We start from the raw sequence: 56501 nt of genomic DNA on the forward strand, positions 1-56501 counted from the left end.
GCACGCCGCCAGCGTTCGTCCTGAGCCAGGATCAAACTCTCCGTAAAAAGTTTGATGCTGTGGCATCAGTGATGCCCTAAATAAATGGTTCTTTTCTTTGGGGCTCTGGCTTGTCTTTCCTTTTCAAAGAACGATCTGCCGCTCAAAGCGACAATTACTATCATACCAAGTAGGTAAATGAAAGTCAACAACTTTTTATGAAATTTATTATTTCCTTTTGCTGTTTTTTCGCCTCTCTCGGAAGCGCATGTATAAATATATCACCGTGGCTCTAAGCGGTCAACAACTTTTTATAATTTCTTTTAAAAAAATGCAGAAATAAATTAACGCATAATTAGCTATTGCTCCCATAGGCCTTCTTATAGGCCTTTCCTTTTCATTCTGATTACTAACTGCTTCGGATTTTATGCTATTCTAGTGGTATCTAATGGAAGAAAGGAGAGAATTGACCGTTGGCCGATATCCACTGGAGTGATAAAGAATTATTGATTTTTGATCTGGATGGTACTCTATATGAGGATACTGAACACTTTGATTATTATGCTGAACGGCTGGCTGCTTTTATTGCAGAAAAAAACCGGCCTGCATTTTTCTCTGAGTACGAAGCTGTTCAAAACGGTGAACGTGATCTGCAGATAGGTACAGCATACGATGCAGAGAACGACTGGATTCTCTATCTCGACCCGGTCACCGCCCAGCCAGTAAGAGTTGTCAATTGGAGCGGGAGAGAAATAGAACCTTCTGTCTGGGCCGGAGAGTATAAGAACCTTTCTTTTGACTTTGACAAAAAAATAGCTATCGGGGATGGGTGGTGGACTCCACATGCTACTGCCAGACATTTCGGAGTTTCAAAAGAAGAAGCCTACGCCGCTTACGTTGAAACAAAAACATATATGTCGTCTGAAGCTTTTCAGCTTTCCCAGACCCCTTCGCTTCGGTCCGGCCTGCAATGGCTTCAATCTAATGGAAAGCAGATGGTATTAGTCACCAATAGCGACAATGAAGATGCAGAGTCCATTTTACAGCAATTAAACCTTCATGATCTGCTTCCTCCCTACACCAGAATTACTTCCGCCAACAAACCGGCTGAAACGAAAGATCATTACGAACAATTATTGGAGGAGTACCGGGTGAACCCTCAGGCAACGATGGTCATCGGGGATAACTTAATGAATGATGTGATGCCCGGCGTGCTCCTTGGGATTGAAGGTATTCATATAGGCCCTTTAACTGATTCTCCTTCTAAATATATTTATACTGTCCCGTCTTTGCAGCAGCCGATGGAAGAGCTTATTCAATACAATAAATAGCAAGAAGCCGCCCGCAGATATCTGCAGGCGGCTTCTGTTTATTGGATTTTATTCAGTTGGCACTTTGTTCATAATAGTTTTTGCCAATTCATCATAAAGCTCACCGATCGGGTGTTCCGGCTGATAAACAGATGGAGCGAACACGCTGTCATCTTCAAGCGGCTGACCCAACGGAATGCGGCTGAGAATGCCAACCTTTAACTCGTCAGCCAGACGGTCTGCTCCGCCCTCACCGAAGACATATTCTTTCTCACCGCTGCGGCTTTCATAATAAGCCATGTTTTCAATAATCCCCAATACACGGTGATTGGTTTTAATCGCCATTGCTCCGGCACGGGCTGCTACAAATGCCGCCGTCGGATGCGGCGTAGTGACGATAATTTCCTGACTTTCCGGCAGGGTAGTGTGAACATCGAGTGCCACGTCCCCTGTTCCCGGCGGAAGATCCAACAGCAGATAATCAAGGTCTCCCCACTCCACTTCATTAAAGAAGTTATTCAGCATCTTCCCGAGCATCGGGCCTCTCCAGACTACCGGAGCGTTATCCTCAACGAAGAATCCCATCGAAATGACTTTAACGCCGAAACGCTCTACCGGATAGATCCGCTCATCCTGTACCTTCGGCCGTTCTTCAATGCCCATCATATCCGGCACGCTGAAGCCGTAAATGTCTGCGTCAATAATACCTACTTTTTTTCCGGCACGGGCCAGCGCCACAGCTGTATTCACTGTAACTGTAGATTTACCAACTCCGCCTTTACCGCTTGCAATGGTAATAAACTGAGTCTTGTTATTCTCGGATAAAATCTTCGGTCCTTCTTCCCCTTTTAACCCTCCGGCTTTTTCTACTTCTTCGGGTTCAAGAGTCTCAAAGCGGAGCCCTACTGAGTCGGCACCGGCCTCTTTGATCGTATCCACTACCTGCTGCTGCATCTGCATCTGTTCAGGAGTACCAGTCTTGGCCAATGCTATTTTCAAACGCACTTTGCTGTCATCTTTCACACTGATACTGCGGATACCGCCGGTTTCAACAATCGGCTTGCCCAGATCAGGATCTTCTATGGACTGAAGCGCTTCGCGCACCTGTTCTTCTGTAATCACATTGCACACCTTCCTTCTCTAGACTATAGCTGTAACTATTGGAAACATTCCTTATCTAGCATACCGTTTTTAAGAAGCAGATTTCAAACGTTTACAACTAAAACCTGCCGTTTTTTCTCTACATACAAGCAAATAAGGTGAACAGGAGGTCGAAAAAATATACTTTCTTGCCAGTTCTTTATAGGTAAGTGTCCCGGGAGACCATACTTAAGTAGAAAAGGGGAGGGCACTCAGCTATACTATCACTTACAGCATCAAGTGACCGTCCTCTTAGAAACCAACGGTATACCTCTAAACGCCCGTTCAGCTTACTGTAAAAACGGCTATTAGTTGAATACAGCATTAATTTTCTTTTTGTTTCCAGCTCATATCTGTAATGTTATCTTCAGTACTAAATACAGAAAGGATATGTTCAAAATGGAAATTGAAAATCTAATTACAGCTAAGACAAGACAGGAATTAAGAAAGTGGCTCGAGGAGAACTCAAATACAGAAAAATATTGTTGGGTTTTAATAAGTATGACCGAAAAACCAGGTGTCGTTCAGTATCTGGATGTAGTTGAGGAAGCATTATGTTTTGGCTGGATTGATGGCATAAGTAAAAAATTGTCAGATACTGAGCTGGCTCAAAGGCTTTCCCCACGAAAGAAAAAAAGTAATTGGACAGAATTAAACAAAGAAAGGGTTCGAAGATTAGAAAAGTTAGGTTTGATGAAAGAAGAGGGATTGAAAGCCCTCCCTGATATGAGGCCTGAATCTTTTACCATTGATAAAGATATTGAACTGCGCCTAACAGAAGATTATCAATTGTATCAGAATTTCATTAATTTCCCAGACCTATATAAAAGAGTTCGAATTGATACAATACAAAGCTATAGAAATGAACCTGATATTTTTAATAAAAGATTGGAAAAATTCATTGAAAATACACGAAAAAATAAAATGTATGGTCAATGGAATGACAAAGGCCGTTTAAGCAACTATTGAGAAAAGGAAATATTAATGGAATTTAGAACGTTTACTAATCAACATTTACGCTAAAGCCGCCTTAAAGCAATTATAAATTTAGAATATGCAGAAAAATAATTCACACTTATAAATATTTCTATAAAATAAAATTATTGCTTAAAATTAATATAAAAAAAAGCACCAGCCATGTGATATGCTGATGCTTTAAATTCTTCATAATATTGATTATTGATTTGATCCAACTTGCACCAAAAACCTTTGTGAAAGTTGGTGTACCAATAATTTTATTAACGCTTCGAGAACTGTGGCGCACGACGTGCTGATTTGAGACCGTATTTTTTACGCTCTTTCATACGTGCATCACGAGTCAGGTAGCCTTCAGATTTCAGTGTAGGACGGAAATCCGGGTCTACTTTCAAGAGAGCACGCGCTACTCCGTGACGAATAGCACCAGCCTGGCCGGTGAAACCGCCGCCTCTTACAGTTACTTTAATGTCATAAGAACCTTCCGTGCCTGTAGCAGCTAGTGGCTGCTTTACAACAAGCTTCAATGTTTCAAGGTTGAAATACTCGTCGAGTTCACGGTCGTTTACAGTGATTTTTCCATCGCCTGGCTCAAGAAAAACTCTAGCCGATGAGTTTTTCCGGCGTCCAGTACCGTAATATTGTACTTGTGCCAAATGTAGTCCCTCCTTTTATTTTAACCGCGCAGCTGCAGTTCTTCTGGTTGTTGTGCGTGGTGCTTGTGCTCTGGGCCTTCGTATACGAATAACTTCTTGCCTTGTTCACGGCCAAGAGTGTTTTTTGGAAGCATGCCTTTAATAGCGATTTCGAGCATTTTTTCTGGTTTCTCGCGGCGCATGTCGTCTGCGCGTGTAGATCTCAGGCCACCCGGATAACCGCTGTGGCGGTGATAATACTTTTGAGAAAGTTTTTTCCCGGTCAGTTGGATTTTTTCTGCATTAACAATAATCACGTTATCCCCAACGTCAATATGCGGGGTGTATTGTGGCTTTGTTTTACCGCGAAGGATTGCAGCGACTTCACTGGCAAGACGTCCGAGTGTCTGGCCTTGTGCGTCTACTACGTACCATTTGCGTTTTACGTCGCCTGGCTTAGCCATGTATGTCGTACGCATAGTTGTTTCCCTCCTAAATCAATTCTCTGCCGATTATATCATCGATCACTTGTCTTATTTACGCTCATCATTCCGTATCCCGGGGCAGTGGGACGTGAAATGCCAAATAACATCGTATAATAATAGGGGCCAAATGTCAATGTTAAAACACCAGGAAACGTTGTTTTTTTATAATCAATTTTCTCCGAAGGCGGGTACGCATTCAGCTGACCTTAAAGGCTGTTAACGCACGGCTTTTACTGTCAGTAATTCACCTTCCAAAGGTACAGCCCGTGGCCGGGAGCTGTGTTGCCTGCAGCTGCACGCTCTTTCGCTTCAATAATGGCTTTCATTTCTTCAGGGGAACGGTTCCCCTTCCCTATTTCCAGAAGCGTTCCTACAGCAATACGAATCATATTATACAAAAACCCTGAGCCGCGGAACGTAAACCACAGCTCTTCCCCATCGAGCGTAGCATCTGCTTTATATACCGTGCGGGTTTTTTCCTTCACGTCGGTGTTGGCAGCGCAAAAGGAAGAAAAGTCGTGTTCCCCTTCGATGTAACGGACTGCCTTCTGCACAGCTTCAACGTCCGTAGGATATGGATAATAAAAAGCATGGTTCCGCCGGAATACGTCCCGTTCCTTACGCAGCAGCACACAGTACCGGTACTCTTTTTCCACCGCATCAAAACGTGCGTGGAAATCTTCATCGGCATACGCGGATTGCCAGACGTGTATGTCCTTTGGCAGAAAGGATTCGAGCGCCTTTCCCCATTTGTGCTCCGGCAGCTGCAGCGGGGAATCAAAATGAAAAACCTGGCCTTTTGCATGCACGCCGGAATCTGTCCTCCCCGAAGCATGAATCGGCACGTGAACCCCTTTATGCATCTTCTGGAGCGCTTCCTCGATTTCTCTCTGAACGGTCCGGCGTCCCGGCTGCACCTGCCAGCCTTCAAAAAACGTACCATCATACGCCACTGTTGCTTTCACTCTCGGCATCAGACTCTCCTCCTTTCGTTTACTGGCGTAAAAACAATAAAACAACTCCAAACGCCGCGATCAGAACACAGCATAAAGTATCTCTCCAGCCCCACACGAGCAGACGAAGTTTTGTGCGTCCTTCTCCTCCGTTATAGCCGCGGGCCTCCATAGCATAGGCCAAATCTTCCGCCCGGCGGAAGGCACGTACAAATAACGGCACCAGGAGGGATACAAACGCCTGCATCCTGTCCCGCATAGAACCTTTGTTAAAATCAGCGCCGCGGGCCGTCTGGGCTTTAATAATTTTTTCTGTTTCCTGCAGCAGGGTAGGAATAAACCGGATCGCAATCGACATCATCATCGCCACGTCGTAGGCGGGAAACTTAAAGCGCTCGAGCGGGGAAAACATTTGCTCCAATGCGTCTGTAAGGTCAATCGGACTCGTTGTCAGCGTTAAGAGCGATGTAAAGTATACGAGCAGAAGCAAACGAAGAGAAATAAACAGCCCCTGTCGAATTCCTTCCTCATAAAACGAAAATACACCGACCGAAAAAAGGATATCGCCTTCTCTTGTAAAAAAAGCGTGCAGAAAAAACGTTAATATCACTAAAATAAATACCGGGAACATGCCTTTGCGGATATAACGAAACGGGACCCCGGAAAGAAAATAAACGGCTATCGCCGCCGCTCCGAAAAGCGCGTATCCGTTCCAGCTGTTCACGAGAAAAATTACGATGATTAAAAATAATACGGCCGCAATCTTTGCCCGGGGATCCATATGATGAAGAAAGGAGCGCCCTGGCAGGTACTGGCCGATTATGACATTTTCAAACATACGGCACATCTCCGTTCTGAACCGCGTGCTCCCAGTAGTCGGCAGCTTCTGCCGGAGAAAGCTTATAATGCGGGAAGCGGATGCCGCTGTCCCGTTCAATCTGTTGAAGCACCTGTACCTGCTCCGGGATATCCAAGTCCATTTCCTGCAGCTTTTCCCGCTGGGCATAAATGGCTTCCGGCTCTCCCTGCATTTTGATCTCTGCATCTTCCATCACATACATGTACTCAGCAAATGCGGCCGCCTCCTCCATTTGATGCGTTATCATAATCGTCGTCGGCTGATACGCACGCTGCCAGTTCATAAATAACTCCAGAATTTCTTTCTGCCCCTGGGGATCGAGCCCTGCGGTCGGTTCGTCCAGGATAAGAATCTCCGGGTTGGTGGCAAGCACCCCAGCTATTGCCACCCGCCGCATCTGCCCCCCGCTCAGCTCGAACGGCGAGCGCTCCAGCAGTGTTTCACTGAGTCCCACCTGCTGCAGCAATTCCGGAAGCTTCTTTTGTATCTCTGCTACATCCATTCCCTTGTTTTTCGGCCCAAATAATAAATCTTTTTCGACGGTTTCCTCGAACAGCTGGTGCTCGGGATACTGAAACACCATCCCTACATGACTCCGCACCGTTTTGACCATCTTTCGTTTTGTCCTGGCTTCCAGCCGGTGACCCCCTACCGTTACCACACCGGCGGAAGGCTTCAGCAGTCCGTTGATATGCTGTACAAGTGTCGATTTCCCGGAACCGGTACGCCCAATGACAGCCGTCACGGAAGAAGAGCGGAAGCAGGCATTTATGTTTTTGAGTGCCAATGTTTCAAACGGCGTTTTTTTCATATACACATGGCTTACGTTTTGAAAATTCACATCCATGCAGCTACTCTCCTTCAACCATGGTACGGAGCGTTCGTATATCGATCCTCCGCTTTTTTGCTTCCCGGTAAAGCTGATATTTATACGGAAGGGGCATTCCTTCTGCTTCCATCCACTCCAGCTGATCCGGAATGTTGGCCGTTGTTACATCTTTTTCGATTCGGCCTGCTTTCATGAACCAAATACGGTCGGACATGAAGGCTTCTTCGAGATAATGGGTAATCGATATGATGGTAAGGCCCGATTCACGGCACAGCCGGTTCATTGTTTCCAAAATTTCTTTTCTGCCATTCGGATCAAGCATTGAGGTGGATTCATCAAACACCATCACCTGCGGACGCAAGGCAAGAATTCCGGCTATCGCCGCCCGCTGTTTCTGGCCTCCGGACAGGCGGTGCGGCTCCATATGTAAAATGTGCTCGATGTTTACCCACCGGCTGACTTCATCAATACGTTCAAGCATCACTTCGCGTGGAACCCCGGCGTTTTCCATCCCAAAAGCAATGTCATCACGCACGGTCGGCGCCACAAACTGATGCTCTGGGTTTTGGAAAACCATGCCCACTTCCCGCCGGATCATTTGCAGAGAGTCTTCCTCTGTTGTTTTTTTACCCAGCACAAGAACGGACCCTCCGGTCGGCTGGGACAGGCCGTTAAAGAGACGGGAGAGTGTCGATTTCCCGGAACCGTTGGCTCCTATAATCGAAAGCCATTCCCCTTGGTGGATCTTTTTATTTAATCCTTTCAACACCTTTTCGTCGCTCTCCTCGTATTGATATTCAAGATCCCGTAGTTCGATAATCGCCATGCCCTCTCCCCTCCCTTTAATGTTCGATTTTTGCATAGAAAAAAAGCAAGACGCAGTCTTTACAGACATCGTCCTGCCTCTTTTACATGTAACCTTCATTTGCAAATGAAAGAAATGTATAAACGAGGGCTTCCCGTTTATACAAGTTCGATGATAGCCATTTCAGCAGCGTCCCCACGGCGCGGTCCGAGTTTCAGTACGCGCGTGTATCCGCCCTGGCGGTCTTCATAACGAGGACCGATTTCAGAGAACAGCTTCTGAACAGCATCCTGGCCTTCTTCATTAGCTGTTTCTTTGCGAACAAATGCAGCTGCCTGACGGCGGGCGTGCAAATCTCCACGTTTTCCGAGAGTAATAATTTTTTCTGCGATCGGCTGTACTTCCTTCGCTTTTGCATGAGTTGTCTCAATCCGGCCGTTAATAATAAGGTCGGTAGTCAAATCACGAAAGAGCGCTTTTCTTGCCGATGTGTCGCGTCCAAGCTTTGAGTATGGCATTACAATTCCCTCCTTTGGTCAAACAAATATTTATGATTAGTCCTCTTCGCGCAATCCGAGTCCGAGTTCACCGAGTTTTTCCTGAACTTCTTCCAGCGATTTGCGTCCGAGGTTGCGGACTTTCATCATATCTTCTTCTGACTTCTGCGTCAGTTCCTGCACAGTATTGATGCCTGCGCGTTTCAGGCAGTTATAAGAACGGACCGAAAGATCAAGTTCTTCAATTGTCATTTCAAGCACTTTTTCTTTCTGGTCTTCTTCTTTTTCCACCATAATTTCCGCATTCTGTGCCTGATCGGTCAGGCCGATAAAGATATTCAAGTGCTCATTCATGATTTTCGCACCAAGAGATACCGCCTCTTCAGGACGGATGCTTCCGTCTGTCCAGACATCCAACGTCAGCTTATCGTAGTTGGTAATCTGTCCGACGCGGGTATTTTCCACCTGGTAATTCACACGCTCTACCGGCGTATAAATAGAATCAATGGGAATGACACCGATTGGAAGGTCGTCGCTGTTGTTTCCTTCAGCCGGGACATAGCCGCGTCCGCGATGAGCGGTAAGGCGCATATGCAGGTTGGCGTTTTTTGATAAAGTAGCGATGTGAAGATCCGGATTCAGAATTTCCACGTCGCTGTCGTGCGTGATGTCCCGTGCAGATATTGTACCTTCTCCCTGCACATCCACTTCAAGCACTTTTTCATCATCAGAGTACACCTTCAAGGCGAGCTTTTTCAAATTCAAAATAATGGTCGTTACGTCTTCAAGTACGCCTTCAATCGTAGAAAACTCGTGAAGAACCCCATCGATTTGAACCGTAGAAACCGCTGCTCCCGGTAACGAGGATAAAAGAATACGACGCAGGGAATTCCCCAGGGTAGTACCGTAACCACGTTCCAATGGTTCAACAACAAATTTGCCAAACTTGGCATCTTCGCTCACTTCGACCGCTTCAATGTTAGGCTTTTCAATTTCGATCATTTGTTTGCGTACCCTCCTTCAAACGTCGTACATCCGGCAGCCGGTGCCGGAAAATAAGGAAAACAGGAAAGCGAGATGCAAAAGCACTCCTTCTAGCCTGTACCCTTTGCAATAGTCATGTTCGCTTTCAGTTATGCACGTGGACGTTTTGGCGGGCGGCACCCGTTATGAGGTACTGGGGTGACATCACGAATGACCGTAACTTCTACACCTGTTGCCTGAAGGGAACGAATTGCAGCTTCACGTCCAGCTCCTGGACCTTTCACTGTAACTTCTACGCTTTTCAATCCGTGTTCCATTGCAGCTTTTGTTGCTGTTTCTGCAGTCATTTGAGCTGCGAACGGAGTGGATTTACGGGAACCTTTGAAACCAAGCACTCCAGCGCTTGCCCATGCAAGTGTGTTTCCCTGGACGTCCGTAATGTTTACAATCGTGTTGTTAAACGTCGAGCGGATATGAGCCACACCCGACTCTATATTCTTGCGCTGACGGCGTTTACGTGGTGCGTTCGACTTTGCTTTTGCCATAATAGGTAACCTCCTTTATGAATAAATTATTTACGTTTGTTTGCTACTGTACGACGCGGACCTTTACGGGTACGGGAATTGTTCTTCGTGTTTTGTCCGCGAAGCGGCAGTCCACGACGATGACGGATTCCACGATAGCTTCCGATCTCCATCAAACGTTTGATGTCGAGGGAAGTTTCACGGCGAAGATCCCCTTCTACCGTATGGTTGTTATCAATAGCCGTACGGATACGGGCCAGCTCGTCTTCTGTTAAATCACGCACACGGGTGTTCTGGTCAACGTCAGCTTCGTTCAGAACCTGAACTGCAAGCGATTTGCCGATGCCGTATACGTAGGTGAGTGAAATAGCAATACGCTTATCACGCGGAATATCTACTCCTGCAACACGTGCCATGCGGGCACCTCCTTTTTATTATCCTTGTCTTTGTTTATGCTTCGGGTTCGAGCAAATTACCATTACCGAACCTTTACGGCGAATAACTTTACAATTGTCACAAATCTTTTTAACGGAAGCTCTTACTTTCATTTTCCATTTACCTCCTTCACTGCATGCATGCCATGCATTGGTAAGAGTGCTCAAGAATGAACTTGCGGGTCTATTTGTAGCGGTACGTAATACGTCCGCGGGAAAGATCGTACGGTGAAATTTCTACAGTTACTTTATCACCAGGAAGAATCCGGATAAAGTGCATACGGATCTTACCGGAAACATGCGCTAAAATTTTGTGTCCATTTTCAAGCTCAACACGAAACATAGCGTTTGGAAGAGGCTCAACCACCGTACCTTCCATTTCAATAACATCATCTTTAGCCATGAATTAATTCTCCTTTTCAAATAAGGCTTCTTGTTCAAAAAAGGTGTAAAGAGCGTGCCGGATTTTCGCGTTAGTCACTCGGCCGGTTTCTATTAAACTCGACTGTACTTCCGGCGAAATATACGAAAGCAATTCTACGTGGGACGTGTTTTTCTTCTTTCCCCGATCGAACTTTCGTCTTTCCCCGTCCGCCAGCATCAGAAACTTATCATCCAGCACATCAATTACTACCGCGTACTGACCAGCTTCGCGCCCCCGGGTCACTCGAACGATTTGTCCCAGATCGGGTCGCCTTGACTCCGAATCTTTCATGCATGCATCCTCTTTTCCTTAGGCTTCGTTAGGATTTAGCAACCTGAAACCGTAGTAAACGGCCTGGGTTGTCCAACCATCGGAGAGGGTGTATACGTGTTTGCTCTAGGCAAATTCAGTGTACCCCTAAAATGATGGTATTGCATCATGTTCCCGGATCGCATCCGATGGGCTCCACGTTATTTATGAAACGCTTCTGCCACATCGCACTTCCCGTATTATAACGAGTTTCCGACCCGTTTTACAAACAATCATGCACGAAGGTCTTTCAAGAGTGCTTCAATGTCATGAAATACTTTATCTATATCCTGATCTCCATCGATGTTACGGAGATATCCTTTTTCTTCATAGAAATCAATCAGCGGCTGCTGCTGTTCAATGTTTACTTCCAAACGGCGCTTAACCGTTTCCGGCTTATCATCCTCGCGCTGAACGAGTTCACTTCCGTCTACATCATCAATACCTTCCTGCTTCGGCGGATTGTAAATCACGTGGTACGTCCTGCCTGAAGAAGGTGAAACGCGACGGCCGGTCAGACGTTCTTCAAGTTTTTCTTTTGGAACATCGATGTTCAGTACGTAGTCGAGCTGCCTGCCCATATCTGACAGCATTTTTTCCAGTGCGCCGGCCTGTGCCGGAGTTCTAGGAAAACCATCGAGCAAAAATCCGTTTCGGCAGTCTTCTTTCTGCAAACGTTCTTCAACAATACCGTTTGTGACTTCGTCTGGAACTAAATCACCAGCATCCATGTAAGACTTTGCCTGTCTGCCAAGCTCGGTCTCTTCTTTAATGGCTGTGCGGAACATATCCCCAGTAGAAATGTGGGGAATATTGTATTCTTCACTAATTGTTGCAGCCTGCGTGCCTTTTCCAGCACCCGGCAGCCCCATCAATATCAGATTCACGCTATCTCCTCCAACGACTATTTTACCCGAAGGGAAGCGGCATAGGCGAGCTTCGTCTTCGAGGCCAATTCTATTTAATGAAACCGCGATAGTTCCGTTTAACTAACTGGCTTTCTACTTGCTTCATCGTTTCCAAAGCAACCCCTACAACGATTAGAAGGCCTGTGCCGCCAATTTGAATCGACTGTGGGAGACCCATCTGTGTGATGAAAAAGACTGGAATGATGGCAACCACTGTTAAAAACAGGGCTCCGACGAATGTAAGCCTGTAGAGCGTCCGCCGAATGTACTTTTCAGTGGCAAACCCTGGGCGTATGCCGGGAATATAGCCACCCTGCTTTTTCAGGTTCTCCGTCATTTGTTCGGGATTCACCTGAACAAAGGCATAAAAGTACGTAAACGCAATGATTAAAGCTGCATATACGACCATTCCTATAGGCTGCGTATAATCAAAGTTATTTACAATCCAGTTGGCAATCGCATTCTCTTCCCCAATAAAGCTGGCTGCTGTCGGCGGAAAAATAAATAACGCCAAAGCAAAAATTACCGGGATAACCCCTGCAGCGTTTACTTTTAGAGGAAGGTGCGTCGACTGGCCGCCAACCGGGCTCCGTCCAACAGTTCGTTTTGCGTATTGAATGGGAATTTTGCGCAGCGCCTGCTGTACAAAAATGACGCCCACAATAATAGCAAGAACTGCTACTGCCAGAAGCGCTATAGTGATAATGCCTATATATAACTCTCCGCCAGCATCCTGGATCTGCGTCGCATAAATTTGGTTGATTCCATTAGGAATACCCGCCGCAATACCGGCAAAGATCAGGATAGAGATACCGTTCCCCACACCTTTTGCAGTGATTTGCTCACCAAGCCACATTAAAAAAGCCGTGCCGGCTGTCATTATCAACGCAATAAATATATATTTTGCAGCATTTGGGTCCGGAATAAGCCCTGGAAAATAGTTGTTAAACCCAACAGACATTCCAAGTCCCTGAACAAACGCAAGAACAATAGTAAAATAACGGGTAAACTGATTCAGTTTCCGTCTTCCTGCTTCCCCCTGCTTTGCCCATTCCGAAAATTTAGGCACAACATCCATACGAAGCAATTGTACCACAATTGAAGCGGTAATGTATGGCATGACGCCCATCGCAAATATGGAATACTGCGACAGCGCCCCGCCTCCAAACGTGTTCAAAAAGCCAAATGCACTTGCTTCATCAGAGAAATTTAGCACCTGGCGGTTTGTTCCAGGCACCGGAATAAAACTTCCGATCCGAAATATAATCAACATGACTAAGGTGAACAACACCTTGTTCCGAATGTCACTCACACGAAACATGTTGATAATCGTGCGGAACATTAGACCACCTCGGTTTTTCCGCCTGCTGCCTCAATTGCTTGCACTGCTGAAGCAGAGAACTTGTTCGCGTGCACTTGAAGCTCTTTCTCCAACTCGCCGTTGCCTAAAATTTTCACGCCATCTTTGTATTTGCTGATTACGCCTTTTTCAAGCAACGCTTCTGGAGTTACTGTTGTACCATTGTCGAAGCTGTTGAGCGTTTCCACATTAACAATAGCGTACTCTTTACGATTAATATTCGTAAAGCCGCGTTTTGGCAAACGCTTGAAGATAGGGTTCTGCCCACCTTCAAAACCTGGACGTACACCACCGCCGGAACGGGCATTCTGCCCTTTTTGTCCGCGGCCGGAAGTTTTGCCGTTGCCGGAAGCCGGCCCGCGGCCTACACGGTTACGCTGTTTGTTTTTGCCTTTTGCAGGCTGAAGTTCGTGGAGTTTCATATTGCCACCTCCCTGTCATTTAGAAATGAGATTTATTAGTTCAGTTCTTTCACCGTCAGCAGGTGCGATACTTTGTTCACCATGCCGCGGATTGCAGGATTGTCTTCTTTTACTACCGTACGGTTGATTTTATGCAAACCAAGTGTACGGACTGTAACACGTTGTTCTTCCGGGCGCCCGATCATGCTGCGGGTAAGGGTGATTTCCAATTGTTTGGCCATTTGCTTTCCCCCCTTATCCTAACAATTCTTCGACGCTCTTACCACGCAATTTAGCTACTTCTTCAGCTGTTTTCAAAGAAGTTAATCCGTTGATAGTAGCGCGAACCATGTTAATAGGATTGTTGGAACCGAGAGATTTCGACAGAATGTCCTGTACGCCGCCAAGCTCTAGGATGGCACGTACCGGTCCTCCAGCGATTACTCCAGTACCTTCAGATGCAGGCTTCAATAGTACGTTGCCTGCGCCAAAGTGACCAGTGATTTCGTGTGGAATAGTTGTTCCTACGATCGGAATCTGCACAAGGTCCTTTTTAGCGTTTTCTACCGCTTTACGGATTGCTTCTGGTACTTCAATAGCTTTCCCCTGGCCAAAGCCGACATGGCCGTTACGGTCTCCAACTACTACGAGTGCTGCAAAGCGGAAGTTACGTCCACCTTTAACAACTTTTGCGACACGGTTGATGGTTACAACACGTTCTTCAAGTTCCAGTTTATTCGGATCAATACTTTGCATTCTTGTCCCTCCCTTACTTTTTAGAATTTTAGTCCGTTCTCGCGGGCTGCTTCAGCGAGTTCTTGAACACGGCCGTGATAAACAAATCCACCCCGGTCAAAAACGACTGTGTCATAGCCTTTTTCTGTAGCACGCTTGGCGAGAGTTTCCCCGATTTTGCGGGCTGCCTCTTTATTGCCGCCATTTTCGATTCCGGAATCTTTTTCCATTGTCGATGCTGCTGCCAGAGTTACTCCTGCTTCGTCGTCAATCAGCTGTGCATAGATATGCTTTGCAGAACGGAAAACGTTCAGACGAGGACGTTCTGGTGTGCCGCTGATTTTACGGCGGATACTCATATGGCGTTTCTTACGTTTTTCATAGCTTGTTGCGTGAGCCATCGTACAGTTCCTCCTTTCGTGCTTGTTGCGATGTTAATTAACCGATTATTTACCCGTTTTACCTTCTTTGCGGCGAACTTCTTCACCTTCGTAGCGGATTCCTTTACCTTTGTAAGGTTCAGGAAGACGTACAGAGCGAATGTTGGAAGCTACTGCACCAACGCGTTCTTTATCAATACCGCGGACGGTCACTTTCGTGTTAGAAGGTACTTCAATGTCGATTCCTTCCTCGGAAACGAATTCTACCGGGTGGGAGTAACCAACGTTTAACACTAACTTCTCGCCAGTCTTCTGCGCACGATAACCTACGCCGACGAGCTCGAGGTTCTTTTCGTATCCTTTTGTTACACCTTCTACCATGTTGTTTACAAGGCTTCGGGTCGTACCATGAAGCGAGCGGTACGTTTTATTGTCAGAAGGGCGTTCAAAAGTCACTTCCGATTCTCCAATATTCACAGTAATAACCGGGTGAAGCTCACGGCTTAATTCACCTTTTGGTCCTTTAACTGTAACTGTATTTCCTTCTTTAGCGATTGTTACGCCTTCTGGAATTTCGATTGGTTTCAGGCCAATACGAGACATATTGCACACCTCCGTTCTTTATAACGATTTTATTACCAAACGTATGCGAGTACTTCGCCGCCAACGTTTTGTTTTCTTGCTTCTTTATCAGACATAACACCTTTAGATGTAGAAATTACTGCGATACCAAGTCCGCCCAGCACTTTAGGAACCTCGTTGGATCCTGCATAAACACGGAGACCTGGTTTACTGATACGTTTGATACCGGAAATAACTTTTTTGTTTTCCGTACCTGCTTTTAAGAATAAGCGGATCATTCCCTGTTTTTTATCATCGACATATTCAACGTCGCGGATGAAACCTTCCAGCTTGAGGATTTCAGCGATTTCTTTTTTTAGGTTCGATGCAGGAAATTCTACTTTCTCGTGGTTCACCATGTTTGCGTTGCGGATACGAGTAAGCATATCAGCAATCGGATCTGTCATGACCATTTGAATACCTCCCTCCCAGTTACGGGGTCGTGCGCCGGCAGGTGCCGGCGTTTACGTGAATAATTTATTTTTGAAATGGCATGCCCATTTGATCGAGCAGCTCGTAAGATTCTTCATCAGTGGAAGCAGTAGTAACGATAACGATATCCATTCCACGTACTTTTTCTACCTGATCGTAGGAAATTTCCGGGAAGATCAATTGTTCACGCACACCGAGTGTGTAGTTGCCACGGCCGTCAAATGCTTTGTTTGACACCCCGCGGAAGTCACGGACACGTGGAAGCGTGACGTGGATTAATTTCTCCAGGAAGTCATACATACGTGCTCCGCGCAAAGTTACCTTTGCACCGATTGGCATACCTTCACGAAGTTTAAATCCTGCAATAGAACGTTTTGCTTTTGTAATCAAAGGCTTCTGCCCGCTGATTGCTTCCAGCTCTTCTACTGCTTTATCCAATGAGCGAGGGTTTTGTACTGCTTCCCCGACACCCATGTTAATAACAATTTTATCAACCTTCGGTACTCCCATTACGGAAGAGTAGTCGAATTTCTCGTGCAGACTCGGTACGATTGATGTTTGATACTTTTCTTTTAAAGCGTTCATTCGTGTGACCTCCTCTCGTCCTTTGTCTTACTTAGTTCAGGGCTTCACCTGATTTTTTGGCGACACGTACTTTTTTGCCGTTCTCCACCTTGTGACCAACACGTGTTGGTTCGCCAGATTTCGGATCAAGCGGCATAACGTTTGATACGTGAATGGCAGCTTCTTGGTTTAAGATACCGCCTTGTGGGTTTTCCTGGGAAGGCTTCGCATGTTTTTTCACGATGTTAACACCTTCGACGATTACACGTTCCTGTGCAGGCATTGCTTTAAGGATAACGCCTTCTTTGCCTTTATCCTTGCCGCTGATTACTTTTACTTTTTCACCCTGTTTAACATGAAGCTTATTTTGGGCCATTTTCGCACCTCCTTAACGGGACATCATGACTTCGCATGATATTTGTATTACAGAACTTCCGGTGCAAGGGAGATAATTTTCATATACTGCTCATCACGAAGCTCTCTTGCTACTGGGCCAAAGATACGTGTTCCACGTGGTCCTTTGTCCGTACGTACGATTACAGCTGCGTTTTCGTCAAAGCGAATGTAAGAACCGTCTGGACGGCGGACGCCGCTGCGGGAACGTACAATAACTGCCTGGACAATCTCGCCCTTTTTGACAACGCCCCCTGGTGTTGCTTGTTTGACAGTGCATGTAATCATATCACCGATGTTAGCAGTTTTACGGCCGGAACCGCCTAAAACTTTTATACACTGTACTTCGCGGGCACCAGAGTTATCCGCTACTCTTAAGCGTGATTCTTGTTGGATCATAGGTCACGGTACCTCCTTTCTTTAAAAACGATTTAAAGAATAACTGATTCTTCTATTACTTTCACGAGACGAAAACGCTTGTCTTTCGACAGCGGGCGGGTTTCCATGATCTGGACGATGTCGCCAACTTTTGCAGTGTTTTCTTCATCGTGGGCTTTAAACTTTTTGGAGTCTCTGACACGTTTGCCGTACAACGGGTCTTTTTTATACGTTTCAACAACAACGGCAATCGTTTTATCCATTTTATCGGATGTCACGCGGCCGCTATAAACCTTACGGTTGTTACGTTCTTCAGCCATATTGGTTTAACCTCCTTTTTCCTTTTAGCCTTTGTTCATCCCGAGTTCACGTTCACGCAAAACGGTTTTGGCACGTGCAATATCTTTTCTTACAGTACGGATGCGGGCGGGATTTTCCAACTGACCGGTCGCTAATTGAAAACGAAGGTTAAAAAGTTCTTCTTTCAGACTTTTTGTTTGATCTTCGATTTCAACTGTGGTTAGATCTCTCAATTCATTAGCTCTCATTTGCCTCACCACCCACTTCTTCGCGTTTCACAAATTTCGTTTTAATCGGTAACTTGTGAGCTGCAAGTCTCAACGCCTCACGGGCAATTTCTTCGTTAACCCCGGCAATTTCAAACATGATCTTTCCTGGTTTTACAACAGCTACCCAGCCTTCAGGAGAACCTTTACCGGAACCCATGCGGACTTCGAGTGGCTTCGCTGTGTATGGCTTGTCCGGGAAGATTTTGATCCAGACTTTACCGCCACGTTTCATATAACGAGTCATAGCAATACGTGCGGATTCGATCTGGCGGTTCGTGATCCAGGAAGCTTCCACTGCCTGCAGTCCGTACTCGCCAAAAGTGATTTCTTTGCCGCCTTTTGCACGGCCTCTCATTTTGCCACGGTGTTCGCGACGATATTTTACGCGTTTTGGCAATAACATATTATTTGCCTCCTTCCTCTTTGTTCGTTCCTTTCGTTGGAAGGACTTCTCCGCGATAAATCCAGATTTTTACACCCAGTTTACCGTACGTTGTATCTGCTTCAGCGGTGCCGTAATCAATATCTGCACGCAACGTATGGAGAGGTACTGTTCCTTCACTGTATCTTTCAGAGCGGGCGATGTCTGCGCCGCCTAGGCGTCCGTTAACTTCTGTCCGGATCCCTTTTGCTCCTGCGCGCATCGTACGTTGAATAGACTGTTTCATTGCACGACGGAAAGAAATACGATTTTCAAGCTGGCGGGCAATGTTTGCCGCTACGAGACGGGCATCCATATCTGCCTGCTTTATTTCTGCGATGTTAATGTGCACCCGCTTGTTAGTCAGGTTATTTAACTCTTTACGAAGTGCTTCTACTTCCGAACCACCGCGGCCGATAACCATTCCTGGTTTCGCAGTATGGATCGTAATATTCACACGGTTTGCCGCACGTTCGATTTCTACAGTAGAAATAGAAGCGTCAACGAGTTTCGTTTCGATGTGACGGCGCACTCTGTAGTCTTCATGAAGCAAAGTCGCGTATTCTTTTTCCGAATACCATTTCGATTCCCAATCACGGATGACTCCAACACGAAGTCCGATAGGATTAACTTTTTGTCCCACGCGTTATCCCTCCTTTTTTTCTTCGACGATTACAGTAATGTGACTCGTACGTTTGTTAATGCGGCTTGCGCGCCCCATTGCACGTGGGCGGAAACGTTTGAGTGTTACTCCTTCGTCTACGAATGCTTGGCTGATGTAAAGATTTTCTGGTTCCATCTCATAGTTGTGCTCTGCGTTGGCGATAGCAGAGTTGATAACTTTCTCAACAATCGGAGACGCCGATTTTGGCGTGTTCTTAAGGATGGCAATAGCTTCTCCGACGGATCTTCCCCGGACTAGGTCTATCACAAGACGAGCCTTGCGGGGGGCGATACGGATCTGCTTTGCTACTGCTTTTGCTTCCATGTTTCTTTACCTCCCCTCAGGTCTTATCTTTTCGTTTTTCTATCGTCATTTTTATGGCCTTTAAACGTTCTCGTTGGTGCGAATTCACCAAGCTTATGGCCTACCATATCTTCAGATACATAAACAGGTACGTGCTTGCGTCCGTCGTACACTGCAATCGTGTGGCCGACAAATTCCGGGAATACTGTGGAACGGCGTGACCAGGTACGAATAACTTCTTTATTGTTCGAATCGTTTAGTCTCTCGATTTTATTCATCAAGTGCAAGTCGACGAAAGGTCCTTTTTTTAAACTACGACCCATGAGAGAACCTCCTTTCGCGATTAACCTGCGATTCCGGAGAACCGCAGCTTCATCTTTTTATTATTTTTTCTTACGGCGACGGCCCCGTACGATATATTTATTAGAATCTTTATTGCGTTTTCTTGTTTTATAGCCAACTGCAGGCTGACCCCAAGGGGATACAGGTGCAACGCGTCCGATTGGCGCACGGCCTTCACCACCACCGTGTGGGTGATCGCTAGGGTTCATTGCGGAACCACGAACGTGTGGACGTTTGTTTAACCAACGGGAACGTCCGGCTTTACCGATGTTCACCAGTTCATGCTCCACGTTTCCAACCTGTCCGACAGTTGCACGGCAGGAAGCAAGGATTAGACGGGTTTCACCGGAACGAAGACGCACGAGTACGTACTTGCCTTCTTTACCGAGAACCTGGGCTTCTGCGCCAGCGGAACGAACGAGCTGTCCGCCGCGGCCCGGCTTCAATTCAATGTTATGAATAACAGTACCTACCGGAATATCACGAAGGTCCAATGCGTTACCAAGTTTGATATCTGCACTCGAACCAGCCATGATTTCCTGGCCAATTTTCAACCCTTTTGGAGCAAGGATGTACCGTTTTTCGCCATCAACGTAGTTGATAAGCGCGATATTTGCTGAACGGTTTGGGTCGTACTCGATCTCAGCAACTTTGCCTGGTACGTCGTTTTTATTACGTTTGAAGTCAATAACACGGTATTGACGTTTATGCCCGCCGCCCTGGTGACGACTGGTCATACGACCCTGGTTATTACGACCGCCTTTTTTGTGAAGCGGTTCAAGCAGCGAACGTTCTGGTGTTTCTGAAGTTACTTCGCTGTGCTTGTTTACCGACATGTGACGGCGGCCGTTTGTGGTCGGTTTATACTTTTGGATAGCCATGCTCATTACCCTCCTTCGTATCTATTTGTTAATTAAGCACCTTCGAAGAATTCAATATCTTCGCTATCAGCTGTAAGCGTCACGATTGCTTTTTTACGGTTGGGTTTGTACCCTTCATGACGGCCAAAACGACGGAATTTACCTTTTTTGTTCATTGTATTTACCTTTTCTACCTGAACATCAAAGATTTCTTCAACCGCGTTTTTGATTTGGAATTTATTAGCTTTCACGTCTACTTCAAACGTGTATTTCTTTTCATCCATCAAGTCAGCGGAGCGTTCTGTAATAACGGGTTTTTTAATCAAGTCACGTGCTTCCATTATGCGAACACCTCCTCTACTTTCTTCACGGCGTCCTGTGTCATAACCAATTTGTCATGTTTAACAACGTCCAGGACGTTCACACTGCCTGCCGTGAGGAATGTTACGTTAGGAAGATTGCGTGCAGACAGACCGACAGTTTCGTCGTCGTTGCCGGTAACAATCAATACCTTCGTATCAATGGAAAGAGAAGAAAGTACTTTAACCATCTCTTTCGTTTTTGGAGCATCGAACTTCAGCTCATCAAGCACGACAAGATCATTTTCCTGTGCTTTGCTTGCGAGTGCTGATTTGATAGCCAGACGGCGAACTTTTTTCGGAAGCTTGTAGCCGTAAGATCTTGGCGTCGGACCGAACACGATACCACCTTTCACCCATTGCGGGGAACGGATGGAACCTTGACGGGCCCGGCCTGTGCCTTTTTGGCGCCATGGCTTGCGTCCGCCACCACGGCGTTCGGAACGGTTTTTTACTTTATGCGTTCCTTGTCGTAATGATGCTTGCTGCATGATTACTGCGTCATACAGAACATGCTCATTTGGTTCAATACCGAAAACAGTGTCTGCTAATTCGATATCTCCTACGCGGGAACCGGTTTGGTTTAGTAAATCTACTGTTGGCATCTTGCGCCCTCCTTTCTATTATGCTTTTTCAGTGTTGACTTTCACAGCGTTCTGTACTGTTACATAGCTGCGTTTCGCACCAGGAACGTTGCCTTTAACTAAAAGCACGTTACGCTCGGTATCTACTTTAACAATCTCCAGGTTCTGTACTGTAACCGTGTTGTTACCCATACGTCCTGGGAGCTTTTTGCCTTTCAATACGTGGTTAGGGTCGATAACACCCATTGCACCAGGGGCACGGTGGAAACGGGAGCCGTGCGTCATTGGTCCGCGGGCTTGGTTATGGCGCTTGATAGCACCTTGGAACCCTTTCCCTTTGGATTTTCCAGTGACGTCTACGATATCTCCTTCTGCAAATGTTGCTACACTGACCTCTTGACCAACCTCGTAATCCTCTGGGTTTGTCCCGCGGATTTCTCTAACGAAGCGCTTGGGGGTCGTGTTTGCTTTATCAGCATGTCCTTTTTCCGGTTTAATTACGCGTGCTTCTTTTTTGTCGTGGAAACCTAGCTGAATAGCTTCGTATCCATCGGACTCAGTAGTTTTCTTTTGAAGCACAACGTTTGGTTCTGCTTCAATGACCGTAACTGGAAGCAGTTCGCCGTTTTCTTTAAACAGTTGCGTCATGCCGAGTTTTTTACCCAAGATTCCTTTGGCCATGAGTCACACCTCCTAATAAATTTTGGTTTTCATATATTTGTTATTATAATTTGATTTCGATGTCTACACCCGACGGTAAATCTAAACGCATAAGCGAATCTACCGTTTGCGGCGTTGGCGTTAAAATGTCGATTAAACGTTTATGTGTACGCATTTCAAACTGCTCACGAGCATCTTTAAATTTGTGCGTAGCACGAAGAATTGTATAAACAGATTTCTCTGTTGGCAATGGAATCGGTCCAGAAACACCTGCACCAGAACGTTTTGCCGTGTCTACAATCTTTTCAGCGGATTGATCCAACACTCTGTGATCATACGCTTTTAAACGAATACGAATTTTTTCATTAGCTGCCATTAAAAGCCCTCCTTCTCGTCCGATTTTACAGACATACTCCGCGAAAATTTCCTCACACCTGGTCATGGCAATGGACCCGGGTGTGTCAGCAACCTTCCGCATCATCGCCTGACCGTGGGTGGATATAGAAGTATTTCTATGTCTCCCATGGTCACACTTCATCTATTATAGTGATCGTTCGCCTTTTACGCAAGGGTTTTTTCAAAAAAATCTCGATACATCTCCCCCTTTTTCTCTTTTACCTTTAAGAGCCTTTATTAATATGGAAGAAATAAAAAAACCTCTAATGCTTTTCAGCATTAGAGGAGAATAATCGGGTGATTATTTTTGGATAGTAGAAACAACGCCGGCGCCAACTGTACGGCCGCCTTCACGAATAGAGAACTTAGTTCCTTCTTCGATAGCGATTGGGTTGATAAGCTCAACTGTCATTTCTACGTTATCGCCAGGCATTACCATCTCAACGCCTTCAGGCAGCTGGATGATACCAGTTACGTCCGTAGTACGGAAGTAGAACTGTGGGCGGTAGTTAGAGAAGAATGGAGTATGGCGTCCACCTTCGTCTTTGGAAAGCACATAAACTTCTGCTTTGAAGTTAGTGTGTGGAGTAATCGAACCTGGCTTTGCAAGAACTTGGCCACGTTTGATGTCATCACGGGAAACACCGCGGAGAAGCGCACCAATGTTGTCGCCAGCTTCTGCATAGTCAAGAAGCTTACGGAACATTTCCACGCCAGTAACCGTGGATTTGCGGGAGTCTTCATCGATACCGATGATTTCAATTTCATCCCCAACGTTAAGAACACCACGTTCAACACGGCCAGTTGCAACTGTACCACGGCCTGTGATAGAGAATACGTCCTCTACAGGCATCATGAACGGCTTGTCTTTGTCACGGTCTGGAGTTGGAATGTAGTTGTCTACAGCTTCCATCAGTTCAAGAATTTTGTTTTCATACTCTTCGTCGCCTTCAAGGGCTTTCAGAGCAGAACCGCTGATGATTGGTACATCGTCACCAGGGAAGTCATATTCGGATAAGAGGTCACGAACTTCCATTTCTACGAGTTCGAGAAGCTCTTCGTCGTCTACCATGTCAACTTTGTTCAAGAAAACAACGATGGATGGTACACCAACCTGACGGGAAAGCAGGATGTGCTCACGAGTCTGAGGCATTGGGCCGTCAGCTGCGGACACAACGAGAATCGCTCCGTCCATTTGAGCTGCACCAGTGATCATGTTTTTAACATAGTCAGCGTGACCTGGGCAGTCAACGTGTGCATAGTGACGGGAATCAGTTTCGTACTCTACGTGTGCAGTAGAGATCGTAATTCCACGCTCACGCTCTTCAGGTGCACCGTCGATTGCATCATAAGCCATAGCCGTTCCGCGGGAATATTTTTTGTGAAGTACCGTTGTGATCGCAGCAGTCAAAGTTGTTTTACCATGGTCAACGTGACCGATAGTACCAATGTTCGCATGCGTTTTCGAACGGTCGAATTTTTCTTTTGCCATTATAATTGTCCTCCCTTTATTTCAGGTAATTAATGTTGTATAGCAGCCAGGCGGGCGCTGCTATCAGTAAACGCCCTACCTTAGCTTACAATAAATCGGTCATGCATACAATCATCAAGCCGCCGGATTTTTACTGTCCTGTAGCCTGCTTGATAACATCTTCAGAAACACTCTTTGGCACTTCTTCGTAATGATCGAAGAACATGGAATACGTTCCGCGGCCCTGCGTATTGGAACGAAGAGTCGTGGCGTAGCCAAACATCTCAGCAAGAGGTACAAACGACCGGATAACCTGAGAGTTGCCCCGTGCTTCCATACCATCTACACGGCCGCGGCGGGATGTTACATCACCCATGACGTCGCCCATGTATTCTTCTGGAACCACGATATCTACTTTCATCAACGGTTCAAGCAGTACCGGCTTACATTTTTGCTTTGCTTCACGCAGAGCCATGGAAGCCGCAACTTTAAATGCCATCTCGTTAGAGTCGACATCGTGATAGGAACCATCAAAAAGAGTAGCTTTTACGTCGATTACCGGATAGCCGGCAAGCATGCCGCTTTGAAGGGAATCTTCAATACCGGACTGCACGGAAGGTACATATTCACGAGGTACCACACCGCCGACGATTTTGTTTACAAATTCAAAGCCGGCGCCTTCTTCGTTTGGCTCAAATTTAACCCAAACGTGTCCGTACTGACCGCGTCCACCGGACTGACGTACGAATTTACCTTCGCAGTTAGCTTCCTGGCGGATTGTTTCACGATAGGATACCTGAGGGGCACCTACAGTCGCTTCTACTTTGAATTCCCGTTTCAAACGGTCAACGATAATATCAAGGTGAAGCTCACCCATACCTTTGATGATCGTTTGTCCGGTTTCTTCGTCTGTTTCTGTCTGGAAGGTTGGATCCTCTTCTGCAAGCTTTCCGAGAGCGATACTCATTTTATCATGGTCCGCTTTCGACTTCGGCTCCACAGAAAGGGAAATAACCGGTTCAGGGAAGTCCATCGATTCAAGCACGATATTGTCTTTTTCTGCCACAAGGGTGTCACCGGTACTCGTATCTTTCAAACCGACACCCGCTGCAATATCCCCGGCATATACCGTTGAAATTTCTTCACGGGAGTTTGCGTGCATTTGAAGGATACGGCCGACGCGCTCACGTTTATCCTTAGTGGAGTTTTTGACATACGACCCGGAACTGAGTGTACCGGAATACACACGGAAGAAAGTCAGCTTACCGACATAAGGGTCTGTCGCCACTTTAAAGGCCAGCGCAGAGAACTTCCCGTTGTCGTCTGCCGGGCGCTCTTCCTCTTCTTCCGAATCCGGATATTTACCTTTAATAGCAGGAACATCCAATGGAGATGGAAGATAGTCGAGCACGGCATCGATCATAAGCTGAACACCTTTGTTTTTAAAGGCAGAACCACAAAGTACTGGATAAAACTCAACGTTCAGCGTTCCTTTACGGATTGCCAGTTTGAGTTCTTCATTTGTGATTTCTTCTTCTTCAAGGTATTTCATCATAAGATCTTCATCAAGTTCTGATACAGCTTCTACCAGCTTCTGGCGGTATTCCTGCGCCTGCGCCTGATATTCTTCCGGAATTTCACGTGCTTCCGCACGGGTTCCGAGATCATCAAGGTAGTAGTAAGCCTGCATTTCGATAAGATCAATAATTCCTTCAAAATTATCCTCAGCACCGATCGGAAGCTGAATTGCCTGAGCATTCGCTCCGAGACGCTCTGTCAGTGTGCTTAAGGAATAAACAAAATCCGCTCCTACCTTGTCCATCTTGTTAACAAAAACAATACGTGGAACATGGTAGGTAGTTGCCTGGCGCCATACAGTTTCTGTCTGTGGCTCCACGCCGGACTGCGCATCCAATACAGCAACAGCTCCGTCAAGCACACGCAGGGAACGCTCTACCTCTACGGTAAAGTCTACGTGGCCCGGAGTGTCGATGATATTGATACGGTGGTTTTTCCACTGGGCTGTCGTCGCAGCGGAGGTGATAGTAATACCACGCTCTTGTTCCTGCGACATCCAGTCCATTTGAGAAGCACCTTCATGGGTTTCACCAATTTTATGGATACGACCCGTGTAGTAAAGAATACGCTCTGTTGCTGTCGTTTTACCAGCATCAATGTGAGCCATGATTCCAATATTACGGGTTTTTTCCAAGGAGAATTCACGTGCCATGGACTTTCTTTCTCCTTCCATTCATCAAAGTAGTATTTTCCGCGGTAGTGCTTACCAGCGGTAGTGAGCAAACGCTTTGTTTGCTTCAGCCATACGATGAGTATCTTCACGACGCTTAACAGCAGATCCTGTGTTGTTGGAAGCATCAAGAATTTCATTTGCAAGACGCTCTTCCATGGTTTTCTCTCCACGAAGACGGGCGTAGCTTACGATCCAACGAAGTGCCAGAGTCGTACGACGATCTGGTTTAACTTCGATTGGTACTTGATAGTTGGCTCCCCCTACGCGGCGGGCTTTTACTTCCAATACAGGCATAACGTTTTTCATAGCCTGATCAAAAACTTCCATCGGCTCCTGGCCGGAACGTTCTTGTACAAGGTTAAATGCTCTGTATAAGATGTTTTGCGCTTTTCCTTTTTTACCATCATTCATTACACGGTTGATCATGCGTGTAACAAGCTTGGAGTTATAAATAGGATCAGGCAGGACATCGCGACGTGGTACTGGTCCTTTACGAGGCATAAATCCCCCTCCTTTCTTTTATTATGAATAAGCAGTTATTTTTTCTTTTTCTTGCCGCGTTTAGTTCCGTATTTGGAACGGCTTTGCATGCGGTTTTGTACACCAGCAGTATCAAGGGCGCCACGAACAACGTGATAACGCACACCAGGAAGGTCCTTAACACGGCCTCCACGGATCAATACTACACTGTGCTCCTGGAGATTGTGACCAATACCAGGGATGTATGCTGTAACCTCGATTTGGTTAGTAAGGCGCACACGTGCGTACTTACGAAGAGCCGAGTTTGGTTTCTTCGGAGTAAGTGTGCCTACACGAGTACATACACCACGTTTTTGCGGAGCATTTTGATCTGTTGGGATTTTACGCAAGCTATTGTAACCTCGGTTCAATGCCGGAGAGTCAGTCTTTTTAGTCTTCATCTGACGGCCTTTACGAACCAGCTGATTAATAGTTGGCATAGTTGTGTTCCTCCTTTCCGACTAAGTTATTTCAAGACCACCGTTCCAGGTGGTTCATTGATAAGCAAAATGAAAGTTTTTGCCGATGAGATCCGAAATCCCACCAGCAAAAACTCGTTATTGCTTTTTTAAAGCGATCGTAGCCGCTCCTACATCAATTCCGCAAGCTTTTCCAAGTTTTTTCATCGAATCGACAAACTGGATGGAAACACTGCTTTCATTTGCTGCATTAAGAATACGCTGCTGAATTTCTGCAGCGGCATCCTCTGCCACAATGATTTCGGAAGCTGTGCCATGTTCAATCGCTTTAAGCGTTTGTTTAGTTCCAATTAAAACTTCGTCAGCCTGTGTTACTTTTTCATAAGACATCATTCATCCTCCAAAGCACAGGAGCTTAACGCACCTTAGATAGCATATCACCGCGTTTTTGCGATGTCAACACTATTTCATTCCGACGAATATACTTCTTCGCCCGTTTCCTGCATTTCCTGAACGGCTTCTTCCGGGAGAACCTGTTCGAGGCTGCGGTAACGCTGCATGCCTGTACCAGCCGGAACCAGTTTCCCGATAATAACGTTCTCTTTCAGACCTAACAGCTCGTCGCGCTTGCCGCGAATGGCTGCGTCCGTAAGAATTCTTGTCGTTTCCTGGAACGAAGCGGCCGAAAGGAAGGAATCCGTTTCAAGCGATGCTTTCGTAATACCAAGAATGACCGGCTGGCCGACGGCTGGCTGATGGTGTTTTCGAAGTGCTTCACGGTTTGCTTTTTCAAACGCATGTACTTCCACCAGACTGCCAGGCAGAGCGTCGGTATTACCGGAATCGGTAATCCGGATTTTACGGAACATTTGACGGACCATTACTTCAATGTGCTTGTCGCCAATTTCAACGCCCTGCATGCTGTATACTTTCTGAACTTCTTTCAGAAGGTACTGCTGCACCTGGTCGAGTCCGGTTACTTTCAGCAGCTCTTTCGGATCGATCGAACCTTCAGTAAGAGCCTGGCCTACTTCTACCTGGTCTCCCACTCCTACGCGGAGGCGGGCACCGTACGGAGTTGTATAGGAGCGGCTTTCAAGCGCGCCCTGCACCGTAACTTCTTTTTTATCCGTCAGATCTTTCACATCGACAATTTCGCCGGAGAGTTCAGAAATGACAGCCTGCCCTTTCGGATTACGGGCTTCAACAAGCTCCTGGATACGAGGAAGACCCTGGGTAATGTCATCCCCGGCTACACCGCCTGTGTGGAACGTACGCATGGTAAGCTGGGTACCCGGCTCGCCGATGGACTGGGCAGCGATGATTCCTACTGCTTCGCCCACTTCAACGTCGGCTCCTGTGGCAAGGTTCCGGCCGTAGCATTTTTTACAGACGCCGTGATGCGTATCGCACGTAAAGACAGAGCGGATAACGACTTTTTCGACGCCGGCTTCTTCAATAATACGGGCCGAATCTTCATTCAGAAGCTCGCCTTTTTGAGCCAGTACTTCGTTCGTTTCAGGATGACGCACTGTTTCAAAGGCTACACGGCCGATCAGGCGATCCTGAAGTTTTTCAATGATTTCGTTGCCTTCACGAAGCGTTGCTACCGAAAGTCCGCGGTCGGTGCCGCAGTCATCCTCACGGATGATAACGTCCTGGGCCACATCCACAAGACGACGGGTCAGATAACCCGAGTCGGCAGTTTTAAGCGCTGTGTCGGCCAGACCTTTACGCGCACCGTGCGTGGAAATAAAGTACTCAAGCACGGTAAGACCTTCACGGAAACTCGATTTAATCGGGAGCTCGATGATCCGTCCGGATGGATTGGCCATCAGTCCGCGCATACCTGCAAGCTGCGTAAAGTTCGAGGCGTTACCACGGGCACCGGAGTCACTCATCATAAAGATAGGGTTACGAATATCAAGCGTACCCATGAGTTTTTCCTGAATGACGTCTTTGGCACTGCCCCAGATGCTGATGATTTTATCGTAGCGCTCTTCTTCGGTAATCAAACCGCGCCGGAATTGTTTCATTACCCGCGAGACCTGTTCTTCCGAATCCGTCAGCACGTCCTGTTTGTCCGGAAGTACAACAATATCGGAGATACCAACAGTAATGCCTGCTTTTGTAGAGTAATGGAAGCCAAGGTCCTTCATACGGTCAAGCATTTTCGACGTTTCAATGATCTGGAAGTTCTTAAACACCGCTGCGATGATGTCCCCAAGGAAGCCTTTTTTAAATGGCTGTATGAGTTCGCGGTTTTTAAATTCCTCTTTCACATCTGTCGTGCTCGGTACTACATATTTTTCCGGAAGCTCCTGCTCGAGGTTCAACGCTGTCGGCTCATTCACGTAAGGGAACGATGTCGGCAGGATTTCATTGAAAATGAGCTTTCCTGGCGTCGTTAAGACGAGCTTGCTCATCTCTTCTTCACTGAAGTTGGTTTTATTTAACGCACGTACCGGCAGAGCAATCCGGGTATGCAGATGCACATAGCCGTTTTGATAGGCAGTGAGCACTTCTTTTATATCGTTAAAGATAGAACCTTCGCCCATCGCGTTTTCACGCTCAAGTGTCAGGTAATAGTTTCCAAGCACCATGTCCTGAGATGGTGTAACAACCGGCTTGCCGTCCTTAGGGTTCAGGATGTTCTGCGCTGCAAGCATGAGCACGCGGGCTTCTGCCTGCGCTTCTGCCGAAAGCGGTACGTGGACAGCCATCTGGTCCCCGTCAAAGTCGGCGTTATACGCTGTACATACGAGCGGGTGAAGTTTGATGGCGCGTCCTTCGACCAGCGTCGGTTCGAACGCCTGAATACCAAGTCGGTGAAGCGTTGGCGCACGGTTTAAAAGAACCGGGTGTTCGCGGATAACGTCTTCAAGCACGTCCCAGACTTCCGGATGCACGCGCTCCACTTTCCGCTTCGCACTTTTAATGTTGTGTGCAAGGCTCCGGTTTACGAGTTCTTTCATTACAAACGGCTTGAACAGTTCAAGCGCCATTTCTTTAGGAAGCCCGCACTGATACATTTTCAGGCTTGGCCCGACCACGATAACAGAACGACCGGAGTAATCGACACGCTTACCGAGAAGGTTCTGGCGGAAACGCCCCTGCTTCCCTTTAAGCATATGTGAAAGAGATTTTAGCGGACGGTTCCCGGGACCAGTAACCGGACGACCGCGGCGCCCGTTATCAATCAAGGCGTCGACAGCTTCCTGAAGCATCCGTTTTTCGTTTTGTACGATGATGCTCGGTGCTCCCAGATCAAGAAGACGCTTCAAACGGTTGTTCCGGTTAATGACGCGGCGGTACAAATCGTTTAAGTCCGAAGTGGCAAACCGGCCGCCGTCAAGCTGAACCATAGGACGGATTTCCGGAGGCACCACCGGCAATACGTCGAGGATCATCCATGCCGGGTTGTTGCCGGAATGGCGGAACGCTTCGAGTACTTCCAGGCGCTTAATCGCCCGGGTACGACGCTGTCCCTGAGCTGTTTCGAGTTCTCCTTTTAAGCCGTGCACTTCTTTTTCAAGATCAATATCCTGAAGAAGCTTGCGGATAGCTTCTGCGCCCATTTGAGCAGAGAAGGTTTTTCCGTACTTATCGTAATATGCGCGGTACTCTCTTTCGGAAAGAAGCTGCTTGTATTCAAGCGGTGTCTCCCCTGGTTCCGTTACTGTATAGGAAGCAAAATAAATAACTTCTTCGAGCGAACGCGGGGACATATCAAGGACAAGTCCCATGCGGCTCGGAATACCTTTAAAGTACCAAATGTGAGATACCGGAGCTGCCAGTTCGATGTGGCCCATACGTTCCCGGCGCACTTTCGAACGGGTAACTTCTACCCCGCATCTGTCACAGACTACGCCTTTATAGCGAATACGCTTGTATTTGCCGCAGTGGCATTCCCAGTCCTTGGTGGGACCAAAAATACGCTCGCAGAACAGCCCGTCTTTTTCCGGTTTTAACGTCCGGTAGTTGATCGTTTCTGGCTTTTTCACTTCGCCGTGTGTCCAGGAACGAATTTTTTCCGGAGAGGCAAGTCCAATTTTCATATATTCAAAGTTATTGACGTCTATCAAGAGGTCGACCTCCCTTTCAATCTATAAAGGTGGCATGGCTGAAAGAGGGACAAGAGGTGCCTACAAAAAGCTGAAAAGCTTTTAATTAGACACCCCGTGTTCTCCGTTTTACCGATGAGACCTTATGCGTTTTCCGTGGACTCGATTCTAAGATTTAAGTTATCTCCGGGTTGTTCATCTTCGTCATCGAGTTCTTTCATTTCGATTTCCTCTTCATTGCTCGAGAGCATTTTCACATCCATGCCAAGGCTTTGAAGCTCTTTAATCAGAACTTTAAACGACTCAGGAACGCCAGGCTCCGGAACGTTTTCCCCTTTAACAATCGCTTCGTACGTCTTCACACGACCGACAACGTCGTCGGATTTCACCGTGAGAATTTCCTGCAGCGTATAAGCTGCGCCGTACGCTTCAAGGGCCCATACTTCCATTTCCCCGAAACGCTGGCCGCCGAACTGCGCTTTACCACCAAGCGGCTGCTGGGTAACAAGGGAGTAAGGTCCGGTTGAACGGGCGTGAAGCTTGTCGTCAACCATGTGGGCAAGCTTGATCATATACATGACCCCGACTGAAATACGGTTGTCAAAGGTTTCCCCTGTACGTCCGTCATACAATACGGTCTTTCCGTCCCGGGCGAGACCGGCTTCCTGAATGGTTTCCCAAACGTCTTCTTCACGGGCACCATCAAATACCGGTGTTGCCATATGAAGGTTCAGAGAACGGGCCGCCATGCCCAGGTGCATTTCAAGCACCTGTCCGATGTTCATACGCGAAGGCACCCCGAGAGGATTCAGCATGAGATCAATCGGTGTTCCGTCCGGCAGGTAAGGCATATCTTCTTCTGGAAGAATACGCGAAATAACACCTTTGTTTCCGTGACGGCCGGCCATTTTATCCCCTTCGTGAATCTTACGCTTCTGCACGAGGTATACCCGGACAAGCTGATTCACTCCCGGCGGAAGTTCATCCCCATCTTCACGGTTAAAGATTTTTACGTCGAGTACAATGCCGTCTGCGCCGTGAGGAACCCGAAGCGAAGTATCCCGTACTTCACGGGCTTTTTCCCCGAAGATCGCGTGAAGCAGACGTTCTTCTGCGGAAAGCTCTGTCATGCCTTTTGGCGTTACTTTCCCAACAAGAATGTCGCCATCCTTCACTTCCGCACCTACGCGGATAATACCGCGGTCATCCAGGTCCTTCAGCGCTTCTTCGCCGACGTTTGGAATGTCACGGGTGATTTCTTCCGGTCCGAGCTTAGTATCGCGGGCTTCTGACTCGTATTCATCGACGTGAATGGAAGTGTAAACGTCGTCTTTTACTACCCGCTCACTTAGGATAACGGCGTCTTCATAGTTATAGCCATCCCAGGTCATAAAGGCAGTTAACACGTTACGGCCCAATGCCATTTCCCCGTTGTCCATCGACGGACCGTCTGCAAGTACTTCGCCTTTTTCTATACGGTCCCCGTCTTTAACGATCGGACGCTGGTTGTAGCTTGTTCCCTGGTTGGAACGGACGTATTTCATCATACGGTATTTGTCGATATCTGTTTCGACTTCTTTTCCGTCTACATCTTCAATACGGCGGATCCAGATTTCACGTGCGGATGCCCGCTCGACCACGCCTTTGTGACGGGCGATGATGGCTGCACCTGAATCCTTTGCCGAAACGTATTCCATGCCGGTACCTACAAGAGGAGCTTCCGGCTCAAGAAGCGGCACTGCCTGACGCTGCATGTTCGCTCCCATCAATGCCCGGTTGGAGTCATCGTTTTCAAGGAATGGAATACAAGCCGTCGCAGCTGAAACTGCCTGCTTTGGTGATACGTCCATATAGTCGATTTTTTCTTTTGGAACGATCGTGTTATCCCCGCGGAAACGGGCGATAACTTCCTCATCGGCAAACGTACCGTCTTCAGCGAGTGAAGCGTTCGCCTGCGCGACTACGTAGTTGTCTTCTTCATCGGCAGTAAGATAGTCACACTGCTCGGTGACCACTCCCGTATCTGGATCCACACGGCGGTAAGCTGTTTCAATGAAGCCGAATTTATTTACCTTGGCGTAGCTTGATAAGGAGTTAATCAAACCGATGTTCGGACCTTCCGGCGTTTCGATCGGACACATACGCCCGTAGTGGGAGTAGTGGACGTCACGGACTTCAAAGCCGGCACGTTCACGGGTCAGACCACCCGGTCCAAGCGCTGACAGACGGCGTTTGTGCGTCAGCTCAGCCAGAGGATTTGTCTGGTCCATAAACTGCGAAAGCTGCGAGCTTCCGAAAAACTCTTTAATAGAAGCAATCACCGGACGGATATTGATAAGCGCCTGCGGCGTGATGGAGCTTGGGTCCTGAATGGACATACGCTCACGTACGACACGCTCCATACGGGAAAGCCCAATACGGAATTGATTCTGAAGCAGCTCCCCGACGGAACGGAGACGACGGTTGCCCAGGTGGTCGATATCATCTGTCCGGCCGACGCCGTGAAGAAGATTGAAGAAATAGTTAACCGAAGCAATCATGTCTTCAGGAGTAATATTCTTCGTATCATGGTCAATATTTCCGTTACTGATTACGTTAATTTCACGGTCTTCGCCTTGACCGTCATCTGCATAAATCTTAATAGACTGTACGTCCAAATCTGCATCTTCCACCACTCCACCGGAAACGGTGTACCGTTTAAATCCAAGATTGTTTTCCAGGTACGGCATCAGACGGTCCAATGTCCGGCGGTCGAGCATCGTGCCCGATTCGGCAATGACTTCTCCCGTTTCTGGGTCAGCTAGCGTTTCTGCTAAACGCTGGTTGAATAAACGATTTTGGATATGAAGTTTTTTATTCATTTTATAACGCCCGACATTTGCGAGATCGTACCGCTTCGGATCAAAGAAGCGCGTGTTTAATAAGCTCTTCGCGCTATCTACCGTTGGCGGCTCTCCAGGGCGGAGACGTTCATAAATTTCGAGAAGGGCTTTTTCGCTTCCTTCTGTATTATCCTTTTCGAGCGTATTCCGCAGGTACTGGTCTTCGCCCAGAAGATCGATAATCTCCTGATCCGAACCAAACCCAAGCGCGCGAAGGAGCACGGTAACCGGGATTTTCCGGGTACGGTCAATACGAACGTGAACGACGTCTTTTGCATCTGTTTCAAGCTCGAGCCATGCACCGCGGTTTGGAATAACGGTCGCGGTGTGCCCGCGCTTGCCGTTCTTGTCTACTTTATTATTAAAATATACGCTTGGTGAACGTACGAGCTGGGATACGATAACACGCTCAGCCCCGTTTATCACAAAAGTGCCTGTGTCGGTCATAAGCGGGAAATCACCCATGAATACTTCCTGCTCTTTTACTTCACCGGTCTCTTTGTTCATCAGGCGAACCTTGACCCGGAGCGGTGCAGAATATGTGGCATCGCGTTCTTTTGATTCATCGATCGGATATTTAGGCTCCCCTAAATTATAGTCAATGAATTCAAGCACCAAGTTTCCGGTAAAATCTTCAATCGGCGAAATGTCCTGAAACATTTCGCGAATACCTTCATCTAGAAACCATTGATAAGAAGCCGTCTGAATCTCAATGAGGTTGGGAAGGTCCAACACTTCATTGATTCGGGCATAGCTTCTCCGCTGGCGGTGACGTCCAAATTGAATAAGTTGACTTGACAACAGATTCACCCCTCAAATCTCGCATGATATCCGCCTGTTTTAAAAACAAGCGTTTTTCCAAGGCAATTATCGGTAATATAGCTAAATAGTGATAAATGCAGAGACGCGTCGTCATGTAGACGGACGGCTCTTTCTGCTCTGATAACATCGCCTGCGTATCAGAACACAGAGAACAGCCCGCGCACACACGTCGTCGTTAAAAAAGTTTCACAAACCGAATAGCCAGTTTGAGAACGCTGATCGATTCTCCCTGACTTATATTGATTATCTTAAATGGAATTGTTTTTCCTAATACTTATTACGATCGATTCTCCCATTTCTCATTCGAGTGTGTTAGAATAAGAAGGAATCAAAAGCACAAACGTTCTCGTTTTAATGGATAAGCTTGCTGCAACCGTAATTCAGCCCAGCCGTGAAGTGGCAAATAGAAAAGAAATGGATGATACTTCTTACGGTATCACCTGATTTAATAAGTAGAATATTACATGTAGTTTGGCGCGTATGGATACTTATACGCATTAAATTATAATACCATATCAAAACAGCACCGTCAACTTCTGATGGTGCTGTTTTATTTATTTACGCGCACGAAAAATATAATAACCCTTATTCTTTTTCACGTTTTTCACAACCGGAAACAGTTCGTTAAGCTTTTCCTTAGCTGACGGGGCTCCCTGCTTTTTTTGAATGACAATCCAGCATTCGCCTCCCGGCCTCAGCGCTTCGTAAGCTTCTTCGAATAGCCGGTGCACCACTTTCTTCCCGGCCCTGATAGGGGGATTTGTTAAAACCGCTGCCGCTCCTCCTTTATAGGCGCTGAACAAATCACTCTCCACCGCCTCCGCATTATCCAACTGGTACCGCTGGATATTTTTCTTTGCCAGTTCCACGGCGCGTTGATTGATGTCAAAAAGCAGAACGCTTCGGGTAGTTTCTTTGGCGAGAGTAACTCCCACTACGCCGTAACCACATCCAACATCTACAATGTCTCCGTCTACATCCGGCCATTCAAAGGTTTCAAGCAGAGTCTCCGTACCAAAATCCACTGTTTGTTTCGAGAAGACTCCACTGTCTGTAATAAATGACCAGTCTCTCCCCCGAAGCTCTGTATGAATGACTTTCTCGTTGCTCGCTGCGCTTGGATTTGCATGAAAATATTGTTCACCGCTCATAGCATCGCTCCGTTCTAATTATTGGAATATTATCATAGCAGGAGCACACAGTTTATTGCAATAAAAAACTCACCCGCACAGGTGCGGATGAGTTTATAGAAAGCTTACTTCAATTCGATAGAAGCGCCTGCTTCTTCGAGTTGACCTTTCATTTCTTCAGCGTCTTCTTTAGAGACTTTTTCTTTCAATGTGTCAGGAGCTCCGTCTACCAATGCTTTAGCTTCTTTCAAGCCAAGACCGGTGATTTCACGGACAACTTTAATGACGTTGATTTTAGAGGAACCAGCGCTTTCGAGTACTACGTCGAATTCTGTTTGCTCTTCCTCAACGACTTCACCGCCGCCACCGCCAGCTGCTACTGGTGCAGCTGCTGTTACGCCGAATTCTTCTTCAATTGCTTTTACTAATTCGTTCAATTCCAGAACGGACATTTCCTTAATCGCATCAATCATTTCTTGATTACTCATGGATAATCCTCCTCTTAATATTAATATTTAAGCCGATTTAAACGCCGGTTGGTTAGGCGCTCTCTTCTTCTTCTTCTTTTTGCTCTGCCACTGCTTTTGTAGCCAGTGCGAAGTTACGGATTGGCGCCTGCATAACGCTAAGCAGCATAGCCACAAGTCCATCGTGGGATGGAAGGCTTGCCAATTCCTTGATCTGCTCCTGGGAAACAACGCTGCCTTCAATGACACCCGTTTTGATTTCCAGCGCTTCGTGATCTTTAGCGAAATTGTACAATACTTTCGCAGGTGCTACTGCATCTTCCTTGCTTGTCGCAATTGCCGTAGGACCTACCAGGTGTTCGTTCAACTCGTCTTTCAGATTCACGTCTTCTGCTGCACGACGTGCCATTGTATTTTTATATACTTTGAAATCAACGTCTGCTTCCCGAAGCTGCGCACGCAATTCTGTGATTTCCGACACGTCCAGACCGCGATAGTCTACCAATACGGTTGATACGCTGTCCTTCAGCTTAGCCGCGATTTCATCAACAACCGCCTGCTTTTGTTCGATTACTTTGCTCATCCGTTCCACCTCCTGCCATTCTTTATTGTTTGCCGCCTGCAACCGCAGACACAAAAAAATCTTCCTGTCCAATTAGCAGACACGAAGACACTACTCCCGTAAAACGCGTCAAAGCGTTCAATGTATAGGAATGGTACCTCGGCAGGACGTTTAAGTGCTGTGCACCCCTGCTGTCTGCGGCAACAATATAAAATTGTTGGCTGATCCGTCATTTAGTATAAATGGAAGCAGCACCCGGGTCAAGAGCTTTTTCAAGATCGCCCGGGAGCTGCCGACAAACAAAAGTATTACGGTTTAATTTATGCGAATTTCAACGAAGAAGTGCTTACTTTAACGCCAGGACCCATGGAAGTCGTTACAGCAACGCCTCTCATGTACGTTCCTTTAGCAGCTGCCGGCTTTGCTTTTTGAAGCGCGTCGGCAACCGTGTTGAAGTTTTCCACCAGGCTTGCAGTATCAAAGGATACTTTGCCGATTGGCGCATGGATGTTACCGGACTTATCGACACGGTATTCCACTTTACCTGCTTTAATTTCTTCAACAGCTTTTGTAACGTCCATTGTAACCGTACCAGTTTTCGGGTTAGGCATAAGGCCTTTTGGTCCGAGGGTACGGCCCAATTTCCCTACCTGGGCCATCATGTCAGGAGTGGCTACTACTGCATCAAAGTCAAACCATCCCTGCTGCACTCGGTTCACCAGATCTTCTTCTCCTACATAATCAGCGCCGGCCGCTTCTGCTTCCTGGGCTTTTTCGCCTTTAGCAAAAACAAGCACGCGCTGGCTTTTTCCTGTTCCGTTTGGAAGTACAATCGCGCCACGGATCTGCTGATCGTTTTTACGCGGATCAATTCCAAGACGAAACGCTACTTCTACCGTTGCATCAAAGTTTACGATCGATGTTTTCTTCGCAAGCTCAATCGCCTCTTCAGCATTGTACTGCTGCTCCTGGTCGATGAGCTGCGCCGCCTCGCGGTATTTTTTACCTCTTTTAGGCATTGTTTTTCCTCCTTGTTGTGGTTTAACGGTAAGACCTCCCACTAGTAAAGGTTGCGAGCCGTCCCTTCGGCAAGAGCGTCAGAGGCGTCCACACAACCTTCAGCAAGGCAAATCTCTCAATTAGTCTTCAACGTTTAAGCCCATGCTGCGGGCTGTTCCTTCAACCATACGCATTGCTGAATCAACGTCAGATGCGTTCAAATCCTGCATTTTCGTTTCAGCAATCTCACGAACCTGATCCCGGGTTACTGAACCAACTTTGTTGCGGTTAGGCTCACCGGAACCGCCTTTGACTCCAGCTGCTTCTTTAAGAAGTACAGGAGCTGGCGGAGTTTTCGTAATAAAAGTGAACGAACGGTCTTCATAGACACTGATTTCTACAGGAATGATTGTCCCTGTCTGCTCCTGTGTACGAGCGTTGAATTCTTTACAGAATCCCATGATATTCACACCGGCTTGACCAAGCGCTGGGCCTACCGGTGGTGCCGGGTTCGCTTTACCAGCCGGAATTTGAAGTTTAACAACCTTCTCGACTCTTTTAGCCACGCGACACACCTCCTTCGTCCGTGATGTGGTAGCCGGATACAATGTATCCTCCCACTCATTCTAAAACACCATGTGCTTTAGGCTGTGATATCTTTCAATACCAAACAGGATGATTTTATCACCTGCAGCCAAAATAAGCAATGGTTAATTCGTGAGTGAGCGGAAACTGTAAGCCGGATCTAGATTTTTTCTACTTGAGTAAACTCCAGTTCGACCGGTGTTTCGCGGCCGAACATGTTTACATAAACTTTGACCTTCTGCTTCTCTGCATTAATTTCTTCCACTGTGCCGGTGAAATCAGCAAATGGCCCTTCAGTAACCTTCACTGCTTCTTTAAGTTCAAAATCAACCTCTGCCTTCGGTTCCTTCTCGCCCATCTGACCGAGAATGGCATCCACTTCATCCGGCAGCAGCGGCGTCGGCTTCGACCCGGCACCTGTCGATCCGATAAACCCGGTTACTCCGGGCGTATTGCGGACCACGTACCAGGAGTCGTCTGTCATTACCATTTCAACAATGACATACCCGGGGAACACCTTTTTGGAGACTGTTTTGCTCTTTCCATTTTTAGTTTCCGTTTCTTCTTCCACAGGAACCAGCACACGGAAGATCTTATCCGTCATCCCCATGGATTCCACCCGTTTTTCCAGGTTTGTTTTCACTTTGTTTTCATAGCCCGAGTAAGTATGGACTACATACCAGCTTTTTTCCATATCTAGAGTGGGAACTAAGTCCCTTCCCTCCTTTATTCCAAACGTTCAACCATTACTACTCCAAAAATATACGAACAAGCTCAGAAAGCCCTAAATCGATAACGGCAAAATAGATCACAAAAAAGATGATAGTCAGTACCGTGACAATTGTATATTTCGTTAGCTCTTTGCGTGTCGGCCATGTAACACGCTTCATTTCCTGCCCTACTTCTTTGAGAAAGCGGATAGGGCTTTTTTTCGTACCCCCAGCCATGCAGCCACCTCCATCAACCGGTGTTTACGGTTATAGAATTATTAATATAAGGTCTCGTACGAACAAAATATCTGCATCTTTTTCTGCATCGCATGTACCATCAGGCTTCTTCGCCCCGGTTGTTTTCAACCATTAAAAAAACAGCCGCTCCTAAGGGCTCTGCGGTCTGTTTGCTTTAGGTGCACATATATTTCTACCAATATCAATCATAAACAACTTCCGCACTATAATCAAGAAGAAATTAAAGAGCATATAAAAACCGGCGCTCCCCGGAAGCGCCGGTCCCTTCATGATTATTAGTTAGCTGACTGTGTTGGTGCTTTCTTTTTTCCCGGCTTGAAGGCTCTGGTAGCGTCCACCGCTTCTTTCCAGCCTTCATACAGTTCTGTTCTCGTATCTTCATTAATCTGCGGATCAAACTGTTTCTCTTTCTTCCACTGCTTTTTCACTTCTTCTTTGCTGCTCCAGAAGCCAGTAGCAATTCCCGCTAAATACGCTGCTCCCATCGCAGTTGTTTCAGTAACAGCCGGGCGCTCTACGGGCACACCGACAATGTCGCTTTGAAACTGCATCAGGAAATCATTTGAAACGGCTCCACCGTCAACACGGAGAGATTTCACTTCAATACCAGAGTCCGTTTCCATTGCGCCGAGAACATCTTTGGTCTGATACGCAAGCGACTCAAGCGTTGCTCTTACGAAATGCTCTTTTTCCGTTCCGCGGCTGAGTCCAAAAATAGCTCCGCGCGCTTCACTGTCCCAATAAGGAGCTCCGAGCCCTACGAATGCCGGTACAAAGTATACACCGTTCGTATCATCGACGCGCTCGGCATATTTCTGGCTGTCCGGAGAGTTCGTAAACATCCGAAGACCGTCCCGGAGCCACTGAATAGCCGATCCGGCTACGAAAATACTTCCTTCAAGAGCATATTCAACTTTCCCGTCAATTCCCCAGGCAATCGTGGTCAGCAGTCCATTATTTGACGGCACTGGTTTATCTCCGGTATGCATCAGCATAAAGCAGCCGGTGCCATACGTGTTCTTTGCCATTCCTTTTTCAAAGCATGCCTGGCCGAACAGGGCAGCGTGCTGGTCTCCTGCTACGCCGGCAATCGGAACTTCCTGGCCGAAGAAGTGGTAATCCACCGTATTGGCATACACTTCGGAAGAAGAACGCACTTCCGGCAGCATGCTCTTCGGCACGCCAAGGACATTAAGCAGTTCGTCATCCCACTGCAGATCATAAATATTGTACATAAGCGTACGGCCGGCATTGGTATAGTCCGTTACATGTGCTTTCCCTCCGGACAGCTTCCAGATGAGCCACGTATCGATGGTACCAAACAGAAGATCTCCGTTATCCGCTTTTTCCCGGGCACCATCCACATTATCGAGAATCCACTTTACTTTCGTTCCTGAGAAATAAGCATCAATCAGAAGACCGGTTTTATTTCGGAACATTTCCCCGTACCCCTGCTCGTTCAGCTCGTTGCAAATATCCATCGTCTGCCGCGACTGCCATACAATTGCGTTATAGACAGGACGCCCCGTGTGTTTGTCCCATACAACCGCTGTTTCACGCTGGTTCGTGATCCCAATCGCGTTAATCTCTTCAGCCTGGATATTATTTTCACCAAGCACCTCTGCAAGCACTGCAAGGACGGAAGTCCAGATTTCCTGGGCGTTATGTTCCACCCAGCCGGATTTTGGGAAGTACTGCTTGAATTCTCTTTGCGCGGTGCCTACAATTTCTCCTTCTTTGTTAAAGATAATGGCACGCGAGCTTGTTGTTCCCTGGTCGATTGCTAAAATGTATTTCTTCTCCATCCGCTTCATCTCCTCTTTCGTATATAAGTTATATTAGTTTTTCACTTCAGGGTTGGACATGATTGTTTTTCCAGAACGTTTGCCCATGTAGTACAGGCTTCCCAGGAAAATTGCTACGACGACCGAGTAAATCATTAAGGCCACTGCACCTTCTCCTAAGAAGAACGACCGGTAAACCATTGCACCGAACACACCGCCGGCAGCCGGAGCTACGACTGGAATCCAGGCGTAGGACCAGTTGGAGTCTCTTTTACCCGGGATTGGCAGCAGGGCGTGTGCGATCCGAGGGCCAAGGTCACGGGCCGGGTTGATAGCATATCCCGTTGTACCACCGAGAGAGAGACCGATCGCAAGAATCAGAAAGCCGACAATCAGCGGATTTAATCCTTCAGTGAACTGGTTGGCCCCAATTCCTAAAATACCTCCGACAAGAACAGCTGTACCGATAAATTCACTTAAGAAGTTATTAAACCGGTTCGGAAGAGCAGGGTCAGTCGAAAATACCCCGAGCTTTGTATTCGAGTCTTCCGTTTCTTTCCAGTGACCGAGAAAGTGAAGATAAACTACAACCCCGCCTAGTCCGGCACCAATCAATTGAGCAATAATATAGCCTGGAACCTGAGCCCATGCGAACTCCCCAACAGAAGCAAGACCGAGCGTTACCGCCGGGTTAATGTGCGCTCCGGAGAACTGACCTACTGCGTAGATAGCCATCGCCACCGCAAACCCCCACCCAAGCGCTACAACAATCCAGCCAGCACCCTGAGCTTTGGATTTATTCAGACTTACGTTTGCAACTACGCCGCCGCCGAAGATAATAAGAATCATCGTACCGATAAGTTCCGCTAAATAAACAGACATTTCTTCTTCCTCCTTTTTTATTTAAAGCTTACTTATCGTCATAACGTTAGGCGGTTCCTCTTATTATTTGTTGCGGCGCCATAAGACCCAGACCTTTAAACCCGGTTTCCTTCCAGAAAAACGCTTTCATAATAATGGATGAAAATTAGCATGAATACTCGGAAGCAACCGGGCGAGCCTAGAAAAGCCGCACACGTATCCCAATGGAATGACTGGTGTGCGGCTTTCATATACTCAACCTAACGTATTAACTTAAATAAATCTTACCACTATAAGAAAACGCTGTCAATCATTTGTCACATAATTATTTTTGATTTTTCTGAAATTAAAAGGTTTACAAAGCCCGTCTTTCAAGAGATTAACGCATTCCACTCTTCACACTTTTCGAGTTTCCGCTTGATTCTCTGAAGCGCATTATCGATCGATTTATTCCTTCTACCGAGCAGGCCGGACATTTCCTGGTAGGAGCGGCCATCGATGTAAAGCTGCAGCACCTGCTGTTCCAGTTCACTCAGCACACTGCCAATTTTCGCTTCCATGTCCTCCTGCTTTTCCCTGATAATCAGCAGATCCTCCGGACTTTTGGCGTGGGTCTCTACTAAAATATCAAGCAGCGGTCGTTCCGAGTCTTCCTCATACACTGGCTTATCCAACGAGATATATGAGTTCAGCGGCGAATGTTTCTGCCTTGTCGCCGTCTTTATAGCCGTAATAATCTGCCTCGTAATACACAACTCAGCAAAGGCACGGAATGAGGATAGTTTGTCCCCCCGGAAATCTCGTACAGCTTTATACAGCCCGATCATTCCTTCTTGTATAATATCTTCATAATCTCCCCCGATGAGAAAATACGATCGCGATTTCGCCCGCACCAAATGCCGGTATTTCTCAATCAGTCGTTCTAACGCCTGGATATCGCCTGCACGTGCAAATTCAATCAGTATTTCATCTTCGGTTCGGGTAGTTTGACGTTGTTCCGGTTTCTTGAGGTCTGTACTCAATACAATCCCTCCGCCCATGCGCGTAGTAGTATAAATATAGAAATCATTATATCGGAGTGTTCATGAGAGCGTCAACTGCCTACAGATCCCTTTTGCGCCATTTGTCGAAAATTTCTGCCATTTCTTCCGTAATAGGAAGGGTAGTCTTATGAATTGCTTTTTTTTGATTCGCGAGTTGCTCTTCAATGCCTTTTTCGACAAGCTTTGTTTCATGCCGGAGCTCCCGGGCTGACTTTCTTAACGCCCCGCTCCCGAACGTCATTGACTGTTCGGCATAATCAGAGGTGGCCACGTGCACTCTCGTTTCCACATTTTTTAACTCCCCGACTAATTTTTCGATGCGCTCATCTGCTGTTTCATGTTCTTTGGTATATACTACCTCCACACGCTTCAGCTGATAGTTTTTTCCAATGCCCGGGACCATGTGGGCATCGAAAACAACAATAACTCTCCATCCTTTATACGCCTGATACTCCGCCATCGCATCAATAAGCCGGTCCCGCGCTTCTTCAAGGTGCCCGGCCCGGAGCGGCTTCAACTCCGGCCAGTCGCCAATCACATTGTATCCATCTACAAGAAGAATGTCCTTCATGGTGTAGGCCTTCCCTTCTCCTGGCGTTTGCGCAGCACTTCATACATTAAAATGCCGCCAGCAACCGAAGCGTTCAGAGAAGTAACCGGCCCGTGCATCGGAATCTGTACCAGAAAGTCACAGGCTTCCTTTACAAGCCGGCTCAACCCCTTTCCTTCATTGCCGATTACCAGGGCAAGCGGCATATCCGCCTGCATCTGCCTGTAATCAGAGGCATTTTCTGTGCCCGTCCCGGCTACCCAAAGGCCTTTGTCCTTTAATTCATCGAGCGTCTTATTAATGTTTGTTACACGGACTACCGGCACGTACTCAACGGCTCCCGCCGATGTTTTTACCACCGTCTGGGTCACGCCAGCCGCCCGTCTTTTTGGAATAATGACGCCGTGCACGCCGGAGGCGTTCGCCGTCCGTATCATGGATCCCAGATTATGAGGGTCCTCCACCCCGTCCAGCACGAGGAAAAAAGGATCCTCATTCTGCTTTTCTGCTTTACGGAATAAATCGTCCATTCCTGCGTACTGATACGCTGGGACAGCAGCCGCTACCCCCTGGTGCACGCCTGCATCGAGCTCATCGAGTTTTTTCTTTGAAACTTCCTGCACCACTATTCCTTTTTTCCCTGCCAGAGCGCGTATTTCCTGGGCTGCTCCTTTTTTGGAAGTGTCTGCGATCATAATTCTTTCAATTTTCCGGTCGGCTTTTAACGCTTCTATAACAGGATTTTTCCCCGCGATCCATTCCTGGCTCATAATGACTGGCCTCTTTCTTGTGTTTTGTCTATCGCAAATGCAATAATTTCGTTCACCCGTTCCTGCCTCCCGGCAAAATACAAATACCCAAGCACTGCTTCAAACGCTGTACTCATACGGTAGGTGGCCAGATCAGCATTTTTGGGGATGCTTCCGGATTTCGCGTTACGTCCCCGCCTGGCCACGGCTGTCTCCTCTTCGGTTAAATACCCTTCATCCCACATGGAACGAAGCACTTCCGCCTGGGCCTGGGCCGATACATAGGAGGTAGCCTGCTTATGCAGCTCCTGCGGCCGTACCTTCCCTTCCGAAATTAAATAATGACGGATGTGGGTTTCGAGCACTGCATCTCCCATATAGGCAAGCGCCAAAGCATTTAACTGCTTTTCATCTACTTTACTATAGTTTATCATGTTACTTCCTCTTCCACCGGGTTCCCTGCGGCGTATCTTCTAATAAAATTCCGTCGTTCTCAAGCTGGTCCCGGATTTCATCGGCACGGGCAAAGTTTTTATTTTTTCTGGCTTCCACCCGCTCTTCGAGAAGCTGTTCGATATCTTCATCGAGCATTTCTTCTTCTTTTTCCAAAGAAACTCCCAGTACGTTTCCGATTTCTGTCATCGTTTCAACAATCGCGTCCAGCGAAGCAATACTTGTCTGCGGCTGCTGCATATATTTATTTGCTTCCCGGGCCAGGTCAAACAGTACACTGATAGCATTTGCCGTGTTGAAGTCATCGTCCATTTCCTCCAGAAAACGCGTCTTGGCCCGTTCGGCTGCCTCCCGGCCTTCCCCGCTGCCGCCGTCCGCGCTTTCGCCCCGGCGGTGCTTGACGTTTTCAAGCGTCGAACGCAATCGTTCCAGGCCGGCCCTGGCTGATTCAAGCAGGTCGTTATCAAAGTTAATAGGATTGCGGTAGTGCGCCTGCATCATGAAAAAGCGGATTACTTCCGGATCATGCTGCTGAATCATGTCATGCACCAGCACAAAATTACCGAGTGATTTCGACATTTTTTCATTATTAATATTAATATAGCCGTTATGCATCCAGTAGTGGGCCATTGGTTTTCCGGTCAATGCTTCCGTCTGGGCAATTTCGTTTTCATGATGGGGAAATTTTAAATCCTGGCCGCCGGCATGGATGTCGATGGTATCTCCCATATATTTTTTCACCATCGCCGAGCATTCAATATGCCACCCCGGGCGTCCTTCGCCCCACGGACTTTCCCACGCAATTTCGTTTTCTTTCGCTTTTTTCCAGAGCGTGAAGTCCATCGGGTCCTCTTTCTGCTCGCCTACTTCAATCCGGGCACCCATCTGCAGATCCCCGACAGACTGAGAAGAAAGCTTTCCGTAGTTTTTGAATTTTTTTGTGCGATAATATACATCGCCGTTTGATTCATAGGCAAATCCCTTTGCGATCAGCTGCTCGATGAACTCGATCATTTCTGCCACTGTTTCGGTCGCCCGCGGATGAAGATCCGCTTTTTCAACTCCCAGTGATGCAATATCTTCAAGGTACGTATCGATAAAGCGATTGGCGAGTGCAGGCACTTCCTCATTCATTTCCTGGGCCGCTTTAATGATTTTGTCATCCACATCGGTGAAGTTCGACACGTAATACACGTTGTATCCGCGGTACATCAGATAGCGGCGCACGGCGTCAAAAACAATAGCGGGACGGGCGTTGCCGATATGAATATAGTTATATACAGTCGGCCCGCACACGTACATCGTAATCCGGTCCGGGTCTATCGGTTGAAACAGCTCTTTTTGATTGGTTAATGAATTATATATATGAATCGCCATTACTGCTCTCTTCCTTTCACCGATTGTTCGTGGTCTGCGCTTTCGCGTTCCGGGAGCCGTTCTTTCAGCATCTCGATTTCCTCTTCGAGTGTACGGATCTTGTCAGCCACCGGATCCGGAAGATTCTGGTGGTCGAGCGAGTTTCTGTTGATCTTCACGCCATCCTGCACAACTACCTTTCCCGGAATACCGACGACCGTTGAATTGGGCGGCACTTCATTCAATACGACCGAACCCGCGCCGATGCGGGAATGCTTTCCGATCGTCATGGAACCGAGCACTTTGGCGCCGCTTGCGATCAATACATGGTCTTCAATCGTCGGGTGCCGCTTGCCTTTTTCCTTCCCCGTGCCGCCTAGAGTAACGCCCTGGAAAATCGTGACGTTATCACCAATTTCACATGTTTCCCCGATAACGACTCCCATGCCGTGATCAATAAACAACCGCTCGCCGACTACCGCCCCCGGATGAATTTCAATTCCGGTGACAAAGCGGCTGAGCTGAGAGATCACGCGGGAGAGAAAAAACATCTTTTTCTTCCACAGCCAATGGGCGAAACGATGAGACCATACTGCGTGTACCCCCGCATACGTGAAGACCACTTCGAGACGGTTCCGCGCTGCCGGGTCCTGATCAAATACGACGTCCAAATCATTTTTCAGCGTTTTCCACATGGTGCTTCCCCACTTTCTATTCCTTCTCTCAAGCTTTCATATTTATATGTTTAGTATATCAATAAAAAAAACGTCTCTGTGCGAATTCGCACAGAGACGCTTTATAGCGCGGTTCCACTCTGTTTAAGCGCCAGGGCCGGCACTTCTCTTTTTGCCGTAACGGGGCACGCCGCCGCTGCCTACTATATTCAGCAGAGGACTCCAGGACGCATTTCAAAAACCGGCTTAGTGCCCTCTCTCAGCCACCGGAGAGCATCTCTGTATAAAGCCTGTTGTTTTTTACTTCTTCCTGTCATAGTTTTACAGATATTTATTTAGGAGGATAGAACCTGCTGCAGTCTTGCCTGCACGACATTTCTTCCGAGGAGCGAAATAGCTGCCGGGAGCTCGGGACCGTGCGTCTGACCGGTCGTTGCCACCCGGACTGGCATAAATAGCTGCTTGCCTTTATAGCCTGTCGCTTTCTGGGTAGCTTTTACCGCTTTTTTCACCGTTTCCGGTTCAAAATCCGGAGCCTCATCCAGTTCTTTAGAGAAGTGCTGCAGTACGGTGCTTACATGCTCCTGCTCGAGCACTTCCCTGGCTTCCTGGGTATAGTCAATTTCTGTTTTGAAGAACAAATCTGTCAGCTCGACAATTTCCGCTGCATAGTGCATCTGTTCCTGATAGATCCCGACAAGCTGCTTGAGCCACTCGTACTGGTCTTCCGAAAGCTCTGCCGGCAGCTTTCCTGCTTCCTGCAGATGCGGAAGTGCAAGCAGTGTCAGACGTTCTGTGTCCGCTTCTTTTACGTACTGATTGTTCATCCAGGCAAGTTTGTCCGTATCAAAGACTGCCGGGGCCTTGGAAACACGCTCAAGCGAAAAATGTTCTTTTAATTCTTCAATGGTAAACAGCTCCTCTTCTCCTTTTGGAGACCACCCGAGCAGTGCCAGGAAGTTCACGATAGCTTCCGGCAGATATCCAAGATCGCGGTACTGTTCTACAAATTGAATGACGGAACCGTCACGCTTGCTCATTTTCTGGCGGTTCGGATTCAAAATCAGTGATGCGTGGGCAAAACGCGGCTTTTCCCAGTCAAAGGCATCGTAGACCAGCGCCTGCCGCGGCGTGTTGGAAAGATGCTCTTCTGCACGGATGACGTGAGAAATTTCCATTAAATGATCATCAATCACTACCGCGAAGTTGTATGTGGGTATGCCGTCTTTGCGGGCAATGACAAAATCACCGATATCGTTAGATTCGAAAATGACGTTTCCTCTTACAACATCATCAATGATGACGCTCTGTCCCTCCGGAACACGGAAACGAACGACCGGCTTAATCCCCTGGTCTTCATAAGCTTTCCGCTGTTCCGGTGTAAGGTCTCTGTCGCGTCCGCTGTATTTCGGTGCTTCGCCGCGGGCCCTCTGCTCTTCTCTTTCCTGGGCAAGCTCTTCTTCTGTCATGTAATCGTAGTAGGCCCTGCCTTCATCGAGAAGGCGCTGAACGTATTCTTTATACAGATCGATTCGCTCCATCGACTGATAAGGCGCATGCGGGCCGCCGACATCCACACTTTCATCCCATTCAATGCCGAGCCAGCGAAGGCTTTCCATTAAACGGGCAGTAGCATCTTCCACATTACGCTCCTGATCTGTATCTTCAATGCGCAGAATAAAATCTCCGCCCTGGCTTCTGGCGAATAAATAATTAAACAGTGCCGAGCGCGCTCCACCGATATGAAGATGGCCGGTCGGACTCGGAGCAAACCGTACACGTACTTTTTCACTCATTTCCTTCACCCTCCGTAGACTTTCTGTTTTTTTATATTCTCTATTTTTACGTATATTTAATCGGCTGGCTGCAGAAGTACAACAGCGTGAGCAGCAATACCTTCTTTTCGGCCGACGAATCCAAGCTTTTCTGTAGTCGTCGCTTTTACATTTACCTGATCCTCTGCTTGTGCTTTCAGCAGTACGCCGATCCGCTTTTTCATTTCCGGAATATGCGGGGCCATTTTTGGCTGCTGGGCCAGGATAGTCGCATCGACATTTCCAAGCTTCCATCCCTTTGCTTGTACAAGACTGCAGGCATGCGCAAGCAGGTCCGCAGAATCAGCATCTTTAAATTCCGGGTCCGTATCCGGGAAATGCCTGCCGATATCGCCCAGCCCGACTGCCCCCAGTATCGCATCTGTTACTGCATGAAGTAAAACGTCTGCATCCGAATGTCCAAGCAGTCCTTTATCGTGAGGAATGTTTATCCCTCCCAGGATTAAAGGACGGCCTTCCTGCAGCTGGTGTACATCATATCCATGTCCAATTCTCATTACTTTCTTCCCTCTCTTCGCTTCTGCAAAATCGCCCGGGCCACCACCATGTCTTCGGGAGTAGTCAGCTTGATATTATCATAGCTTCCTTCCACAATCTTTACCGGCCGGCCCATATATTCCACCAGGCTGGTATCGTCTGTGCCGATAATCTGGTGGGCCGCTGCATAATCGTAAGCTTCTATCACCACTGCAGCCTGAAACGCCTGCGGAGTCTGTACCGCCCACAAGCTGGAACGGTCAATCGTTTCAAGCACCGTCGCCCCGTCTGTACGTTTGACGGTGTCTTTCATTTTTGTGCCAAGTACTGCTGCCCCGGTTTGCTCTGCCTGTTCCACGAGGCGGTGAACATCATCCTGTTCCACGAACGGGCGGGCTCCGTCGTGCACCAGAACCACCCGGTGCTCCGGATGAAGACGCTTCAGCCCTTCATGCACACTGTTCTGGCGCTCGTTTCCACCGACGACCACCTGCTTTACCTTCCGTATGCCCCACTCTTTGAAAAGCTCTTCCATGTCATAAATTTCTGAAGCGTTGGCAACAACAATAATTTCTTTACACCACGGATCCTGCTCGAATACAGATGCAGTATGAATTATTAATGGCCGTTCTTCTAAAACGAGAAACTGTTTATTATGGCCTGCCTGCATTCGTTTCCCCTGGCCGGCTGCAGGAATGACTACCGCATAGTTCATAGTACCTCTCCAATTTCAAGACATTGTGTTCCCGGTGTATGTATCGCGTTTTCTCTGCTCTTAAAGCAAAGTCCGCCTGTTAATAATATGCTGATACCCGAAAAACGCTGTATTTATTCTACCGCACCGCTTATCAAACATTAATTTTACCAAAACTTCCCCTAAAGGAAAAGCTGCCAGCTGTTTATATTTGATGGAAATCCTCATAAAAAAACCCTGTGCAGGCACAGGGCATTTCATTATAAAGCTTTTTCGCGTTTCGATACCTTTGGTTTTGCAAATATCATCCGTCCCGCACTCGTCTGCAGGACACTCGTGACCACCACTTCTATTTCCTGGCCGATATAGCCTTTCCCGCTTTCGACTACAATCATCGTTCCGTCGTCTAAGTATCCAATCCCCTGGCTTTGTTCCTTCCCGTCTTTGATCACCTGGACCACCATTTCCTCACCAGGAAGAACCACCGGTTTTACTGCATTCGCCAAATCATTGATGTTTAACACACTGACGCCTTGAAGGTCGCACACCTTGTTCAAATTAAAATCATTGGTAACGACAATACCATTTCGCACTTTCGCAAGTTTTACCAGCTTGCTGTCCACTTCATGAATATCTTCAAAATCAGTGTCCGTAATCTCTACTTCAATCGGAAGTTCCTTTTGAATACGGTTTAAAATATCGAGCCCGCGACGGCCCCGGTTACGCTTTAATACGTCTGAGGAATCCGCAATATGCTGAAGCTCCTCAAGGACAAACTCAGGGATCACCAGTTTTCCTTCAATAAATCCTGATTGGCAGATATCTGCAATACGCCCGTCAATAATCACGCTTGTATCGAGCAGCTTCTCCCACGCCTGATTTTCTTCTGAAGCTGCTGCAGCGGCCAGTGCTGCTTCTTCCTTTGCTGCAGCGTTTTTTGAACTTGAAAAAAGGCCTAACAGCTCATCACGTTTTTTAAATCCAATCTGGAAGCCAAAGTAGCCGCAAAAAAAGGATAAGAATAAGGGGAGAACAGACTCAATCACCGGAATACGGATAGAATTGAGCGGAAGAGAAATAAGAAAGGCAACCACCAGTCCGAAAATCAGTCCGAGCGTTCCGAACAGCACATCTGTGACAGGAGCCTTCACGACCTTTTCTTCCAGGAATCGCATGCCGTTGACGATTGGCGTCGCGATCCACAGGCTCACGGCCCAAAACACAAACCCAACGATTACCGCTCCTACAGTGGCACCGATATAGGCATTGTAGACCCAGTCAGGAAAAGTATAAAAAGGAAATAAAGAAATAAGTTCAGGAATATAAAGAAATCCTATCGTAATACCGGCAAGAACAAAAAATAACTGTACAATCTTTTCCAACACTTTCCAAACACCTCCTTAAGTGTATTATAAACATTTTTCCTCTGGCACAAACCACTAACGTCATATTTATCATAACTTTAGACAATTTGATACAATATGTTCATAAGATCGTTGAATTTTCTTAATTATTAGGAAAAAGGATAGAGAAGATCCTAATGTGCGATCAGGACCTTCATCTTTAACTTATCTAAGCGGAGCCGGATCAAGTGCAGCATCGAGTGCTTCTTCAAGTGTTTTGACGCCTACTACCTGAATGCCTTCCGGAAATGTCCAGCCGCCGATATTCTTCGATGGAATAATCGCCCGCGAAAACCCGAGCTTCGCTGCTTCTTTCACGCGCTCCTCCACCCGGGAAATACGCCGGATTTCTCCGGTAAGGCCGACTTCTCCCATAACAATGTCGCCCGGGTTCGTGGATTGATTCCGAAAGCTCGAAGCAACACATATAGCAATCCCAAGGTCGACTGCCGGCTCGTCGAGCTTCACTCCCCCGGCGACGTTAATATAGGCATCCTGGTTTTGAAGAAGCATGCCAAGACGCTTTTCAAGCACTGCCATCAGCAACGCAATCCGGTTCTGGTCAATTCCTGTAGCTGTCCGGCGCGGATAAGCATAGCTGGTAGGAGCGATCAGCGCCTGCAGTTCTACAAGCACCGGCCGGGTTCCTTCCAAAGAAGCTACGACAGCTGATCCCGAAGTACCTTCCGTGCGCTCTTCGAGAAAAATTTCTGAAGGATTTGTTACTTCCTTCAGCCCTGCCTCCTTCATTTCAAAGATCCCGATTTCATTCGTCGAGCCAAATCTATTTTTAACAGCCCGTAAAATCCGGTACGTATTATGCTGTTCGCCTTCAAAATAAAGCACGGAATCCACCATATGCTCGAGCATTTTCGGCCCGGCAATTGATCCCTGCTTAGTCATATGGCCAACAACAAATACAGCAATGCCTTGATTTTTTGCAATGTGCATAAACGTCGACGTTGATTCACGCACCTGTGCTACGCTTCCGGGCGCCGACTGGATTTCATCCGAATGGACGGTCTGAATCGAATCGATAATCACAAGATCTGGCTTCACTTCCTCCATCGCCGCTTCGATCCGCTCCATATTTGTTTCTGTAAAGACAAACAGCGTATCTGCTTCCACACCGAGCCGTTCTGCTCTCATTTTCGTCTGCTTGACCGATTCCTCTCCGGAAACATAGAGGACACGGTACTTCTGAGAAGCAAGCAGAGCAGAAACCTGCAGAAGCAGCGTTGACTTCCCAATCCCCGGGTCTCCCCCGACCAACACGAGTGACCCGGGCACGATGCCTCCGCCTAATACTCTGTTTAGTTCGCCTACAGATGTTGAAATGCGGTTTTCCTTTTCTCCGGTTACCTGGGTAATCGGTGTCGGTTTGTCAGCTTCGCTGAATACATTTGCCGCCGGGCGGCGGCTTGATTTCGATGCCGGTGCTTCTTTTTCCTCTACCATCCTATTCCAGTTGCTGCAGGCCGGACAGCGTCCCATCCACTTTTGGGTTTCGTACCCGCACTCCTGGCAGACAAATTTTGTTTTTGCTTTTGCCATACGATCCTCCTCTTTTACTACGAGCTGTATTCATTCCCGTTTCGATCCCGCGAGTTTTTTGTTCATAAAAAGAGAAACAGCTGCCCCCTGACATCAATATGCCACAAGGCAGCTGTTTCGAGTATAGATTTATTGCGCTTTTGCTGTGCCAGTATTCGTTTCAACAATAAACTCGTCGTCTTTCACGTCAATCACAGCGGTATTACCTTCTTCAAGCGTGCCTTTAAGCAGTTCATCAGACAAACGGTCTTCCACGTGACGCTGCAGAGCACGTCTGAGCGGCCGGGCCCCGTATTCAGGATCAAAACCTTCATCAGCAATTTTATCGAGAGCTGCATCGGTAATTTCAATGCTGATACCGTGCTCTTCCACACGTTTTTTAAGCTGCTCTGTCATTAAGCGCACAATCTTTTTGATGTGCTCTTTTTCCAGGCTGTGGAAGACAATGATTTCATCCAGGCGGTTAATAAATTCAGGCCGGAACGTGTTTTTCAGTTCGCCCATGATTTTATCCCGCATATCATCGAATTTCTGCTCAGTGGACTGGGCCGCAAAGCCGACGCTTTTATTTTGACGCAGAGTGCTTGCCCCGACGTTCGATGTCAGGATCAGCGCTGTATTTCTAAAGTCGACCCGGCGTCCTTTGGAGTCGGTAAGAAAACCGTCTTCAAGTACTTGAAGCAGAATGTTAAATACTTCCGGGTGAGCTTTTTCAATTTCGTCCAGCAAAATCACGGAGTACGGATTGCGGCGCACTTTTTCTGTCAGCTGGCCGCCTTCTTCATAGCCGACATAGCCTGGAGGAGAACCAACCAGACGGCTCGTCGCGTGCCGTTCCATATATTCGGACATATCGATCCGGATAATCGACTCTTCATCGCCAAATAACGTTTCTGCCACAGCGCGTGCCAGTTCTGTTTTACCTACACCGGTAGGCCCGAGGAAGATAAAGGAGCCGATCGGCCGTTTTGGATCTTTCAAGCCGGCACGGGCACGGCGCACTGCTTTGGAAATAGCGTTAACTGCTTCGTCCTGGCCAACGACCCGGTTATGCAGAATATCTTCCATATGAAGCAGACGGTCCGTTTCTTCTTCTGCAAGTTTGGATACCGGTACGCCTGTCCAGCTTGAAACCACCTGAGCGATATCTTCTGTCGTAATCGCAGAGTTTTCCTGTCCCTGCTTTTCTTTCCATTCATTTTTCATTTCTTCGACTTCTGCACGCAGCCGCTGTTCGGAATCACGGAGTGAGGCAGCTTTTTCGAATTCCTGGCTCTGAACTGCCGCATCTTTTTCCTTGCGCGTTTCTTCGAGGTTCTGCTCGAGTTCTTTCAGATTCGGTGGCGCTGTATAAGAACGCAGGCGCACCCGTGAACCTGCTTCGTCGATTAAGTCGATTGCTTTATCCGGCAGGAAACGGTCCGAAATGTAACGGTCCGATAATTTTACTGCCTGTTCAATCGCCTCGTCCCCGATAGTTACCCGGTGATGAGCTTCGTAACGGTCTCTCAGACCGGCAAGAATTTGAATGGATTCTTCAAGTGTCGGTTCGTTCACTTGAATTGGCTGGAAACGGCGCTCAAGCGCGGCATCCTTTTCAATATACTTGCGGTATTCATCCAGGGTGGTCGCACCGATGCACTGAAGCTCTCCGCGTGCGAGTGACGGCTTCAGGATGTTCGAAGCATCGATTGCACCTTCTGCACCGCCGGCACCAATTAATGTATGCAGTTCATCAATGAACAGCAGCACATTTCCGGACTGACGAATTTCTTCCATTACTTTCTTCAAACGGTCTTCAAATTCACCGCGGTATTTCGTACCAGCAACAACGGTACCCATATCGAGAGTCATAACCCGCTTATTGCGGAGCGTTTCCGGCACTTCATTGGAAACGATCGACAGTGCCAGGCCTTCAGCGATAGCTGTTTTACCTACACCAGGCTCCCCGATAAGAACCGGGTTGTTTTTTGTCCGGCGGCTTAATACCTGAATAACACGTTCAATTTCCTGGCTTCTTCCGATCACTGGATCAAGGCCTTCTTCTTTCGCTACTGCCGTCAGGTCTCTTGCTAAACTGTCAAGAGTCGGCGTATTGGCGCTTCCTCCTGCTCCTGGAGCCTGCTGGCTTCCAGAACTCGAAGCCCCTTCATTGCTTCCGAGAAGCTGAAGTACCTGCTGGCGGGCTTTGTTCAGGCTCACCCCGAGATTATTCAGTACCCGGGCTGCAACGCCTTCTCCTTCACGAATTAAGCCTAGCAGAATATGCTCTGTGCCAACATAGGAATGGCCAAGTTTTCTTGCCTCATCCATGGAAAGCTCAATAACTTTTTTCGCCCGGGGAGTATAATGAATCGTTTTAGAGCCCTGCTGACCGGTGCCGATAAGGGTTTCCACCTCCTGCTGAATCTGGTCTGTATCCAAATTCAGTGCCTGGAGAGCTTTTGCAGCGATACCCTCACCTTCACGCACTAAACCGAGCAGAATATGCTCTGTTCCTATATTATTATGGCCAAGGCGGATAGCTTCTTCCTGAGCTAGCGCCAATACTTTTTGCGCTCGTTCTGTAAAACGGCCGAACATCATGTTGCACGCACCTCCTACGCATTGGTAAATCTATAGTTCAAGTTTTATTCTTTCACGGATCACATTTGCCCGTCTTATATCTGCTTCTTCCTGAGTCAGCGATTCTCCTGCATACTGTTCAAGAAAACCAGGCTGCGTCAGTAACATAAGTTCATTTAAAATATTACCCGAAATCCCTTTAATTAAATCCAGATCGATACCAAGCCTTACATCTGATAAACGGTTGGCAGCCTCTTTAGTCGTCATCGTGCGGCTGTAAGCAAGGATTCCGTAGGACCTGAACACCCGGTCTTCGAGCTTCACCCTTGAAGAGATGAGCAGAGACTCACGTGCATGACGTTCTCTTTGAATCACCTGCATTACTACGCCACGCAGATCTTCAATGATATCTTTTTCAGATTTTCCCAATGTCATCTGGTTGGAAATTTGAAAAAGGTTGCCGAGTGCTTCACTGCCTTCTCCATAAATGCCTCTTACGACCAGGCCAAGCTGATGAATAGCCGGAAGAATACGACTGAGTTGGTTGGTCCATACTAAAGCAGGCAGGTGTACCATTACCGAAGCTCTCATACCTGTTCCTACATTTGTCGGGCAGCTTGTTAAGTAACCGAGCCGTTCGTCAAAGGCATAGGTAAGGTTTGCTTCCGCCCAATCATCCAGACGGTCAGCTTCATTATAACATTCTTCAAGCTGCATGCCGTTACTCAGACATTGAAGACGCAAATGATCTTCCTCATTAACCATAATACTGATTGATTCATCGTTATTCAAAAGAACAGCACTATGTTCCGTGTTTTTTATTAAATACGGGCTGACAAGATGTTTTTCCACCAGTACCTGCCGTTCATTCGGACGAAGCTCATTCATATTC

General features: G+C 47.3%; 67 protein-coding genes and 2 other annotated features (1 of these 69 running past the window's edge). Of the genes, 2 read left to right on the top strand and 65 right to left on the bottom strand.

The window, feature by feature from the left end:
* Positions 1–452: 452 nt before the first annotated feature.
* Positions 453–1310: an HAD family hydrolase gene (locus BLV22_RS14120; protein WP_091616680.1), complete on the top strand. Its 858-nt coding sequence runs from the start codon at positions 453–455 to the stop codon at positions 1308–1310.
* Between the two features lie 48 nt (positions 1311–1358).
* Here BLV22_RS14120 and BLV22_RS14125 read toward each other — a convergent pair whose 3' ends face one another.
* Positions 1359–2411, bottom strand: coding sequence for a P-loop NTPase (locus BLV22_RS14125; RefSeq protein WP_091616682.1), 1053 nt, complete (start codon positions 2409–2411; stop codon positions 1359–1361).
* 417 nt (positions 2412–2828) lie between these two features.
* Here BLV22_RS14125 and BLV22_RS14130 point away from each other — a divergent pair, with 417 nt between their 5' ends.
* The gene (locus tag BLV22_RS14130) at positions 2829–3398 is read left to right on the top strand and encodes a YdeI/OmpD-associated family protein (protein WP_091616684.1); all 570 of its coding nucleotides are present in this window, start codon (positions 2829–2831) and stop codon (positions 3396–3398) included.
* Between the two features lie 269 nt (positions 3399–3667).
* Here the strand turns inward: BLV22_RS14130 and rpsI are convergent, their stop codons facing one another.
* The 64 genes from rpsI to mcsB form a co-directional block, all read right to left on the bottom strand.
* Positions 3668–4060: a 30S ribosomal protein S9 gene (gene rpsI / locus BLV22_RS14135; protein ID WP_091616686.1), complete on the bottom strand. Its 393-nt coding sequence runs from the start codon at positions 4058–4060 to the stop codon at positions 3668–3670.
* Positions 4061–4080: 20 nt separating this feature from the next.
* On the bottom strand, positions 4081–4518 hold the full coding sequence (rplM, locus tag BLV22_RS14140) for a 50S ribosomal protein L13 (protein WP_091616688.1): 438 nt from the start codon (positions 4516–4518) through the stop codon (positions 4081–4083).
* Positions 4519–4760: 242 nt separating this feature from the next.
* A complete protein-coding gene (gene truA, locus BLV22_RS14145) occupies positions 4761–5498 on the bottom strand; it encodes a tRNA pseudouridine(38-40) synthase TruA (RefSeq protein ID WP_091616690.1) in 738 nt (245 codons plus the stop codon).
* Positions 5499–5517: 19 nt separating this feature from the next.
* On the bottom strand, positions 5518–6315 hold the full coding sequence (locus BLV22_RS14150) for an energy-coupling factor transporter transmembrane component T family protein (RefSeq protein WP_091616692.1): 798 nt from the start codon (positions 6313–6315) through the stop codon (positions 5518–5520).
* Positions 6308–7183, bottom strand: a complete 876-nt coding sequence (locus BLV22_RS14155) for an energy-coupling factor transporter ATPase (protein WP_091616694.1) — start codon at positions 7181–7183, stop codon at positions 6308–6310. The genes BLV22_RS14150 and BLV22_RS14155 overlap by 8 nt, the downstream gene beginning before the upstream one ends.
* A gap of 4 nt (positions 7184–7187) precedes the next feature.
* Positions 7188–7991, bottom strand: a complete 804-nt coding sequence (locus BLV22_RS14160; protein WP_176967793.1) for an energy-coupling factor transporter ATPase — start codon at positions 7989–7991, stop codon at positions 7188–7190.
* 137 nt (positions 7992–8128) lie between these two features.
* The gene (gene rplQ / locus BLV22_RS14165) at positions 8129–8488 is read right to left on the bottom strand and encodes a 50S ribosomal protein L17 (protein ID WP_022794495.1); all 360 of its coding nucleotides are present in this window, start codon (positions 8486–8488) and stop codon (positions 8129–8131) included.
* Positions 8489–8524: 36 nt separating this feature from the next.
* Positions 8525–9469, bottom strand: coding sequence for a DNA-directed RNA polymerase subunit alpha (locus tag BLV22_RS14170; RefSeq protein WP_022794494.1), 945 nt, complete (start codon positions 9467–9469; stop codon positions 8525–8527).
* Between the two features lie 131 nt (positions 9470–9600).
* Positions 9601–9996: a 30S ribosomal protein S11 gene (gene rpsK / locus BLV22_RS14175; RefSeq protein ID WP_022794492.1), complete on the bottom strand. Its 396-nt coding sequence runs from the start codon at positions 9994–9996 to the stop codon at positions 9601–9603.
* 26 nt (positions 9997–10022) lie between these two features.
* Positions 10023–10391: a 30S ribosomal protein S13 gene (gene rpsM, locus BLV22_RS14180; protein ID WP_022794491.1), complete on the bottom strand. Its 369-nt coding sequence runs from the start codon at positions 10389–10391 to the stop codon at positions 10023–10025.
* An 18-nt stretch (positions 10392–10409) separates the two neighbouring features.
* Positions 10410–10523, bottom strand: coding sequence for a 50S ribosomal protein L36 (gene rpmJ / locus BLV22_RS14185; protein ID WP_084687350.1), 114 nt, complete (start codon positions 10521–10523; stop codon positions 10410–10412).
* 70 nt (positions 10524–10593) lie between these two features.
* Positions 10594–10812 carry a translation initiation factor IF-1 gene (gene infA / locus BLV22_RS14190; protein ID WP_022794490.1) on the bottom strand — a complete coding sequence of 73 codons (219 nt, stop codon included), beginning with the start codon at positions 10810–10812 and terminating at the stop codon, positions 10594–10596.
* A gap of 3 nt (positions 10813–10815) precedes the next feature.
* Positions 10816–11124: a KOW domain-containing RNA-binding protein gene (locus BLV22_RS14195; protein ID WP_022794489.1), complete on the bottom strand. Its 309-nt coding sequence runs from the start codon at positions 11122–11124 to the stop codon at positions 10816–10818.
* Between the two features lie 251 nt (positions 11125–11375).
* Positions 11376–12029 (bottom strand): adenylate kinase, encoded by a 654-nt coding sequence (locus BLV22_RS14200; protein WP_091616697.1) that lies wholly within the window; start codon positions 12027–12029, stop codon positions 11376–11378.
* A gap of 70 nt (positions 12030–12099) precedes the next feature.
* Positions 12100–13392, bottom strand: a complete 1293-nt coding sequence (gene secY, locus BLV22_RS14205; protein ID WP_091616699.1) for a preprotein translocase subunit SecY — start codon at positions 13390–13392, stop codon at positions 12100–12102.
* Positions 13392–13832 (bottom strand): 50S ribosomal protein L15, encoded by a 441-nt coding sequence (rplO, locus tag BLV22_RS14210; protein WP_091616701.1) that lies wholly within the window; start codon positions 13830–13832, stop codon positions 13392–13394. Before rplO ends, secY begins: the two co-directional genes overlap by 1 nt.
* 35 nt (positions 13833–13867) lie before the next feature.
* Entirely contained in the window at positions 13868–14053 is a 186-nt protein-coding gene (rpmD, locus tag BLV22_RS14215; protein WP_091616703.1) for a 50S ribosomal protein L30, read from the bottom strand.
* Positions 14054–14066: 13 nt separating this feature from the next.
* Positions 14067–14567 (bottom strand): 30S ribosomal protein S5, encoded by a 501-nt coding sequence (gene rpsE / locus BLV22_RS14220; protein WP_022794484.1) that lies wholly within the window; start codon positions 14565–14567, stop codon positions 14067–14069.
* Between the two features lie 20 nt (positions 14568–14587).
* Complete coding sequence (gene rplR, locus BLV22_RS14225) at positions 14588–14947, bottom strand: 50S ribosomal protein L18 (RefSeq protein ID WP_091616705.1); 360 nt, start codon at positions 14945–14947, stop codon at positions 14588–14590.
* 45 nt (positions 14948–14992) lie between these two features.
* Positions 14993–15529, bottom strand: coding sequence for a 50S ribosomal protein L6 (gene rplF, locus BLV22_RS14230; protein WP_091616707.1), 537 nt, complete (start codon positions 15527–15529; stop codon positions 14993–14995).
* Positions 15530–15561: 32 nt separating this feature from the next.
* Positions 15562–15960 (bottom strand): 30S ribosomal protein S8, encoded by a 399-nt coding sequence (gene rpsH, locus BLV22_RS14235; protein ID WP_022794481.1) that lies wholly within the window; start codon positions 15958–15960, stop codon positions 15562–15564.
* A 64-nt stretch (positions 15961–16024) separates the two neighbouring features.
* Entirely contained in the window at positions 16025–16564 is a 540-nt protein-coding gene (gene rplE / locus BLV22_RS14240) for a 50S ribosomal protein L5 (protein ID WP_022794480.1), read from the bottom strand.
* A gap of 31 nt (positions 16565–16595) precedes the next feature.
* Positions 16596–16919, bottom strand: a complete 324-nt coding sequence (rplX, locus tag BLV22_RS14245) for a 50S ribosomal protein L24 (protein WP_079475115.1) — start codon at positions 16917–16919, stop codon at positions 16596–16598.
* A gap of 47 nt (positions 16920–16966) precedes the next feature.
* The gene (gene rplN / locus BLV22_RS14250) at positions 16967–17335 is read right to left on the bottom strand and encodes a 50S ribosomal protein L14 (protein ID WP_022794478.1); all 369 of its coding nucleotides are present in this window, start codon (positions 17333–17335) and stop codon (positions 16967–16969) included.
* 32 nt (positions 17336–17367) lie between these two features.
* A complete protein-coding gene (gene rpsQ, locus BLV22_RS14255; RefSeq protein WP_091616709.1) occupies positions 17368–17634 on the bottom strand; it encodes a 30S ribosomal protein S17 in 267 nt (88 codons plus the stop codon).
* Between the two features lie 24 nt (positions 17635–17658).
* Positions 17659–17862 (bottom strand): 50S ribosomal protein L29, encoded by a 204-nt coding sequence (gene rpmC / locus BLV22_RS14260; RefSeq protein ID WP_091616711.1) that lies wholly within the window; start codon positions 17860–17862, stop codon positions 17659–17661.
* Positions 17852–18286, bottom strand: coding sequence for a 50S ribosomal protein L16 (gene rplP / locus BLV22_RS14265; RefSeq protein ID WP_022794475.1), 435 nt, complete (start codon positions 18284–18286; stop codon positions 17852–17854). The genes rpmC and rplP overlap by 11 nt, the downstream gene beginning before the upstream one ends.
* Before the next feature lies 1 nt (position 18287).
* Positions 18288–18947: a 30S ribosomal protein S3 gene (rpsC, locus tag BLV22_RS14270; protein ID WP_091616712.1), complete on the bottom strand. Its 660-nt coding sequence runs from the start codon at positions 18945–18947 to the stop codon at positions 18288–18290.
* Between the two features lie 3 nt (positions 18948–18950).
* A complete protein-coding gene (rplV, locus tag BLV22_RS14275; protein WP_022794473.1) occupies positions 18951–19292 on the bottom strand; it encodes a 50S ribosomal protein L22 in 342 nt (113 codons plus the stop codon).
* A gap of 23 nt (positions 19293–19315) precedes the next feature.
* Positions 19316–19594: a 30S ribosomal protein S19 gene (rpsS, locus tag BLV22_RS14280; RefSeq protein WP_022794472.1), complete on the bottom strand. Its 279-nt coding sequence runs from the start codon at positions 19592–19594 to the stop codon at positions 19316–19318.
* A 60-nt stretch (positions 19595–19654) separates the two neighbouring features.
* Positions 19655–20494 carry a 50S ribosomal protein L2 gene (gene rplB, locus BLV22_RS14285; RefSeq protein ID WP_022794471.1) on the bottom strand — a complete coding sequence of 280 codons (840 nt, stop codon included), beginning with the start codon at positions 20492–20494 and terminating at the stop codon, positions 19655–19657.
* Between the two features lie 32 nt (positions 20495–20526).
* Positions 20527–20814 (bottom strand): 50S ribosomal protein L23, encoded by a 288-nt coding sequence (rplW, locus tag BLV22_RS14290; protein ID WP_022794470.1) that lies wholly within the window; start codon positions 20812–20814, stop codon positions 20527–20529.
* On the bottom strand, positions 20814–21437 hold the full coding sequence (gene rplD / locus BLV22_RS14295; RefSeq protein ID WP_091616714.1) for a 50S ribosomal protein L4: 624 nt from the start codon (positions 21435–21437) through the stop codon (positions 20814–20816). Before rplD ends, rplW begins: the two co-directional genes overlap by 1 nt.
* 18 nt (positions 21438–21455) lie before the next feature.
* Positions 21456–22097, bottom strand: a complete 642-nt coding sequence (gene rplC / locus BLV22_RS14300; protein ID WP_091616716.1) for a 50S ribosomal protein L3 — start codon at positions 22095–22097, stop codon at positions 21456–21458.
* Positions 22098–22140: 43 nt separating this feature from the next.
* The gene (gene rpsJ / locus BLV22_RS14305; protein ID WP_027847395.1) at positions 22141–22452 is read right to left on the bottom strand and encodes a 30S ribosomal protein S10; all 312 of its coding nucleotides are present in this window, start codon (positions 22450–22452) and stop codon (positions 22141–22143) included.
* A gap of 321 nt (positions 22453–22773) precedes the next feature.
* Positions 22774–23964 (bottom strand): elongation factor Tu, encoded by a 1191-nt coding sequence (tuf, locus tag BLV22_RS14310; RefSeq protein ID WP_022794466.1) that lies wholly within the window; start codon positions 23962–23964, stop codon positions 22774–22776.
* Positions 23965–24094: 130 nt separating this feature from the next.
* Positions 24095–26173 carry an elongation factor G gene (gene fusA / locus BLV22_RS14315; RefSeq protein ID WP_091616718.1) on the bottom strand — a complete coding sequence of 693 codons (2079 nt, stop codon included), beginning with the start codon at positions 26171–26173 and terminating at the stop codon, positions 24095–24097.
* Positions 26174–26224: 51 nt separating this feature from the next.
* Positions 26225–26695: a 30S ribosomal protein S7 gene (gene rpsG, locus BLV22_RS14320; protein WP_091616720.1), complete on the bottom strand. Its 471-nt coding sequence runs from the start codon at positions 26693–26695 to the stop codon at positions 26225–26227.
* A gap of 35 nt (positions 26696–26730) precedes the next feature.
* Positions 26731–27153 carry a 30S ribosomal protein S12 gene (rpsL, locus tag BLV22_RS14325; RefSeq protein WP_091616722.1) on the bottom strand — a complete coding sequence of 141 codons (423 nt, stop codon included), beginning with the start codon at positions 27151–27153 and terminating at the stop codon, positions 26731–26733.
* Positions 27154–27270: 117 nt separating this feature from the next.
* Entirely contained in the window at positions 27271–27522 is a 252-nt protein-coding gene (locus tag BLV22_RS14330) for a 50S ribosomal protein L7ae-like protein (RefSeq protein WP_091616724.1), read from the bottom strand.
* Positions 27523–27599: 77 nt separating this feature from the next.
* On the bottom strand, positions 27600–31217 hold the full coding sequence (gene rpoC, locus BLV22_RS14335; protein ID WP_091616726.1) for a DNA-directed RNA polymerase subunit beta': 3618 nt from the start codon (positions 31215–31217) through the stop codon (positions 27600–27602).
* 122 nt (positions 31218–31339) lie between these two features.
* Positions 31340–34879: a DNA-directed RNA polymerase subunit beta gene (rpoB, locus tag BLV22_RS14340; protein ID WP_091616728.1), complete on the bottom strand. Its 3540-nt coding sequence runs from the start codon at positions 34877–34879 to the stop codon at positions 31340–31342.
* Between the two features lie 575 nt (positions 34880–35454).
* Complete coding sequence (locus BLV22_RS14345; protein WP_091616730.1) at positions 35455–36051, bottom strand: class I SAM-dependent methyltransferase; 597 nt, start codon at positions 36049–36051, stop codon at positions 35455–35457.
* Positions 36052–36155: 104 nt separating this feature from the next.
* Positions 36156–36518 (bottom strand): 50S ribosomal protein L7/L12, encoded by a 363-nt coding sequence (rplL, locus tag BLV22_RS14350; RefSeq protein WP_091616732.1) that lies wholly within the window; start codon positions 36516–36518, stop codon positions 36156–36158.
* 52 nt (positions 36519–36570) lie between these two features.
* Positions 36571–37080, bottom strand: coding sequence for a 50S ribosomal protein L10 (rplJ, locus tag BLV22_RS14355; protein ID WP_091616772.1), 510 nt, complete (start codon positions 37078–37080; stop codon positions 36571–36573).
* 44 nt (positions 37081–37124) lie between these two features.
* Positions 37125–37278: a sequence feature (ribosomal protein L10 leader region), on the bottom strand.
* 101 nt (positions 37279–37379) lie between these two features.
* A complete protein-coding gene (gene rplA / locus BLV22_RS14360; protein ID WP_022794456.1) occupies positions 37380–38078 on the bottom strand; it encodes a 50S ribosomal protein L1 in 699 nt (232 codons plus the stop codon).
* Positions 38079–38198: 120 nt separating this feature from the next.
* Entirely contained in the window at positions 38199–38624 is a 426-nt protein-coding gene (rplK, locus tag BLV22_RS14365; protein WP_022794455.1) for a 50S ribosomal protein L11, read from the bottom strand.
* Between the two features lie 179 nt (positions 38625–38803).
* Positions 38804–39337, bottom strand: coding sequence for a transcription termination/antitermination protein NusG (gene nusG, locus BLV22_RS14370; RefSeq protein WP_091616735.1), 534 nt, complete (start codon positions 39335–39337; stop codon positions 38804–38806).
* Positions 39338–39392: 55 nt separating this feature from the next.
* A complete protein-coding gene (gene secE / locus BLV22_RS14375; protein ID WP_091616737.1) occupies positions 39393–39590 on the bottom strand; it encodes a preprotein translocase subunit SecE in 198 nt (65 codons plus the stop codon).
* A gap of 296 nt (positions 39591–39886) precedes the next feature.
* Complete coding sequence (gene glpK, locus BLV22_RS14380) at positions 39887–41416, bottom strand: glycerol kinase GlpK (RefSeq protein WP_091616739.1); 1530 nt, start codon at positions 41414–41416, stop codon at positions 39887–39889.
* Between the two features lie 33 nt (positions 41417–41449).
* Positions 41450–42277: an MIP/aquaporin family protein gene (locus BLV22_RS14385; RefSeq protein ID WP_091616741.1), complete on the bottom strand. Its 828-nt coding sequence runs from the start codon at positions 42275–42277 to the stop codon at positions 41450–41452.
* Positions 42278–42627: 350 nt separating this feature from the next.
* Positions 42628–43278 (bottom strand): RNA polymerase sporulation sigma factor SigH, encoded by a 651-nt coding sequence (sigH, locus tag BLV22_RS14390; protein ID WP_425433817.1) that lies wholly within the window; start codon positions 43276–43278, stop codon positions 42628–42630.
* Positions 43279–43357: 79 nt separating this feature from the next.
* Positions 43358–43870, bottom strand: coding sequence for an NYN domain-containing protein (locus BLV22_RS14395; RefSeq protein ID WP_091616745.1), 513 nt, complete (start codon positions 43868–43870; stop codon positions 43358–43360).
* Positions 43867–44619 (bottom strand): 23S rRNA (guanosine(2251)-2'-O)-methyltransferase RlmB, encoded by a 753-nt coding sequence (gene rlmB, locus BLV22_RS14400; RefSeq protein ID WP_091616747.1) that lies wholly within the window; start codon positions 44617–44619, stop codon positions 43867–43869. The genes BLV22_RS14395 and rlmB overlap by 4 nt, the downstream gene beginning before the upstream one ends.
* Positions 44616–45032 (bottom strand): Mini-ribonuclease 3, encoded by a 417-nt coding sequence (locus BLV22_RS14405; protein ID WP_091616749.1) that lies wholly within the window; start codon positions 45030–45032, stop codon positions 44616–44618. The genes rlmB and BLV22_RS14405 overlap by 4 nt, the downstream gene beginning before the upstream one ends.
* A gap of 1 nt (position 45033) precedes the next feature.
* Positions 45034–46428: a cysteine--tRNA ligase gene (gene cysS / locus BLV22_RS14410; RefSeq protein WP_091616751.1), complete on the bottom strand. Its 1395-nt coding sequence runs from the start codon at positions 46426–46428 to the stop codon at positions 45034–45036.
* A complete protein-coding gene (epsC, locus tag BLV22_RS14415) occupies positions 46428–47102 on the bottom strand; it encodes a serine O-acetyltransferase EpsC (protein ID WP_091616753.1) in 675 nt (224 codons plus the stop codon). The genes cysS and epsC overlap by 1 nt, the downstream gene beginning before the upstream one ends.
* 89 nt (positions 47103–47191) lie before the next feature.
* Positions 47192–47407 (bottom strand) — a binding site (T-box leader).
* Positions 47408–47416: 9 nt separating this feature from the next.
* Positions 47417–48877: a glutamate--tRNA ligase gene (gene gltX, locus BLV22_RS14420; RefSeq protein WP_218130608.1), complete on the bottom strand. Its 1461-nt coding sequence runs from the start codon at positions 48875–48877 to the stop codon at positions 47417–47419.
* Positions 48878–48933: 56 nt separating this feature from the next.
* Complete coding sequence (ispF, locus tag BLV22_RS14425) at positions 48934–49413, bottom strand: 2-C-methyl-D-erythritol 2,4-cyclodiphosphate synthase (protein WP_091616755.1); 480 nt, start codon at positions 49411–49413, stop codon at positions 48934–48936.
* Positions 49413–50108, bottom strand: a complete 696-nt coding sequence (gene ispD, locus BLV22_RS14430) for a 2-C-methyl-D-erythritol 4-phosphate cytidylyltransferase (RefSeq protein ID WP_091616757.1) — start codon at positions 50106–50108, stop codon at positions 49413–49415. The genes ispF and ispD overlap by 1 nt, the downstream gene beginning before the upstream one ends.
* A 239-nt stretch (positions 50109–50347) precedes the next feature.
* A complete protein-coding gene (locus tag BLV22_RS14440; protein WP_091616761.1) occupies positions 50348–51472 on the bottom strand; it encodes a PIN/TRAM domain-containing protein in 1125 nt (374 codons plus the stop codon).
* Positions 51473–51655: 183 nt separating this feature from the next.
* Complete coding sequence (gene radA, locus BLV22_RS14445) at positions 51656–53044, bottom strand: DNA repair protein RadA (protein WP_091616763.1); 1389 nt, start codon at positions 53042–53044, stop codon at positions 51656–51658.
* Between the two features lie 129 nt (positions 53045–53173).
* Positions 53174–55630, bottom strand: a complete 2457-nt coding sequence (clpC, locus tag BLV22_RS14450) for an ATP-dependent protease ATP-binding subunit ClpC (RefSeq protein ID WP_091616765.1) — start codon at positions 55628–55630, stop codon at positions 53174–53176.
* 30 nt (positions 55631–55660) lie between these two features.
* Positions 55661–56501: the 3' portion of a protein-arginine kinase McsB gene (gene mcsB, locus BLV22_RS14455; protein WP_091616766.1), read on the bottom strand. 224 nt of this gene lie beyond the right edge of the window; the window shows 841 of its 1065 coding nt (coding positions 225–1065); its start codon lies off the right edge, out of view; it ends in the stop codon at positions 55661–55663.

Origin of the sequence: Marinococcus luteus (assembly GCF_900106595.1) — a bacterium.
Classification (GTDB): domain Bacteria; phylum Bacillota; class Bacilli; order Bacillales; family Marinococcaceae; genus Marinococcus; species Marinococcus luteus.

Bases quoted from the DNA above. Each gene is read 5' to 3' on its own strand.
- BLV22_RS14130 (WP_091616684.1), top strand. From the start codon at position 2,829: ATGGAAATTGAAAATCTAATTACAGCTAAGACAAGACAGGAATTAAGA.
- rplM (WP_091616688.1), bottom strand. From the start codon at position 4,518: ATGCGTACGACATACATGGCTAAGCCAGGCGACGTAAAACGCAAATGG.
- truA (WP_091616690.1), bottom strand. From the start codon at position 5,498: ATGCCGAGAGTGAAAGCAACAGTGGCGTATGATGGTACGTTTTTTGAA.
- BLV22_RS14150 (WP_091616692.1), bottom strand. From the start codon at position 6,315: ATGTTTGAAAATGTCATAATCGGCCAGTACCTGCCAGGGCGCTCCTTT.
- BLV22_RS14155 (WP_091616694.1), bottom strand. From the start codon at position 7,183: ATGGATGTGAATTTTCAAAACGTAAGCCATGTGTATATGAAAAAAACG.
- BLV22_RS14160 (WP_176967793.1), bottom strand. From the start codon at position 7,991: ATGGCGATTATCGAACTACGGGATCTTGAATATCAATACGAGGAGAGC.
- rplQ (WP_022794495.1), bottom strand. From the start codon at position 8,488: ATGCCATACTCAAAGCTTGGACGCGACACATCGGCAAGAAAAGCGCTC.
- BLV22_RS14170 (WP_022794494.1), bottom strand. From the start codon at position 9,469: ATGATCGAAATTGAAAAGCCTAACATTGAAGCGGTCGAAGTGAGCGAA.
- rpsK (WP_022794492.1), bottom strand. From the start codon at position 9,996: ATGGCAAAAGCAAAGTCGAACGCACCACGTAAACGCCGTCAGCGCAAG.
- rpsM (WP_022794491.1), bottom strand. From the start codon at position 10,391: ATGGCACGTGTTGCAGGAGTAGATATTCCGCGTGATAAGCGTATTGCT.
- rpmJ (WP_084687350.1), bottom strand. From the start codon at position 10,523: ATGAAAGTAAGAGCTTCCGTTAAAAAGATTTGTGACAATTGTAAAGTT.
- infA (WP_022794490.1), bottom strand. From the start codon at position 10,812: ATGGCTAAAGATGATGTTATTGAAATGGAAGGTACGGTGGTTGAGCCT.
- BLV22_RS14195 (WP_022794489.1), bottom strand. From the start codon at position 11,124: ATGAAAGATTCGGAGTCAAGGCGACCCGATCTGGGACAAATCGTTCGA.
- secY (WP_091616699.1), bottom strand. From the start codon at position 13,392: ATGTTCCGCACGATTATCAACATGTTTCGTGTGAGTGACATTCGGAAC.
- rplO (WP_091616701.1), bottom strand. From the start codon at position 13,832: ATGAAACTCCACGAACTTCAGCCTGCAAAAGGCAAAAACAAACAGCGT.
- rpmD (WP_091616703.1), bottom strand. From the start codon at position 14,053: ATGGCCAAACAATTGGAAATCACCCTTACCCGCAGCATGATCGGGCGC.
- rpsE (WP_022794484.1), bottom strand. From the start codon at position 14,567: ATGCAAAGTATTGATCCGAATAAACTGGAACTTGAAGAACGTGTTGTA.
- rplR (WP_091616705.1), bottom strand. From the start codon at position 14,947: ATGGCTCACGCAACAAGCTATGAAAAACGTAAGAAACGCCATATGAGT.
- rplF (WP_091616707.1), bottom strand. From the start codon at position 15,529: ATGTCTCGTATTGGCCTGAAACCAATCGAAATTCCAGAAGGCGTAACA.
- rpsH (WP_022794481.1), bottom strand. From the start codon at position 15,960: ATGGTCATGACAGATCCGATTGCTGATATGCTTACTCGTATCCGCAAC.
- rplE (WP_022794480.1), bottom strand. From the start codon at position 16,564: ATGAACGCTTTAAAAGAAAAGTATCAAACATCAATCGTACCGAGTCTG.
- rplX (WP_079475115.1), bottom strand. From the start codon at position 16,919: ATGGCCCAAAATAAGCTTCATGTTAAACAGGGTGAAAAAGTAAAAGTA.
- rplN (WP_022794478.1), bottom strand. From the start codon at position 17,335: ATGATCCAACAAGAATCACGCTTAAGAGTAGCGGATAACTCTGGTGCC.
- rpsQ (WP_091616709.1), bottom strand. From the start codon at position 17,634: ATGGCTGAAGAACGTAACAACCGTAAGGTTTATAGCGGCCGCGTGACA.
- rpmC (WP_091616711.1), bottom strand. From the start codon at position 17,862: ATGAGAGCTAATGAATTGAGAGATCTAACCACAGTTGAAATCGAAGAT.
- rplP (WP_022794475.1), bottom strand. From the start codon at position 18,286: ATGTTATTGCCAAAACGCGTAAAATATCGTCGCGAACACCGTGGCAAA.
- rplV (WP_022794473.1), bottom strand. From the start codon at position 19,292: ATGGAAGCAAAAGCAGTAGCAAAGCAGATCCGTATCGCCCCCCGCAAG.
- rpsS (WP_022794472.1), bottom strand. From the start codon at position 19,594: ATGGGTCGTAGTTTAAAAAAAGGACCTTTCGTCGACTTGCACTTGATG.
- rplB (WP_022794471.1), bottom strand. From the start codon at position 20,494: ATGGCTATCCAAAAGTATAAACCGACCACAAACGGCCGCCGTCACATG.
- rplW (WP_022794470.1), bottom strand. From the start codon at position 20,814: ATGGAAGCACGTGACTTGATTAAAAAACCCGTTATTACAGAACGCTCC.
- rplD (WP_091616714.1), bottom strand. From the start codon at position 21,437: ATGCCAACAGTAGATTTACTAAACCAAACCGGTTCCCGCGTAGGAGAT.
- rplC (WP_091616716.1), bottom strand. From the start codon at position 22,097: ATGGCCAAAGGAATCTTGGGTAAAAAACTCGGCATGACGCAACTGTTT.
- rpsJ (WP_027847395.1), bottom strand. From the start codon at position 22,452: ATGGCAGCTAATGAAAAAATTCGTATTCGTTTAAAAGCGTATGATCAC.
- tuf (WP_022794466.1), bottom strand. From the start codon at position 23,964: ATGGCAAAAGAAAAATTCGACCGTTCGAAAACGCATGCGAACATTGGT.
- fusA (WP_091616718.1), bottom strand. From the start codon at position 26,173: ATGGCACGTGAATTCTCCTTGGAAAAAACCCGTAATATTGGAATCATG.
- rpsG (WP_091616720.1), bottom strand. From the start codon at position 26,695: ATGCCTCGTAAAGGACCAGTACCACGTCGCGATGTCCTGCCTGATCCT.
- rpsL (WP_091616722.1), bottom strand. From the start codon at position 27,153: ATGCCAACTATTAATCAGCTGGTTCGTAAAGGCCGTCAGATGAAGACT.
- BLV22_RS14330 (WP_091616724.1), bottom strand. From the start codon at position 27,522: ATGTCTTATGAAAAAGTAACACAGGCTGACGAAGTTTTAATTGGAACT.
- BLV22_RS14345 (WP_091616730.1), bottom strand. From the start codon at position 36,051: ATGAGCGGTGAACAATATTTTCATGCAAATCCAAGCGCAGCGAGCAAC.
- rplL (WP_091616732.1), bottom strand. From the start codon at position 36,518: ATGAGTAATCAAGAAATGATTGATGCGATTAAGGAAATGTCCGTTCTG.
- rplJ (WP_091616772.1), bottom strand. From the start codon at position 37,080: ATGAGCAAAGTAATCGAACAAAAGCAGGCGGTTGTTGATGAAATCGCG.
- rplA (WP_022794456.1), bottom strand. From the start codon at position 38,078: ATGCCTAAAAGAGGTAAAAAATACCGCGAGGCGGCGCAGCTCATCGAC.
- nusG (WP_091616735.1), bottom strand. From the start codon at position 39,337: ATGGAAAAAAGCTGGTATGTAGTCCATACTTACTCGGGCTATGAAAAC.
- secE (WP_091616737.1), bottom strand. From the start codon at position 39,590: ATGGCTGGGGGTACGAAAAAAAGCCCTATCCGCTTTCTCAAAGAAGTA.
- glpK (WP_091616739.1), bottom strand. From the start codon at position 41,416: ATGGAGAAGAAATACATTTTAGCAATCGACCAGGGAACAACAAGCTCG.
- BLV22_RS14385 (WP_091616741.1), bottom strand. From the start codon at position 42,277: ATGTCTGTTTATTTAGCGGAACTTATCGGTACGATGATTCTTATTATC.
- BLV22_RS14395 (WP_091616745.1), bottom strand. From the start codon at position 43,870: ATGAAGGACATTCTTCTTGTAGATGGATACAATGTGATTGGCGACTGG.
- rlmB (WP_091616747.1), bottom strand. From the start codon at position 44,619: ATGAGCCAGGAATGGATCGCGGGGAAAAATCCTGTTATAGAAGCGTTA.
- BLV22_RS14405 (WP_091616749.1), bottom strand. From the start codon at position 45,032: ATGATAAACTATAGTAAAGTAGATGAAAAGCAGTTAAATGCTTTGGCG.
- cysS (WP_091616751.1), bottom strand. From the start codon at position 46,428: ATGGCGATTCATATATATAATTCATTAACCAATCAAAAAGAGCTGTTT.
- epsC (WP_091616753.1), bottom strand. From the start codon at position 47,102: ATGTGGAAAACGCTGAAAAATGATTTGGACGTCGTATTTGATCAGGAC.
- gltX (WP_218130608.1), bottom strand. From the start codon at position 48,877: ATGAGTGAAAAAGTACGTGTACGGTTTGCTCCGAGTCCGACCGGCCAT.
- ispF (WP_091616755.1), bottom strand. From the start codon at position 49,413: ATGAGAATTGGACATGGATATGATGTACACCAGCTGCAGGAAGGCCGT.
- ispD (WP_091616757.1), bottom strand. From the start codon at position 50,108: ATGAACTATGCGGTAGTCATTCCTGCAGCCGGCCAGGGGAAACGAATG.
- radA (WP_091616763.1), bottom strand. From the start codon at position 53,044: ATGGCAAAAGCAAAAACAAAATTTGTCTGCCAGGAGTGCGGGTACGAA.
- clpC (WP_091616765.1), bottom strand. From the start codon at position 55,630: ATGATGTTCGGCCGTTTTACAGAACGAGCGCAAAAAGTATTGGCGCTA.